General features: G+C 29.9%; 52 protein-coding genes, 2 tRNA genes, 2 rRNA genes and 1 riboswitch. Of the genes, 23 read left to right on the forward strand and 33 right to left on the reverse strand.

The window, feature by feature from the left end:
* Both ACTTA5_RS00735 and ACTTA5_RS00740 read left to right on the forward strand, forming a co-directional pair.
* The coding region (locus ACTTA5_RS00735; protein ID WP_440647131.1) for a hypothetical protein at nt 1–774 on the forward strand (774 nt) is incomplete at its 5' end.
* Complete coding sequence (locus tag ACTTA5_RS00740) at nt 774–1,514, forward strand: hypothetical protein (RefSeq protein WP_440647133.1); 741 nt, start codon at nt 774–776, stop codon at nt 1,512–1,514. The genes ACTTA5_RS00735 and ACTTA5_RS00740, both read left to right, overlap by 1 nt.
* Nucleotides 1,515–1,530: 16 nt before the next feature.
* Here the strand turns inward: ACTTA5_RS00740 and ACTTA5_RS00745 are convergent, their stop codons facing one another.
* Genes ACTTA5_RS00745 through ACTTA5_RS00765 form a run of 5 tightly spaced genes read right to left on the reverse strand, consistent with a single transcriptional unit; the run spans nt 1,531 to nt 7,070 of the window.
* Entirely contained in the window at nt 1,531–2,490 is a 960-nt protein-coding gene (locus tag ACTTA5_RS00745; RefSeq protein ID WP_440647135.1) for a GDP-mannose 4,6-dehydratase, read from the reverse strand.
* Nucleotides 2,468–3,142 (reverse strand): SDR family oxidoreductase, encoded by a 675-nt coding sequence (locus ACTTA5_RS00750; RefSeq protein WP_440647137.1) that lies wholly within the window; start codon nt 3,140–3,142, stop codon nt 2,468–2,470. Before ACTTA5_RS00750 ends, ACTTA5_RS00745 begins: the two co-directional genes overlap by 23 nt.
* Nucleotides 3,139–4,470, reverse strand: a complete 1,332-nt coding sequence (locus tag ACTTA5_RS00755) for an aminotransferase class III-fold pyridoxal phosphate-dependent enzyme (RefSeq protein ID WP_440647139.1) — start codon at nt 4,468–4,470, stop codon at nt 3,139–3,141. Before ACTTA5_RS00755 ends, ACTTA5_RS00750 begins: the two co-directional genes overlap by 4 nt.
* Complete coding sequence (locus ACTTA5_RS00760) at nt 4,460–5,260, reverse strand: cytidylyltransferase domain-containing protein (protein WP_440647141.1); 801 nt, start codon at nt 5,258–5,260, stop codon at nt 4,460–4,462. The genes ACTTA5_RS00755 and ACTTA5_RS00760 overlap by 11 nt, the downstream gene beginning before the upstream one ends.
* Before the next feature lies 1 nt (nt 5,261).
* Nucleotides 5,262–7,070 (reverse strand): N-acetylneuraminate synthase family protein, encoded by a 1,809-nt coding sequence (locus ACTTA5_RS00765; protein WP_440647143.1) that lies wholly within the window; start codon nt 7,068–7,070, stop codon nt 5,262–5,264.
* Between the two features lie 152 nt (nt 7,071–7,222).
* Here ACTTA5_RS00765 and ACTTA5_RS00770 point away from each other — a divergent pair, with 152 nt between their 5' ends.
* The gene (locus ACTTA5_RS00770; RefSeq protein ID WP_440647145.1) at nt 7,223–7,684 is read left to right on the forward strand and encodes a cytidylyltransferase domain-containing protein; all 462 of its coding nucleotides are present in this window, start codon (nt 7,223–7,225) and stop codon (nt 7,682–7,684) included.
* 100 nt (nt 7,685–7,784) lie between these two features.
* Here the strand turns inward: ACTTA5_RS00770 and ACTTA5_RS00775 are convergent.
* The 4 genes from ACTTA5_RS00775 to ACTTA5_RS00790 form a co-directional block, all read right to left on the reverse strand.
* A 23S ribosomal RNA gene (locus tag ACTTA5_RS00775) occupies nt 7,785–10,537 on the reverse strand.
* 131 nt (nt 10,538–10,668) lie between these two features.
* Nucleotides 10,669–10,744: transfer RNA gene (locus tag ACTTA5_RS00780), tRNA-Ala, on the reverse strand.
* A gap of 12 nt (nt 10,745–10,756) precedes the next feature.
* A tRNA-Ile gene (locus ACTTA5_RS00785) sits at nt 10,757–10,833 on the reverse strand.
* A gap of 98 nt (nt 10,834–10,931) precedes the next feature.
* Nucleotides 10,932–12,406: ribosomal RNA gene (locus tag ACTTA5_RS00790) — 16S ribosomal RNA — on the reverse strand.
* Together the 16S and 23S rRNA genes with 2 tRNA genes alongside form the textbook arrangement of a ribosomal RNA operon.
* Before the next feature lie 337 nt (nt 12,407–12,743).
* Here ACTTA5_RS00790 and ACTTA5_RS00795 point away from each other — a divergent pair.
* Complete coding sequence (locus ACTTA5_RS00795; protein WP_440647147.1) at nt 12,744–14,036, forward strand: peptidoglycan DD-metalloendopeptidase family protein; 1,293 nt, start codon at nt 12,744–12,746, stop codon at nt 14,034–14,036.
* Here ACTTA5_RS00795 and ACTTA5_RS00800 read toward each other — a convergent pair.
* From ACTTA5_RS00800 to ACTTA5_RS00820, 5 genes are read right to left on the reverse strand one after another with little or no spacing between them, the layout of a single operon-like run.
* Complete coding sequence (locus ACTTA5_RS00800) at nt 14,033–14,470, reverse strand: DUF4167 domain-containing protein (RefSeq protein ID WP_440647149.1); 438 nt, start codon at nt 14,468–14,470, stop codon at nt 14,033–14,035. The two genes, ACTTA5_RS00795 and ACTTA5_RS00800, sit on opposite strands and share 4 nt — an antisense overlap.
* An 11-nt stretch (nt 14,471–14,481) precedes the next feature.
* Nucleotides 14,482–15,324, reverse strand: a complete 843-nt coding sequence (gene prmC, locus ACTTA5_RS00805) for a peptide chain release factor N(5)-glutamine methyltransferase (protein WP_440647151.1) — start codon at nt 15,322–15,324, stop codon at nt 14,482–14,484.
* Nucleotides 15,325–16,398, reverse strand: coding sequence for a peptide chain release factor 1 (gene prfA, locus ACTTA5_RS00810; RefSeq protein ID WP_440647153.1), 1,074 nt, complete (start codon nt 16,396–16,398; stop codon nt 15,325–15,327).
* A 2-nt stretch (nt 16,399–16,400) separates the two neighbouring features.
* Nucleotides 16,401–17,495, reverse strand: a complete 1,095-nt coding sequence (ispG, locus tag ACTTA5_RS00815) for a flavodoxin-dependent (E)-4-hydroxy-3-methylbut-2-enyl-diphosphate synthase (protein WP_440647155.1) — start codon at nt 17,493–17,495, stop codon at nt 16,401–16,403.
* 4 nt (nt 17,496–17,499) lie between these two features.
* Complete coding sequence (locus ACTTA5_RS00820) at nt 17,500–18,711, reverse strand: aspartate kinase (RefSeq protein ID WP_440647157.1); 1,212 nt, start codon at nt 18,709–18,711, stop codon at nt 17,500–17,502.
* Nucleotides 18,712–18,787: 76 nt separating this feature from the next.
* Here ACTTA5_RS00820 and ubiG point away from each other — a divergent pair, with 76 nt between their 5' ends.
* Nucleotides 18,788–19,510: a bifunctional 2-polyprenyl-6-hydroxyphenol methylase/3-demethylubiquinol 3-O-methyltransferase UbiG gene (gene ubiG, locus ACTTA5_RS00825; RefSeq protein WP_440647159.1), complete on the forward strand. Its 723-nt coding sequence runs from the start codon at nt 18,788–18,790 to the stop codon at nt 19,508–19,510.
* On the opposite strand, the gene ACTTA5_RS00830 is transcribed toward ubiG, so the two are convergent.
* The gene (locus ACTTA5_RS00830; protein WP_440647161.1) at nt 19,507–19,935 is read right to left on the reverse strand and encodes a DUF1178 family protein; all 429 of its coding nucleotides are present in this window, start codon (nt 19,933–19,935) and stop codon (nt 19,507–19,509) included. The genes ubiG and ACTTA5_RS00830 overlap by 4 nt on opposite strands.
* 39 nt (nt 19,936–19,974) lie before the next feature.
* Nucleotides 19,975–21,276, reverse strand: a complete 1,302-nt coding sequence (gene argJ / locus ACTTA5_RS00835; RefSeq protein WP_440647163.1) for a bifunctional glutamate N-acetyltransferase/amino-acid acetyltransferase ArgJ — start codon at nt 21,274–21,276, stop codon at nt 19,975–19,977.
* A gap of 65 nt (nt 21,277–21,341) precedes the next feature.
* Between argJ and secA the strand changes: the two genes are divergently transcribed.
* A complete protein-coding gene (gene secA / locus ACTTA5_RS00840) occupies nt 21,342–23,876 on the forward strand; it encodes a preprotein translocase subunit SecA (RefSeq protein ID WP_440647165.1) in 2,535 nt (844 codons plus the stop codon).
* Between the two features lie 3 nt (nt 23,877–23,879).
* Here secA and ACTTA5_RS00845 read toward each other — a convergent pair whose 3' ends face one another.
* On the reverse strand, nt 23,880–24,974 hold the full coding sequence (locus ACTTA5_RS00845; RefSeq protein ID WP_440647167.1) for an acetyl-CoA carboxylase carboxyltransferase subunit alpha: 1,095 nt from the start codon (nt 24,972–24,974) through the stop codon (nt 23,880–23,882).
* Between the two features lie 104 nt (nt 24,975–25,078).
* Nucleotides 25,079–25,166: riboswitch (glycine riboswitch) on the forward strand.
* 79 nt (nt 25,167–25,245) lie between these two features.
* Here ACTTA5_RS00845 and ACTTA5_RS00850 point away from each other — a divergent pair.
* Complete coding sequence (locus tag ACTTA5_RS00850) at nt 25,246–27,408, forward strand: malate synthase G (RefSeq protein ID WP_440647169.1); 2,163 nt, start codon at nt 25,246–25,248, stop codon at nt 27,406–27,408.
* On the opposite strand, the gene recR is transcribed toward ACTTA5_RS00850, so the two are convergent.
* The 5 genes from recR to kdsB form a co-directional block, all read right to left on the reverse strand.
* Complete coding sequence (recR, locus tag ACTTA5_RS00855) at nt 27,395–28,006, reverse strand: recombination mediator RecR (protein WP_075505986.1); 612 nt, start codon at nt 28,004–28,006, stop codon at nt 27,395–27,397. The two genes, ACTTA5_RS00850 and recR, sit on opposite strands and share 14 nt — an antisense overlap.
* Nucleotides 28,007–28,009: 3 nt before the next feature.
* Nucleotides 28,010–28,327 carry a YbaB/EbfC family nucleoid-associated protein gene (locus ACTTA5_RS00860; RefSeq protein ID WP_440647171.1) on the reverse strand — a complete coding sequence of 106 codons (318 nt, stop codon included), beginning with the start codon at nt 28,325–28,327 and terminating at the stop codon, nt 28,010–28,012.
* Nucleotides 28,320–29,969 carry a DNA polymerase III subunit gamma/tau gene (gene dnaX / locus ACTTA5_RS00865; RefSeq protein ID WP_440647173.1) on the reverse strand — a complete coding sequence of 550 codons (1,650 nt, stop codon included), beginning with the start codon at nt 29,967–29,969 and terminating at the stop codon, nt 28,320–28,322. The genes ACTTA5_RS00860 and dnaX overlap by 8 nt, the downstream gene beginning before the upstream one ends.
* A 141-nt stretch (nt 29,970–30,110) precedes the next feature.
* The gene (locus tag ACTTA5_RS00870; protein ID WP_440647175.1) at nt 30,111–30,944 is read right to left on the reverse strand and encodes a prephenate dehydratase domain-containing protein; all 834 of its coding nucleotides are present in this window, start codon (nt 30,942–30,944) and stop codon (nt 30,111–30,113) included.
* Nucleotides 30,944–31,675 carry a 3-deoxy-manno-octulosonate cytidylyltransferase gene (gene kdsB / locus ACTTA5_RS00875; RefSeq protein WP_440647177.1) on the reverse strand — a complete coding sequence of 244 codons (732 nt, stop codon included), beginning with the start codon at nt 31,673–31,675 and terminating at the stop codon, nt 30,944–30,946. Before kdsB ends, ACTTA5_RS00870 begins: the two co-directional genes overlap by 1 nt.
* Before the next feature lie 93 nt (nt 31,676–31,768).
* On the opposite strand from kdsB, the gene ACTTA5_RS00880 reads away from it, so the two are divergent.
* The gene (locus tag ACTTA5_RS00880; protein ID WP_440647179.1) at nt 31,769–32,308 is read left to right on the forward strand and encodes a c-type cytochrome; all 540 of its coding nucleotides are present in this window, start codon (nt 31,769–31,771) and stop codon (nt 32,306–32,308) included.
* On the opposite strand, the gene argF is transcribed toward ACTTA5_RS00880, so the two are convergent.
* Both argF and ACTTA5_RS00890 read right to left on the reverse strand, forming a co-directional pair.
* Nucleotides 32,300–33,229 carry an ornithine carbamoyltransferase gene (gene argF / locus ACTTA5_RS00885; RefSeq protein ID WP_440647181.1) on the reverse strand — a complete coding sequence of 310 codons (930 nt, stop codon included), beginning with the start codon at nt 33,227–33,229 and terminating at the stop codon, nt 32,300–32,302. The genes ACTTA5_RS00880 and argF overlap by 9 nt on opposite strands.
* Nucleotides 33,230–33,231: 2 nt before the next feature.
* Nucleotides 33,232–34,398 (reverse strand): aspartate aminotransferase family protein, encoded by a 1,167-nt coding sequence (locus ACTTA5_RS00890; RefSeq protein WP_440647183.1) that lies wholly within the window; start codon nt 34,396–34,398, stop codon nt 33,232–33,234.
* Between the two features lie 170 nt (nt 34,399–34,568).
* Here ACTTA5_RS00890 and ACTTA5_RS00895 point away from each other — a divergent pair, with 170 nt between their 5' ends.
* Nucleotides 34,569–35,063: a GcrA family cell cycle regulator gene (locus tag ACTTA5_RS00895; protein ID WP_440647185.1), complete on the forward strand. Its 495-nt coding sequence runs from the start codon at nt 34,569–34,571 to the stop codon at nt 35,061–35,063.
* Between the two features lie 5 nt (nt 35,064–35,068).
* Here ACTTA5_RS00895 and ACTTA5_RS00900 read toward each other — a convergent pair whose 3' ends face one another.
* A complete protein-coding gene (locus ACTTA5_RS00900; RefSeq protein WP_440647187.1) occupies nt 35,069–36,052 on the reverse strand; it encodes a complex I NDUFA9 subunit family protein in 984 nt (327 codons plus the stop codon).
* A 16-nt stretch (nt 36,053–36,068) separates the two neighbouring features.
* Here ACTTA5_RS00900 and ACTTA5_RS00905 point away from each other — a divergent pair, with 16 nt between their 5' ends.
* The 14 genes from ACTTA5_RS00905 to ACTTA5_RS00970 are packed head-to-tail and all read left to right on the forward strand — an operon-like array spanning nt 36,069 to nt 48,492.
* Nucleotides 36,069–36,683 carry a ribonuclease D gene (locus ACTTA5_RS00905; protein WP_440647189.1) on the forward strand — a complete coding sequence of 205 codons (615 nt, stop codon included), beginning with the start codon at nt 36,069–36,071 and terminating at the stop codon, nt 36,681–36,683.
* The gene (locus ACTTA5_RS00910) at nt 36,680–37,648 is read left to right on the forward strand and encodes a KpsF/GutQ family sugar-phosphate isomerase (RefSeq protein ID WP_440647191.1); all 969 of its coding nucleotides are present in this window, start codon (nt 36,680–36,682) and stop codon (nt 37,646–37,648) included. Before ACTTA5_RS00905 ends, ACTTA5_RS00910 begins: the two co-directional genes overlap by 4 nt.
* Nucleotides 37,649–38,227, forward strand: coding sequence for an LPS export ABC transporter periplasmic protein LptC (gene lptC, locus ACTTA5_RS00915; protein WP_440647193.1), 579 nt, complete (start codon nt 37,649–37,651; stop codon nt 38,225–38,227).
* Entirely contained in the window at nt 38,228–39,004 is a 777-nt protein-coding gene (locus ACTTA5_RS00920) for an ATP-binding cassette domain-containing protein (RefSeq protein WP_440647195.1), read from the forward strand. It abuts the gene before it with no gap.
* Between the two features lie 6 nt (nt 39,005–39,010).
* Complete coding sequence (aroA, locus tag ACTTA5_RS00925) at nt 39,011–40,336, forward strand: 3-phosphoshikimate 1-carboxyvinyltransferase (RefSeq protein WP_440647198.1); 1,326 nt, start codon at nt 39,011–39,013, stop codon at nt 40,334–40,336.
* Nucleotides 40,333–40,989: a (d)CMP kinase gene (locus ACTTA5_RS00930; protein ID WP_440647200.1), complete on the forward strand. Its 657-nt coding sequence runs from the start codon at nt 40,333–40,335 to the stop codon at nt 40,987–40,989. Before aroA ends, ACTTA5_RS00930 begins: the two co-directional genes overlap by 4 nt.
* Nucleotides 40,989–42,716: a S1 RNA-binding domain-containing protein gene (locus ACTTA5_RS00935; RefSeq protein WP_440647202.1), complete on the forward strand. Its 1,728-nt coding sequence runs from the start codon at nt 40,989–40,991 to the stop codon at nt 42,714–42,716. The genes ACTTA5_RS00930 and ACTTA5_RS00935 overlap by 1 nt, the downstream gene beginning before the upstream one ends.
* Before the next feature lie 16 nt (nt 42,717–42,732).
* On the forward strand, nt 42,733–43,023 hold the full coding sequence (locus ACTTA5_RS00940; RefSeq protein ID WP_440647204.1) for an HU family DNA-binding protein: 291 nt from the start codon (nt 42,733–42,735) through the stop codon (nt 43,021–43,023).
* Nucleotides 43,013–43,702 (forward strand): orotidine-5'-phosphate decarboxylase, encoded by a 690-nt coding sequence (pyrF, locus tag ACTTA5_RS00945; RefSeq protein WP_440647206.1) that lies wholly within the window; start codon nt 43,013–43,015, stop codon nt 43,700–43,702. Before ACTTA5_RS00940 ends, pyrF begins: the two co-directional genes overlap by 11 nt.
* Nucleotides 43,702–44,331, forward strand: a complete 630-nt coding sequence (locus ACTTA5_RS00950) for a phosphoribosylanthranilate isomerase (RefSeq protein ID WP_440647208.1) — start codon at nt 43,702–43,704, stop codon at nt 44,329–44,331. The genes pyrF and ACTTA5_RS00950 overlap by 1 nt, the downstream gene beginning before the upstream one ends.
* Nucleotides 44,321–45,550, forward strand: coding sequence for a tryptophan synthase subunit beta (locus ACTTA5_RS00955; RefSeq protein WP_440647210.1), 1,230 nt, complete (start codon nt 44,321–44,323; stop codon nt 45,548–45,550). Before ACTTA5_RS00950 ends, ACTTA5_RS00955 begins: the two co-directional genes overlap by 11 nt.
* Nucleotides 45,550–46,350 (forward strand): tryptophan synthase subunit alpha, encoded by an 801-nt coding sequence (gene trpA, locus ACTTA5_RS00960; RefSeq protein WP_440647212.1) that lies wholly within the window; start codon nt 45,550–45,552, stop codon nt 46,348–46,350. Before ACTTA5_RS00955 ends, trpA begins: the two co-directional genes overlap by 1 nt.
* The gene (locus tag ACTTA5_RS00965) at nt 46,347–47,276 is read left to right on the forward strand and encodes an acetyl-CoA carboxylase carboxyltransferase subunit beta (RefSeq protein WP_440647214.1); all 930 of its coding nucleotides are present in this window, start codon (nt 46,347–46,349) and stop codon (nt 47,274–47,276) included. Before trpA ends, ACTTA5_RS00965 begins: the two co-directional genes overlap by 4 nt.
* The gene (locus ACTTA5_RS00970; protein ID WP_440647216.1) at nt 47,230–48,492 is read left to right on the forward strand and encodes a bifunctional folylpolyglutamate synthase/dihydrofolate synthase; all 1,263 of its coding nucleotides are present in this window, start codon (nt 47,230–47,232) and stop codon (nt 48,490–48,492) included. Before ACTTA5_RS00965 ends, ACTTA5_RS00970 begins: the two co-directional genes overlap by 47 nt.
* Here ACTTA5_RS00970 and ACTTA5_RS00975 read toward each other — a convergent pair.
* From ACTTA5_RS00975 to ACTTA5_RS01010, 8 genes are all read right to left on the reverse strand, one after another.
* Nucleotides 48,489–48,806, reverse strand: coding sequence for a thioredoxin family protein (locus ACTTA5_RS00975; RefSeq protein WP_440647219.1), 318 nt, complete (start codon nt 48,804–48,806; stop codon nt 48,489–48,491). The genes ACTTA5_RS00970 and ACTTA5_RS00975 overlap by 4 nt on opposite strands.
* Before the next feature lie 137 nt (nt 48,807–48,943).
* Nucleotides 48,944–49,366: a hypothetical protein gene (locus tag ACTTA5_RS00980; protein ID WP_440647221.1), complete on the reverse strand. Its 423-nt coding sequence runs from the start codon at nt 49,364–49,366 to the stop codon at nt 48,944–48,946.
* Nucleotides 49,366–50,508, reverse strand: coding sequence for a DUF2130 domain-containing protein (locus tag ACTTA5_RS00985; RefSeq protein WP_440647223.1), 1,143 nt, complete (start codon nt 50,506–50,508; stop codon nt 49,366–49,368). Before ACTTA5_RS00985 ends, ACTTA5_RS00980 begins: the two co-directional genes overlap by 1 nt.
* Nucleotides 50,509–50,541: 33 nt before the next feature.
* Nucleotides 50,542–53,907 carry a TM0106 family RecB-like putative nuclease gene (locus tag ACTTA5_RS00990; protein ID WP_440647225.1) on the reverse strand — a complete coding sequence of 1,122 codons (3,366 nt, stop codon included), beginning with the start codon at nt 53,905–53,907 and terminating at the stop codon, nt 50,542–50,544.
* Between the two features lie 32 nt (nt 53,908–53,939).
* The gene (locus ACTTA5_RS00995; RefSeq protein WP_440647227.1) at nt 53,940–54,356 is read right to left on the reverse strand and encodes a hypothetical protein; all 417 of its coding nucleotides are present in this window, start codon (nt 54,354–54,356) and stop codon (nt 53,940–53,942) included.
* Complete coding sequence (locus ACTTA5_RS01000; protein ID WP_440647228.1) at nt 54,357–55,820, reverse strand: exonuclease domain-containing protein; 1,464 nt, start codon at nt 55,818–55,820, stop codon at nt 54,357–54,359.
* 3 nt (nt 55,821–55,823) lie between these two features.
* Nucleotides 55,824–56,738, reverse strand: coding sequence for a DNA recombination protein RmuC (gene rmuC / locus ACTTA5_RS01005; protein WP_440647229.1), 915 nt, complete (start codon nt 56,736–56,738; stop codon nt 55,824–55,826).
* A gap of 221 nt (nt 56,739–56,959) precedes the next feature.
* Nucleotides 56,960–57,646 carry a hypothetical protein gene (locus ACTTA5_RS01010; RefSeq protein ID WP_440647231.1) on the reverse strand — a complete coding sequence of 229 codons (687 nt, stop codon included), beginning with the start codon at nt 57,644–57,646 and terminating at the stop codon, nt 56,960–56,962.
* Nucleotides 57,647–57,671: the final 25 nt, after the last annotated feature.

The following is a 57,671-nucleotide window of genomic DNA, read 5'->3' on the forward strand; positions in this document are numbered from 1 at the left end:
TATTTATACTATACTTATTCAAAAATTAGAGAATTTTTTTTTAAGAAGAAAAAAGAAAAGTTTTTTAATTTTATGAACTTTGATGTTTTTTCACATGTAGATATATTGCTTCAACAAAAAAGAGCAATTAATTTTTATAAAAAAAAAATTAAAACTTTTGAAAAATTTAAAAATAAAAAATATCTATTAATTGCGGCACATCATCAACCAGAAGCAACAAGCTATCCTATGGGACAAGAGTGGAATAACCACATAGATATGTGTTTAGAATTGAAAAGAAAAAAATATAAAAATAAACTAATTTATAAAGAACATCCTTTGATATTAAACTTTTTTGATCATAGTACAAAACATTACAGGGTTGGTGTATCAAGATCAGAAGAATATTATAATTCACTACTAAATTTAGGTTGTGATTTTCTGGATCATGAGATTAATAGTTTTTCTCCAGAATTTTTAGAAACTTTCATTCCGGTTACGATATCTGGAACAATAGCCATTGAAAGAAGTTTAATTGGATATAAAACAATCTACTTTGGAAAGCCTTTTTGGGAAGGAATGCCTGGTACAATATCTATTAATAAAATAAGAGATTTTAAAAATATAGATAAATATTTTGGTTATGATGAAAAAATTGAAAAACAAACATTTAAGTTTCTCATTTCTTTATTTAATAAAAAAAGTATAAATAATTATGTTGGGCTTTCTAATCTTCATAATAATAGAGGAAAGCTCAATGAATTTAAATCAACAATAAAAAAAATTATATATTAATGAAAATACTTGAAAAACTTAAATATTTCATCATTAATGTTGATTATCTCATTGCTAAAAGTTTCTTAAATAAGCAATCTAGATTTAAAGATATATTAATTGACAATTATAATTGTCTTATAAAAAAAATATCAAACACACCATTTGAGCCAATTGAAGGTGTTTTAGATACTGAATTAGAAGACTTTAACGAACATGATCTTACAACTCATAGATCTGATTTTTCAAAGTCAATATCATTGAACTATATTCCACTTTCTATAAAATCAATAATTAATAGGCATAAAGATGCTATTCGGAAACATCTGGGTAAAAATTTTTTATATGAGGGCCCCACAATTTACGAAAACTTCAACATTGAAAAAAAATTTTCTAAATATGATATATTTTCAAACATTTGGCACATGGACTCACATGATGGACATAAGATGATAAAAATATTTGTTTTACTCCATGAAACAACTCTAGAAGATGGGCCATTAATTTACTTGAGTCCGTCTAACACAAAGAAAAATTGGGATAAATTAAAAGATAGATGGACCTTTGATAAAAAATTTTTAGACCATAAGTATGATGAAGAAGTAAGTTTTGTTGGAAAAAAAGGTTCTTATTTAATGTTAAATACATCAATATCAAGTCATAGAGCATCAATACCCAAAACATCGAGAAAAATTTTGCTTTTTACCTTATATCCGTCTTGGAGAAAAAAAAAGAATAGAAGTAGTTACAATTATAATTAATTTAAATTATAAATAATTAAATCTTTTTATTTGCCATCACTAAATCAATTACATCAAGCGCATCATACTTTGGCGTCCATCCTAAAATTTTATTTGCTTTTTTATAACTCCCAAAACTACTTTTTGGTTCATAGTTTCTTACTAAAGATCTGTCCACTTTTATATAATTATTATAATTTAAACCTAAATTCGAAAATGCTCTGTCAACTAATTGCTTTACACTGTATAATTTATTAGAACAAAAGCACAAATCTATTGGATCTTTCAATAAAGATTGCTCAAAAACTCCATGCATTATAATTGGAGCGTAGCTCCAATCTCTAGAAACATTTAAATTTCCAATTTTCAAAATTTTATTTTGATTTAAAAAAATATTTTTTGCTTGATTTATAATATGTGGAAATAAAAATTCTTGGGACCTACGAACAGATTCGTGAGGAAATAAAATTGAATTTGCAGCCCAAACTCCTTTTACTTTTCTATGAACTTCAATTAAATTATGTCCTAAAAGTTGAGCAACTCCATACGGATTATAAGGTTTTAATTTGCTACTTTCATTAAAAGGTTGTTTGGATGAATGATCAAATATTTCAGCGCTAGACATATTTAATATTTTTATATTTGGACAGATTTTTTGAGTAGCTACTAAAATATTAGATACTAACACACCTTGACTAGCTATTGTTTCGCTTAATAGCTCCCATGAACGACTAACATATGATTGTCCAGCTAAATTGTATAGGATATTTGGGTTTGTTTGTTTTAAAATTTTTTCTAACGAATTTATACTATAATCTGTTTTAAATATTTTAACTGAATAATTATTATCGAATTTTATTTTAGACTTAGTATGTCGTGATGTTCCATAAACGGTAAAATTTTTGGATAACAAAATTTTTGCTAAGTAAAATCCATCCTGCCCTGATATACCTGTTATTAAAGCAGTATTTTTCTTACCTAGCATTCCAACCACCATCTATAAAAAATTCTGATCCAGTGCAATAAGCTGACTCTTTAGAAATAAGAAAATTTATTAAACCTAATATTTCAGATTTTTTCATCATTCTAGAAGCGGGTAAGTCTTTAATATATTTTTTTTTAAATTCTAAAGGTTGTTTGTTTTCAATACCACCTGGAACAATACAATTAATATTAAACTTGGGCGCATGAACCGCTAAATATTTTGTTAAATTACTTACAGCTGCTTTACTTGCCCCATAAGCGGGGTCTTTGTCATTAGCAACATAAAAAGAAGGTTTGGGAGAACGGTATCCATATATTGATGAAAAATTTATAATTTTTCCTTTAGAATTATTCTTAATAAACTCTCTACAAACAGAAAATAACGCAACCACATTTACATTAAATGTCATTAAAAATTTTTCTAAAGGATAATCTAAATAACTTTTTTTTTCGTTATTTTTTTTTATATGGTCATTTATCACAAAACAATTTATTAGACAGTCAGCTTTTACTTTTTTAAAAACTTTTTTAACTTCTGTTTCGTTAGTTAAATCGTGCCCCAGGATAAGGTCAAGCTCCACAACTTTATATCCTGATTTTTTTTTTAAATCTTTGTAAATTTGTTTACCAATTACTCCACGAGATCCTGTTATTATAATCTTCATTTTAAAACTTTATCAAAACCCATTTTTTTGACTCCTAATGGAACAGAATCTTTTAAATTTTTATCCTTAATTTTTTTAGATAATTCTTTAAAAGTTTGATTTATAGCTAACTTGAATTTTCTAATATGTTTTGGTGAGTGAGAAAAATTAGAGTAAATTCGGTCATTAGAAAGTATACCTTTCTTTAACATACTAATAATAATATAAGTTAAAGCTAATGGCCAGTTTGGAACATTTAATCTATATGATAATAGACTGGGCATACCAGATATAGTGATATCTAATTTTGACTTTAGTGCAGCTTCATAAATAATTTTTTTTAAATCAAGTCCTTTTTTTTTCACTTGTTTTCCAACATTATTTTTTTTCATAAAATTTATTGTTGCAATCGCTGCGGCAGGGCCGGTTCTGTCGCCCCAATAAGTACTACTAACAAATGTTGATGTAAATGACTTCATAATTTTTCTTCTACCAAGGACAGCTGACATTGGAATTCCATTTGAAATTGCTTTTCCAAAAGTAACCATGTCTGGTATCACTTTAGTATTTTTATACATGCCACCTAATGTTTCTCTAAATCCCGAGGTGATTTCGTCAAATATAAGTACTGCACCATATTTCTTTGCAACTGATTTTACTGCTTCTAAATATCCTTTTTTTGGACCATTATCTCTAAAAGGTTCGATAATTACAGCGGCATACCTTTTAGGGTCTTTTTTTAAAATCTTTTCAAGACTTTCAATTTCATTAAATTCAAATGGAGTTGTCAAACCTTTCATTAGGCTTGGAACGCCAGAAGATCCAATACCCGCTAAAAGATGATTATTTAAATTATTCGGGTTTTTTAAATTTGCAGAAATATACCAATCATGCCATCCATGGTAACCACAAATAGCAACCTTGTCTCTACCTGTATATGCTCTAGCAATTCTTATTGCTATACTTAAAATTTCTCCTCCACTTCTAGCATAACGCACCATTTCCATTTTTGGATGAAGATCAACTAATAATTCAGCAAGATCAACTTCTTCCTTATTATTTAAAGTAGATATGCTTCCATTATCAATTGATTTTTGAATTGATTTATTTACTGTTTTATTAGCATAACCAAGTACTGAGGTGCCAGTACCAACCATTGTAAAATCTAAATATTTTTTATTATTTAGATCCGTAACCTCGCAACCTTTTGCTTTTTTATAATATGAAGGCCATAATCCTGGCGCATAAAGCTCAGCTCTTTTTCCAAATAATTGACTTCCACCTGGAATTATTTTTTTTGCGTATTTAAAAAGTTCATAACCTTTTAAATTTTTTTTTTTATGTTTCATTTTTATGTTTAGATTCAATTTTATATTGACTTGAATCAATAGTTTTTAAGTTACTTGCTTCATTTCTATACCAGTTAATTCCATTGTGCATAGAGTTTAATTTAGATAATTCTGGTTTCTTTTTTAATAAATTTAAAATTTCTTCAAAACTAAAATATTCTTTATAATTAAATTCTTTATATACAGCTTTAATAAAAATCAAATCTTCAGGGTAATCTAATGTCCACCTATGTGTCATAAACATATTGCCTCTTTTATTGTTAAAGTTTTTCATCTTAAATTTTGAAGGGTTATCCCAAATATATGGAAAAGTATGCTCTCTCTCATGAGGTTTTGTTGCAAATTTCCATGCCTCTTCCAATATATCAAATCTTGCTCCTTCAACATCTAGTCCATCAGGAAAAGTGGGTGGATGATAATTGCTTACATATTCATATTTATCTGCAATCTTAAGTACTTTAGTTATTATTTCACTATCTGTGAAAGGACAGTCTGATGGTATCTTAAATACATAATCGCTTCCAAAATAAGATGCTGCTTTGTAATGCCTATCAAGTAAATCACTTTCGCTACCTCTGTATATTGGTATAGAAAATTTATTACATATTTTTTCAATTTCGCCATCTTTTTCATTGGTACTTGTAATAACAACAATATTGTCTGCAATTTTACATCTTCTAATTCTGTTTATCGTTCTCACTAAAATGGGAATATTTTGAATATCAAATAAAACTTTTCCTGGCATTCTAGTGCTACTCATACGAGCTTGTATAAATATATCCTTCTGCATATTACTTTGTAATAGAAACTAAATCATAAATTGACTGATGAAATCCAGAAAAATTATTTAAATGGCCTTGCCAAGTTTCAATAACTTTAATCTTATCTTTTTTCATACAACATTCTAAAATTTTATTAATAGTGGGATCTTTTGATATAAAAGATGTGCCCTCACCATCTAAGCCTTCTGCCCCTGAAATATGAATATGATCAGTCAAATCCATCAATCTACTTAAATCTTTGTCTTTATTAAAAAAACCTGCATTACATCCCATTAAAAAATGGGAACTATCAAAACAAACTTGAATGTTATATTTTTCAATATTTTTTATGTCTTTAGCAGAGTTAAAAACTTTAAGTGGAATTGAGCCACCAAAATACCAGGCAATCGGAGGTAGTATTTGAGGTAGTAAAAAGATGTCCTCTTTTTTTAGTCCTGAACATAATTTAGAAATACTTTCATAAAAAATTTCTTTAGTAGAGTTGAAAACACTAAAACTTCCAACTATTGGGCATCTTTTACCAGATATATTTTGAATTTTTTTTACAAATTTTGAAATAGAATTTAAAATTTCATTACTTCTTTCTCCAATTTCATCGTTGTTAAATGGATCTATAAGATGGTTAGGACTAATATAATCTGGAAGATGAACACTATACTGCTCATCACTTGAAAGTTTAATATTGTCAAATCCTTGATCAACCTCATTATAAGACAAATGAAATTCATAACTTCCTATAGAGAAAATATTTTTAATTTTTTCATAGTCATGTAGTCTTACTGGTAAAGAAATCTTAAAATTAGAACAAAAATTTCTCTCCTTTTCATTAATATGTTTAATTTTTTCATAGAAAGATAAACTTAAAGCCTCACCTTTATTAACATCTCTTATGATTGGTTTATTAATATATAAATCAATTTCTTTAACCCCAAAACCAACTGCTGGTGAAGTATAAACTAGATCTTTTTTATTTATAACGCTACCTTCTGTATAATTTGACTGCAAATAAAAACTTCTTCCTAAGTTTTGCTTATTTAGCATTTCACCTTGATTCAGTCTTCTTGGTCCATAACCTTTTTTAGCTAATTCATATTCACGTATCATAGAAACCATATCTTTAAATTCTAAAGCATTAGAACTTGTCGTTTCATCTAATCCCTCTCGATTACCCAAAGTAATATGTCGCTCGACTACATTAGCGCCCAAGGCAACTGCAAAAAGAACAAATCTCCAATCTTGATCATGAGAGGAGTATCCAATTACTTTGCCATAAGTCTCTTTAAAATATTTTAGATAACCAAAATTACAGTTATGTGGAGCTAAGGGATAATTTGAAACACAGTGTAATAAATTGATATTTTCAAACTTTTCAAAACTATCCATAAAAGATTTTATAGACGACTCACTTTGGCAACCAGTTGATACATATATTTTTTTATTTTTTTTTAATAAAAGTTTTAAAAGGTTGTGGTTTGAAAATTCTACTGATGGAATTTTATAAAAATTAAAAATATCGTGATCTTTAAAGTCATCAAAATCTAGTTCTGTAAAAAAACTAATTCCAACATCTAACCTTAATTTTTTTGCAAATATAGATAAATCAAAAATAATCTCTGGAGATAGGAAGTTTTTATCTATTTCAGCTTTAAGCATTGCATCACCAAGTTGTTTTGCACTAGACTCATAAGACTTTTTTAGATTACGATATTGAAACTTTACTGCATTAGCGCCTGCTTTTGAGGCGCTTTCAATTAATGTTTTAGCTACTGATTGACTTCCATCATGATTAATACCAATTTCGGCTATAATATAAGTCATATTTGTGAATTTATTAATTTTAATTAATTAAACAATATTTAAGCTACAGATTTTTTTATGTATTTTCTACCCAAAACACCAAGAAAAATATTAATTTTGACCCTTTATCCATCTTGGAGTAGAAGAAAAAATATAAACATCTATAGTTATTAATGGTTAAGCTAAAAGAAATAAATAATTTAAATATTATTATTCAGGCACGATTTAATTCAAGCAGGTTAAAAGGTAAGATTTTAAAAAAAATTAATAATAAAGAAGTATTATTAATAATGATAGAAAGGCTTAAAAAATTTAGATCAAATATAATAGTAAATATTTCAAAAAAAAATCCTTATAAAATTATTAATTTTTGTAAAACAAATAAAATTAAATATTTTGTTGGTTCTGATAATAATGTTTTAAAAAGATATTATGATTGTGCTACTAAATTTAAAACAAAAATAATTGTAAGAATTCCATCTGATTGTCCTCTTATTGATACCAAAATAGTTGAAAAAGGAATGAAATTATTTTTAAATAAAAAATACTCTTATATTTCAAACATAATAAATCCAAGTTTTATTGATGGTTCAGAACTGTTTTTTTTTAATAAAAAGATAATCTGGAATTTTTAAATCTATTGATAGCTACAAATATTTTAAAAAAAATATTAACATTCGTCAACTTTGTATAGAGTTAATAAATAATATACGAATAAAAATTTTTTTCAGTGCATAAATCAAGCCAATTGAGCTATTAGTACTGGTCAGCTGCACGCATTACTGCGCTTCCACATCCAGCCTATCAACGTGGTGGTCTACCACGGCTCTATAGGAAGAACTAGTTTTGAGGTGAGTTTCCCGCTTAGATGCTTTCAGCAGTTATCTCGTCCATACTTAGCTACCCGGCACTGCAGCTGGCGCTACAACCGGTCCACCAGTGGTATGTTCAACCCGGTCCTCTCGTACTAGGGTCAACTCCTCTCAATTCTTCTACACGCATAGCAGATAGGGACCGAACTGTCTCACGACGTTCTGAACCCAGCTCACGTACCACTTTAATTGGCGAACAGCCAAACCCTTGGGACCTGCTCCAGCCCCAGGATGTGATGAGCCGACATCGAGGTGCCAAACACTGCCGTCGATATGAGCTCTTGGGCAGTATCAGCCTGTTATCCCCGGCGTACCTTTTATCCGTTGAGCGATGGCCCTTCCACTCAGAACCACCGGATCACTATGACCGACTTTCGTCTCTGCTCGACTTGTCAGTCTCACAGTCAGGCAGGCTTATGCCATTGCACTCTACGAACGATTTCTGACCGTTCTGAGCCTACCTTCGCACGCCTCCGTTACTATTTGGGAGGCGACCGCCCCAGTCAAACTACCCACCATACAATGTCTTGATGCCGGATAACGGCAATCAGTTAGATACCAAGAAAAACAAAAGAGGTATTTCACTGGTGACTCCACATAAACTGACGCTTATGCTTCAATGTCTCCCTCCTATACTAAATATGTTTTTCCTAATACCAATGTAAAGTTGCAGTAAAGGTGCACGGGGTCTTTCCGTCTAACTACGCGAACTCCGCATCTTCACGGAGAATTCAATTTCACTGAGTTGATGTTGGAGACAGCGGAGAAATCGTTACGCCATTCATGCAGGTCGGAACTTACCCGACAAGGAATTTCGCTACCTTAGGACCGTTATAGTTACGGCCGCCGTTTACTGGGGCTTCAGAAGTTAGCTTGCACCAACCGCATTAACCTTCCAGCACCGGGCAGGCGTCAGACCCTATACATCCACTTACGTGTTAGCAGAGCCCTGTGTTTTTGATAAACAGTCGCTTCTCCCTGGCTTGTGCCACCCATCTCTAGTTGCCTAAAAACAGGTCTTCCTTATCCCGAAGTTACGGAAGCATTTTGCCGAGTTCCTTCAACATCATTCTCTCAAGCGCCTAAATATACTCTATTAATCCACCTGTGTCGGTTTAGGGTACGGTCTAATGATGGAGCTATTTCTTGGAACCTTTTCGCGGCAAGCTCAATCCATTAAGAACTCACAACTTACAAGATTCGTCACTACCATCTGGTTAAGGAATATTAACCTTATTTCCATCGACTACGGCTTTCGCCCTCGCCTTAGGTGCCGACTAACTCTGCGCGGATTAACCTTGCGCAGAAACCCTTGGATTTTCGGCGAAGAAGTTTTTCACTTCTTTTATCGTTACTTATGTCAGCATTCGCACTTCTGATACCTCCAGGACTCCTCACGGATATCCCTTCACAGGCTTACAGAACGTTCCGCTACCAGTTGTAATTTTCGAAAAAATTACAAATCCACAGATTCGGTATATGATTTTAGCCCCGTTACATCTTCGGCGCAGAAACTCTATTAGACCGGTGAGCTGTTACGCTATCTTTAAAGGATGGCTGCTTCTAAGCCAACCTCCCGGCTGTTAAGGAATTTCCACATCCTTTCACACTTAATCATAATTTGGGGACCTTATCTGGTGGTCTGGGCTCTTTCCCTCTCGACCATGGACCTTAGCACCCACAGTCTGTCTGCTGAAGAACAACATTTAGCATTCGGAGTTTTATTAGGTTTGGTAAGAATCTCTTCCCCCTAGCCCATTTAGTGCTCTACCTCTAAATGTCTATTTATTCAACGCACTACCTAAATAGTTTTCGCGGAAAACCAGCTATCTACGAATTTGGTTGGCCTTTCACCCCTTACCACAAGTCATCCAAAGACTTTTCAACGTCAACTGGTTCGGTCCTCCGGTTGGTGTTACCCAACTTTCAACCTGCTCATGGTAAGCTCATTCGTTTTCGGGTCTAATTCATAAAACTAATCGCCCTATTAAGACTTGCTTTCGCTGCGCCTACACCTAGATGGCTTAAGCTTGCTTTATAAATTAAGTCACTGACCCATTATACAAAAGGTACGCCGTCACTCTAAAAAGAGCTTCGACTGATTGTAGGCATGCGGTTTCAGGTTCTATTTCACTCCCCTAATAGGGGTTCTTTTCACCTTTCCCTCACGGTACTAGTTCACTATCGGTCACTGAAGAGTATTTAGGCTTAGAGGGTGGTCCCCCTATATTCGAGCAGGATTTCACGTGTCCCGCTTTACTCAAGAATTTTGTTAAACATTACTCATACGGGACTATCACCCTCTATGGTTAGCATTTCCAAACTATTCAAATTTTTTTAACAAAACTACTGGCCTAGTCCGCGTTCGCTCGCCACTACTAACGGAATCTCAATTGATTTCTTTTCCTCTGGTTACTTAGATGTTTCAGTTCTCCAGGTTGTCTCTTTAAACCTATGTATTCAGTTTAAAGTACCACATAAAGTGGTGGGTTTCCCCATTCGGAAATTTTCGGATCAAAACTTACATACAGCTCCCCGAAACTTATCGCAGTATATCACGTCCTTCATCGGCTTTCAGTGCCAAGGCATCCACTACACGCCCTTAAACGCTTGATTTATGCACAGAAAAAAATTCTGTGTTGAATCAAATTTTTATTTTGAACATTAGCTAATAACATTACTAATGTTCGGATATAGATATTGATATTAATTATTAATTATTTACAATTTTGTATAACTAAGTGTTTTGGTGGAGGATAGCGGGATCGAACCGCTGACCTCCTGAATGCAAATCAGGCGCTCTCCCAGCTGAGCTAATCCCCCATGATCTTAAATTGGTGGGCCGAGAAAGACTCGAACTTTCGACCCCACCCTTATCAAGGGTGTGCTCTAACCAACTGAGCTACCGGCCCCTATGCAAAGAGAAACACTACTTTAAGAAGAGAAATGAGGACGGTCAACATTACCTGTATATTATTTAGAATGAAATTTTACTTTCATTCATCCTTAGAAAGGAGGTAATCCAGCCGCAGGTTCCCCTACGGCTACCTTGTTACGACTTCACCCCAGTCGCTGACTATACCGTGGTCAAGGGTTTTAAACCTTGCCTTAAGGTAGAACCAACTCCCATGGTGTGACGGGCGGTGTGTACAAGACCCGGGAACGCATTCACCGTGGCACGCTGATCCACGATTACTAGTAATTCCAGCTTCATGCACTCGAGTTGCAGAGTGCAATCCGAACTGAGGTATCTTTTAAGGATTTGCTTGACCTCGCAGTCTTGCTTCCTGTTGTAGATACCATTGTAGCACGTGTGTAGCCCAACACGTAAGGGCCATGAGGACTTGACGTCATCCCCACCTTCCTCCAGCTTATCACTGGCAGTTCTTTCAGAGTGCCCAACTAAATGATGGCAACTAAAAGTGAGGGTTGCGCTCGTTGCGGGACTTAACCCAACATCTCACGACACGAGCTGACGACAGCCATGCAGCACCTGTGTTTCGTCCGGCCGAACCGAAAACTCTAATCTCTTAGAGTCGCGACGAACATGTCAAGTGTTGGTAAGGTTCTGCGCGTATCTTCGAATTAAACCACATGCTCCACTACTTGTGCGGGTCCCCGTCAATTCATTTGAGTTTTAACCTTGCGGTCGTACTCCCCAGGCGGTGTGTTTATCGCTTTCGCTGCGACACTGAAAATAAATTTCCAACGTCTAACACACATCGTTTACGGCATGGACTACGAGGGTATCTAATCCTCTTCGCTACCCATGCTTTCGTTCCTCAGTGTCAGTAATGATCCAGAAAGCTGCCTTCGCAATTGGTATTCTTTCTAATATCTACGAATTTCACCTCTACACTAGAAATTCTGCTTTCCTCTATCATACTCTAGCTGAAAAGTTTTAATGGCAGTTCCAGAGTTAAGCTCTGGGATTTCACCACTAACTTTTTCAACCACCTACGAACTCTTTAAGCCCAGTAATTCCGAACTACGCTAGGTCCCTTCGTATTACCGCGGCTGCTGGCACGAAGTTAGCCGGACCTTCTTATTCGGGTACAGTCATTTTCTTCCCCGACGAAAGAGCTTTACAACCCAAAGGCCTTCTTCACTCACGCGGCATCGCTGCATCAGAGTTTCCTCCATTGTGCAAGATTCCCCACTGCTGCCTCCCGTAGGAGTTTGGGCCGTGTCTCAGTCCCAATGTGGCTGATCATCCTCTCAAATCAGCTATTGATCACAGTCTTGGTAGGCCGTTACCCCACCAACAAACTAATCAAGTGCAGGCTCATCCAATGGTGCATAAAGCTTTCTCCGTAAAGACTTATCCGGTATTAGCACAAGTTTCCTCGTGTTATTCCAGGCCAAAGGGTAGATACCTACATGTTACTCACCCGTCTGCCACTAAGTATTGCTACTTCGTTCGACTTGCATGTGTTAGGCGTGCCGCCAGCGTACGTTCTGAGCCATGATCAAACTCTCAAGTTTAAAAACGGCGCACACTAGCTTCCATATAAATTCTAAGAATAAAATTTATATGTGATTGAAGTGTGTACGACAAATTTTTGGTAACCTTAACCGTCCACACTTCTCTTCTTAAATTTTAACTTTTAAAATAGCTAATTGAGCAAAAAAGGCTCAATAATCCTCACTAATTTATTGTGTTAACAATAATTTTATTGAGAAAGTTCAGTGCTTATAGGCTAAAAATAATGGAAATCAAGCATTTATGAATAAATTTTTATATAAAAACACCGCATTTTAAGGGCTTTTTTTTGATTTTTAACACTCTCTAAACTAATAATTGTGTTCACTTAAATATAAAATGTTTAAAATTCTATTAATTAAAATTAAAAAAAATTTTGAAATTTTTAGCTTAGTTTTATTAATTCTTTTTACCGCAATCTCCACAAGTTATTTTAATTCAATAAAAAAAGAAAGTTTAGAAATCCACAATAATTTTGTTGATAACATTTACTTTCAAAAAACGCTTACACACATAGTTGAAAACCTTGAACCAAAATACAAAAAAATAAAACATAAAATAAAATCTGGTGAAACATTTGATAAAATATTAGAGAATTATCAAATTCAAAAGAAAGAAATATCAATAATAAAAAATGCTTTAAAAAAAAAAGTTAACCTAAATAAATTAAATACTAAACAAATTATTGAGTTCAACTTAGATAAAACAAATAATCAAATTAATGAATTTACTTTTCAAATTTCAAACAAACAAAAAATATTTCTAATTAGAGATTATTCCAAAAACATTTTTAATGATGAAATTATATCAATTAAATTAAATAAGAAAATAGTTTACAAAGAAAACTTAATTTTACAAAGTCTTTATAAAGCCGCAACAGATGAAAAAATACCAGCAAATATAATAATCGAATTTGCTAGGATATATGGTTTTCAGGTAGATTTTCAAAGAGATATAAGAAAACAAGATAAGTTTCAAATAATGTATGAAATTTTCCTCAATGACAAAAATGAAATCATTGAAACGGGAGAAATACTTTTTGCTAATTTAAAATTAAGTGGTCAAGATAATGGACTTTATTATTTTGATAAAGAAGGAAGCGAAGGACATTATGATAAAAATGGTAAGAGTATTAAAAAAGCTTTAATGAAAACTCCAATTAATGGAGCAAGACTTTCATCTCCTTTTGGTATGAGAAAACATCCTATAGATGGATACAATAAAATGCATAGAGGTACCGATTTTGCTGCACCAACAGGAACACCTATAATGGCATCTGGTGATGGTGTTGTAAAAAAAGCTGGATGGTGTGGAGGCGGTGGAAATTGTGTAAAAATAAGACATAATTCAACCTATCAAACAATTTATGCTCACATGTCAAAGTTTGCTCGTGGCATTAAAGCAGGGGTAAGAGTAAAACAAGGTCAAACAATAGGTTATGTTGGTTCTACCGGTAAGTCTACTGGACCTCACTTACATTACGAAGTGATTGTAAACGGAAAAAAAGTTAATTCTCAAAAACTAAAACTTCCTTCTGGTAAAATTTTGAAAGGTAAGGAAAGAAAATTATTTGAAACAAATAAAATTAAACTAGATGTTCTTAAATCAGAAAAAATTATAGGTTTAAATTAATTAGTCTCTGCTGGTGCTTCAGCTTGAATTTCTAAGTTAGAATTGTCTTTTAAATTTTTTTCAGAAACATCAACATTTTCTGATGGCTTATTTGTTTCTTTTCCATTTTCATCAGATTTCTCTTCTAAATTTCTATCTTTTTTGAAGTTTTCTCTTTCATTTAGTATTCTCGTAAAATGATCAGCGTGCTGGAGGTAATTTTCAGAGAGAATTTTGTCACCATTTGACAAAGCTTCTCTGGCTAAATCATTATATTTTTCAATCAATTTTGGTGCATTGTGATTGTTTCTTCCTGGGGACTTTCTTTTGAAATTATCACCATTAGAAAAATTTGAACTAAATTTCTGCCTATCACCATTAGATTTAAAATTTCTATCGTTTCTTCTAAAGTTATTTCTTCTATTGTTATTACTATTATTCCTAAATGTTACCATGATTTAAATAATTATATTTTTGTGCAGATTATGCATCGATCATTATAAGCAAGATCTTTTAGAGCACTATTTATATAAAAACCCTCTTTATTTAATAATTTAATTACTTTATTTTTTTGATCAAAACCAATCTCTAAAATAAATTTACCATTTTTTTTAATCAGCTCAGATGATTTTTTAATAACTTTTCTGATTTCTGATAAACCATCTAATCCACCATCTAGTGCTATTTTTGGTTCAAATCTAGCAACTCCTTTATCCAAATATTTTATAATATGTTTTTTAATATAAGGAGGATTAGAAACTACTAAATCATATTTGCCCAAATTAAATTTGTCAACATTAGATTTATATAATTTAAGTCTAGTATGAACTTTAAAATTAGTTGCATTCAAATTAGCTATTTTTAAACAATTTTTACTTATATCTATTCCAGTTCCATAAAAATCTTTTCTCTCTTTTAATATAGACAAAAGTATACATCCAGATCCTATGCCAATATCTAAAATACTAAGTTTACTTTTATTTTTTGTTAAATTTAAAATATTTTCAACAATTAGCTCAGTATCAGGACGAGGTATTAAAGTATCGTCTGTTACAAAAAATTCTGAATTCCAAAATGACTTTTTATTAGTTAAATGCGATACTGGCTTACCTTTAGACCTTTCATTAATTAGTTTTTTAAACAAATTTAAATTTACTTCTTCTATTTTTTCTTGAGAATTAAGTATTAAGTATTTTTTATCTCTATTAATTGCTTTTGACATTAAAATTTCTGAATCCAAATAAGGATTTAAACAATATTTATCTTTTAAAATTTGAGCACCTTGAGTTATTGCTGATTGAATATTCATTTATTTTAAATTGCTTAAACTTTCTTCTTGTGCTTGCAGTGTTAGTGACTCTATCATTTCATCAAAGGCTTCACCTTCAAGAAATTCCTCTAATTTGTGCAAAGTTAAATTTATTCTGTGATCTGTAACTCTACCCTGTGGAAAATTATAAGTTCTAATTCTTTCTGATCTATCTCCAGTACCAATTTTAGTTTTTCTATCTTGTGATCTTTCTTGATCAATTCTTGATCTTTCAAGTTCATATAATCTTGCTCTTAAAATTTTCATTCCTTTTGCTTTATTTTTATGTTGTGATTTTTCATCTTGTTGAGAAACTGATAAACCAGTGGGTATATGAGTTATTCTAACAGCGCTATCTGTTGTGTTAACTGATTGTCCACCTGGACCACCTGCTCGAAAAACGTCAATTCTTAAGTCAGAGTCGTTTATTTTTAAATCTACTTCTTCAGCTTCAGGTAGTACAGCAACGGTGGCTGCAGATGTATGCACTCTTCCTTGTGTTTCTGTATCTGGAACTCTTTGAACTCTGTGTACACCACTCTCATATTTTAATGTTGAATATATATTTGTACCTTTAATAGATGCAATTACCTCTTTTAAACCCCCAGCATCACTTCTTGAAATAGAAATAAGTTCTAATGACCACTTTTTTTTATGACTTACTTTTTCATACATTTTGAAAAGGTCTGAAGCAAATAAACTTGCCTCTAATCCACCAGTTCCAGCTCTTATTTCAATTATTGCATTTTTTTTATCTGCTTCATCTTTTGGTAGCAAAAATAATTTTAATTTTTTTTCATTGATCTCATGTTGCGATTTCAAATCAACAAGTTCTAACTCAGCCATATTTTTTAATTCTTTATCTGATGAGTTGTCCTCTAATATTTTCTCTAATTCTTGTTTTTCATTTTCGAACGATAAATATTTTTTAGCATTTAAAATTATTTCATTAACATCAGAATATTCTTTTGACTTTTCAGCAAATACTTTATTATCTAAACTTCCTGATGATAGATCTTTTTCCAATGTAGAATGTTTTGTAATCAATTCTTCAATAGTTTTTGTTGGTATCATTATTAATTTTCTATTTCAGAGGCTTTTTTTTCTACTTCTGCTACGACTTTATTAACTATATCGTTGGTTAATACTTTTTCACTTTGCACCCCAGATAAATAAAGCATATTATTACCTTTTCCACCTCCAGTTATTCCAACATCAGTTAAAGCAGCCTCGCCAGGTCCATTCACCACACATCCAATTATAGATAGGGTAATTGGAGTTTTTATGTGAGATAATTTTTCCTCTAAAATTTTAACTGTATCAATCACTTGAAATGCTTGCCTTGCACAAGATGGGCAAGAAATTATTTTAACTCCTCTATTTCGTAATCCTAAAGATTTAAGGATTTCGTTTCCAATTTTTACCTCTTTTACAGGATCATCTGACAAAGAAACTCTTAAAGTGTCACCTATTCCATCTAATAGTAATGAACCTAGTCCTATTGAAGACTTAACACTTCCTGATACAAAACCTCCAGCCTCAGTTATTCCAAGATGAAGAGGATAATCAGTAGCATCCGAAAGCTGCCTGTAAGCTGCAATCGACAAAAATACATCAGAGGATTTGACGCTTATCTTGAAGTTAAAAAAATCTTGATCCTCTAATATTTTAATATTTCTTTTTGCACTCTCTACTAATGCCTCAGGGCATGGCTCTTTAAACTTTTCTAGAATATCTTTTTCTAGCGAACCTGCATTAACTCCTATTCGAATTGAACAATCATTATTTTTTGCTGCGCTTAAAACCTCATAGATTTTATTTTTATCGCCAATATTTCCAGGATTTATTCTTAAACACTTCGCTCCATTTTCTGCAGCTTCTATAGCTCTTTTATAATGAAAATGAATATCTGCAATTACAGGTATTTGAACATTTTTTGTAATTTCTCTTAACGCTTTTGAGGAGTCCTCATCTGGACAGGAAACTCTTACCAAGTCAGCACCCTCTTCATGAATTTTATTTATTTGTTCTATAGTAGCTGAAATATCTGTAGTCAGAGTATTAGTCATTGATTGAACTGATATTGGATTATCACCACCAACCTCAACATTACCAACGTTAATTACTTTAGTTTTTTTTCGATTTATATTTCTAAATGGTCTTACATTCATAAGTTTAATCTAGTTTAAATTCTTTATGAAGAGCAGCTATTGCTTTTTTTACATTTTTTGATGAAACTAATACTGAAATTTTAATTTCAGATGTTGATATAACTAAAATGTTTATTTTTTTTAAAGCTAAAGCTTGAAACATCCTGTAAGTAATTCCAGGTGTAGTAATCATACCAACTCCAATTATAGAAACTTTGGAAAGATTTTTATCAAAAGAAAGTTTTTTATAAGATATCGATTTATTTTGCTTAATTAATTTCTCGGTTTTTTTCAGATCATCAGATTTAATTGTAAAAGTTAAGTCAGTATCTTTTCCATTTTGAGAAATATTTTGTACAACCATATCAACGTTAATTAAATTTCTTGATAGTGGTCTAAAAACCGAAGCAGCAACACCAGGTCTATCTTTAACTCCTACAATTGTGATCTTGGCGTCATTTTTAGTTGAAGATATCCCAGTAATTATTTGATCGCTAAACGCCTTTTTAGAGCCTGTTATTAATGTACCTGGTTTATTAACAAACGAAGATTTAACTTTAATATCAATGTTATTTAACTTTGCATCTTGAACCGATGTTGGTTGCATCACTTTTGATCCTAAAGATGCCATTTCTAACATCTCATCATAAAATATTTTTTTAATTTTCTTTGCTTTTTTATGTTGTCTTGGATCGGTAGTATAAACACCATCAACATCTGTATAAATAATACACTCATCGGCTTTAATAAATTTTGCTAACATTATTGCAGTAGCATCAGAACCACTTCTTCCTATTGTGGTAATTCTATTTTCATTATTAATTCCTTGAAAACCAGTAACAATTGGGATCCCACCTTGCTTGACATAATTATTTAATTCTTTTGTAATTATCTTATTTATTCTTGCTCCAGAATAAGGTCCATCGGTAATTATTGGTAATTGCCAAGAAACCCATGATCTAGATTTAAAACCATCATGAGTAAGTCTTCCTGCAATTAAAGCACATGAAACCTGTTCTCCAGTGGAGACAAGTGCATCATATTCAGATCTGCTAAAATTATTACTAATTTGTTTCGATTTTTTTACAAGCTCATTGGTCACTCCACTCATTGCAGATGAAATCACCAAAACTCTATTTTTTTTCTTTTTATAAGTAGCTATAATTTTGCATACTTTTTTAATTCTATCTATGCTACCAACAGAAGTTCCACCAAATTTTAGTACAACAGTTTTCATGATCAGTTGAATTAATATAATTTAATTATAAATTGATAAAGTACATCTTAATTGTTATGTCAACTAATTATATATTATGAACAGTATTAATAAAAAAGAAATAGAAAAATTTTCAAATATGGCAGCCGAATGGTGGGATCCGGAAGGAAAATTTAAACCTCTTCATAAATTTAATCCTATAAGAATAAAATATATAAAAGAAAGTGTAATTAAAGAATTTCAACTTAAAAATAAAAAATATCCTCTTTCTGGAATAAATGTCCTTGATATTGGATGTGGAGGAGGATTGTTATCTGAGCCCATGAGTAGATTGGGTGCTAATGTTACAGCAATCGATGCTTCAAATAAAAATATTGCTGTAGCAAACTTACATGCAAAAAAAAATAATCTAAAAATAAACTATATATGTTCATCGCCTGAAAAACTAAAAACAACAAAAAAATTTGATGTAATTTTGAACATGGAGATTGTTGAACATGTTGAGGATGTTGATTTTTTTTTAAAATCATGTGCTAATCTTTTAAAAAAAAATGGATTAATGTTTGTTGCAACTATAAATAAAACCTTAAAATCATATATATTTGCAATTGTTGGTGCGGAATATGTTTTGAGATGGCTTCCTATTGGTACCCATGAATGGGAAAAGTTTGTTAAGCCTGAGGAATTAAAAAGTATTCTAATCAAGAACAATCTAAATCTCAAAAAAATTGATGGAATGAATTTTAACATTCTAAAGGATGAATGGAATGTTTCTAAAGATTTATCAGTAAATTATATTGCTGAATTTAAGAAAAATTAATTTTCTTTTTCATCAACCCAAGGAATTAATTGTGTATCTATACCCTCTTCTTTGAGCTCTTTAATGTCTTTTTGAGAGGCTTTACCATATATCCCTTTTGTAGGTTTCTCACTATTGTAGTGAATAGATCTAGCTTCATATGCAAAATTATCCCCAACGTACTTAAAATTATCTTTTATAAACTTTTGGTAATTCTTAATTGTTTTCTTAATTTTTTTGTACTTCTGAGTATCAAATTTTTCTTCATTTTTAGCTTTTCTACTTATTAGCTGAGGAGCCATTAATGTTTTTTCAACTTTTTCAGAATTACAGTTGTGACAGATTAAAAGTTTTTTCTTTTTTAATTTTTCATATTCTGATGAAGAAGAGAACCAACTATCAAACTTTAATTCACAATCGTTACAAAAAAGTTTGTATCTTATCATAGTATAGAATTAGTTATCAAAATTTATATTTCAATATGCTTAACTTCTATAATCAGCATTAATCTCAATATAATTTTTTGTAAAATCCATAGTAAAAGCAGTAAAGCTTTTAGCACCAGTAAACAAATCCACTGTGATATCTATATTTTCACCTTTCATATATTCTGCTACTAATTTTTCATCGTAGTTCTTGTGTAATTTTCCATCCTGAATTATTTGATAATTTCCAAATTTGAAACCTAATTTATTTAAGTTTATTTTTGGTCCTGCTTTTCCTATTGCCATCACTATTCGTCCCCAGTTTGGATCTTCACCAGCAATAGCTGTTTTTACCAAAGCTGAATTTGCTATTGAGAAAGCAATCGTCTTTGCATCTTGTTCACTTTTGCTTTTATTGATATTTATTGTGACAAATTTTGATGCTCCTTCTCCATCAGAAACTACCCTCTTAGCTAAATTTAACAAAACATTGTTTAATGCTTTGTCGAATTTTTTTAGTTTTATATCATTTATACTTTTAATATTTGAATTGTTTGCTTTATTTGTTGCAAAAATACTAACCATATCATTTGTGCTAGTGTCCCCATCACACGAAATAGCATTAAATGTATTTGTAATATTTTTTTTTAATAATTTATTTAAAATATCATTTGATAAGTTGGCATCTGTAAATATGTATGCCAAAGTGGTTCCCATATTTGGGAATATCATACCTGAACCTTTGGCAACACCATAAATTTTTACCTCTTTATCTCCAATTTTACATTGCTCCATAGCAAGTTTTGGTTTTGTATCAGTGGTCATTATTCCTAAAGCTGCTTTCATCCAAAGAAATTTGTTTTGTGTATAGTTGATTTTTTTAATCAAGTTTGGAATTTGATCTATTATCTTCTCACATGGAAAGGTTTCACCTATTGTACCTGTGCATCCAAAAATAATTTCTTTTGAAGTAATTTTCTTTGGATGATCTTCATCTTCAACTTGTTTTTTTGATAATTGCTCAGAAGTTAAATTAGCAATTTTTGCTAGACTTTCGTAACCTTGTTTGCCTGTGAAAGCATTTGCATTTCTAGTATTCACTATAAGAGAATAAATTTTTTTTGATTTTTGATTTATATTCCATTTAATATTTTCTGAGATAATTTTTGACTGTGTATAGACAGAGGCATGATTTGCACCATCTCTAAAGTAAAACATTACTAAATCATCTCTTTTAGTTTTGTATAAATCTGCACTTAGAGCTGAAATAGATAAGCCATCTATATGATCAAGGTCCTGGAAATCCATCATTCTAGTATTTTTTGATTTCGAGGTTAAAAAATTTGTTAAATTAATACCCATGATATTTAAAATAATTGTTTAATACATATATTAAACAATATATTTAAAGAATAAATCAAATAGTCATGTTTAACCCGCTTAACCTAATTACAAAATTTATCAAATCTAGTAATCAAAAAGAACTAGATAGAATTGGAAAAATTGTAGAAAAAATAAATTCGCAGGAGGAACAATTCATAAAATTAAGCGATACAGACTTTCCGAAAAAAACAGTTGAATTTAAAAATCAATTAAAAAATGGAAAAAGTTTAGACGAAATTCTACCTGAAGCATTTGCACTAGTAAGAGAAGCTGCAAAAAGAACAAGACAAGAAAGACACTTTGATGTTCAACTTATTGGGGGAGTAGTTCTTCACGAAGGTAAAATTGCAGAAATGAGAACAGGTGAAGGAAAAACACTCACTATTGCTTTAGCGGCTTATTTAAATGCGCTTTCTGGAAATGGAGTTCATATAGTAACAGTCAATGATTACTTAGCAAAAAGAGATTCGATTGAAATGGGTCTCATATATAATTTTCTAGGTCTTACTTCTGGATTTATAAATAATGACCAAGATGATCTAGAAAGAGAGAAAAACTACAATTGTGACATTACTTATGCAACCAACAGTGAATTAGGATTTGATTATCTAAGAGATAACATGAAGTTTTCTCAAACAGAAATGGTTCAAAGATCTCATGCATTTTCAATTGTAGATGAAATAGATTCCTGTTTAATTGATGAAGCAAGAACCCCACTCGTAATTTCTGGAGCTGCAGAAGATAAAACTGCTCAATACCTAGCAATAGATAAACTTGTCAAAATTTTAAATAACAAAGATTTTGAAATAGATGAGAAAGAAAAAAGTATACTTTTAACAAACGAGGGTATCAATAATGTTGAAAAACTTTTTTCTAATGCAGGTATCCTAAAAAATGATAATTTTTATGACCCAGAAAATCTTCATTTAGTTCATCACGTAAATCAAGCGCTTCGTGCAAATCATTTGTTTGAAAAAGGAAAAGATTACATAGTAAAAGACGGAGTTCTTAAAATCATAGACGAGTTGACTGGTAGAATTTTAGAAGGAAGGAGATTTGGAGATGGACTTCATCAAGCTCTTGAAGCTAAAGAAAAAATTCAAATACAAGCTGAAAATCAAACTTTAGCATCTATTACCTATCAAAATTATTTTAAACTATATAAGAAAATATCAGGTTGCACCGGTACTGCAGTCACAGAGTCTGAAGAATTTTTTGAGATATACAATCTCTCAGTCGTTGTAATACCAACAAATAAAGAAATGGTCCGAAAGGATTATAATGATTTGATCTTTAGAACTGAAAAAGAAAAAAATGATGCAATAATTAAAAAGATCATTGAGAAACATGAAATTGGTCAACCAATTTTGGTATTCACATCCAGTATCAACAAATCTGAAGTTTATTCTAAATTATTAAATGAAAAAAATATTAATCACGTAGTTTTAAATGCAAAAAACCATGAAAATGAAGCTGAAATTATTGCAAATGCTGGAAAAGAAAAATCTTTGATAATTACAACTAGTATTTCTGGAAGAGGTGTTGACATCCAGCTTGGTGGAAAAAAAGGATCAATTCCTGATGATCAGTTAAAAATAGATAAAGAAAAAATTAAATCTCTAGGTGGCTTATTTGTAATTGGTACAGAAAGAATGGAGTCTAGAAGAGTGGACAATCAAGCAAGAGGAAGGGCTGGACGACAAGGAGATGAGGGTAGTTCTGTATTTTATGTAAGTTTAGAAGATGATTTAATGAGAATTTTTGGATCAGAATCTATGAATAATATGCTTGAAAAACTTGGTTTAAAAGATGGTGAAAGTATTGATCACCCGTGGATCAACAAAGCATTAGAAAGAGCCCAGCAAAAAGTTGAAGCTAGAAACTTTGATATCAGAAAAACACTTATCAAATTTGATAATGTTTTGAATGACCAAAGACATGTCGTGTTTTCTCAAAGAAAGAACGCAATGAATAGTGAAAATATTTTTGACTATTCTGATGAATATTTAAAAGAAATATCAGAAGACTTGATAAAATTAAAAATTCAAAATCTATCTAATCCAAAAAGTAATGAGTTTAACAATAAAGTTAGGCAAATTGTTGGGAAAAGTTTTAATGATACTGAACTTGAAAGTTTAATTTCTGCAAAAGATAATGAACTGAAAGATCAAATATCCTCAAAATTCAATGAGACACGTAATGAAAGAATTAAAGTTCTAAACGAGCAGCATGCAAAAGAAATCGAAAAAAGAATATTTTTGCAAACAATAGATTTGAATTGGAAATCACATATACAATATCTAGAACAGCTTAGACAGGTAATTGGGTTAAGATCCTATGGTGGTAGAGATCCTTTAGTTGAATATAAAAAAGAAGCTTTTGATTTATTTTCAAATTTATTAGAAAAATTAAAATTAGACTACGTTACAATTTTAATGAATTTAAAAGTTATAACAGAAGAAAGATCTTCCAATGAGGAAAGAGTAAATCCAAAACCACAAACCAAAAAAATGGGAAGAAATGAACCTTGCTTTTGTGGATCAGGCAAGAAATTTAAACATTGCCATGGAGCTTTGTAATTCTTAAGAAAGAAATAATAAAGAAGCTAAAAACAATAAACCTACACCAATACCAAATAATAATTTTTTTGATTTAAAAATATTATCAAAATTATTTTTCTTAATGGTCAAATTGCTTAAATCTTCTACATTGCTCATGAAACCATCATTTCTTCCAATTTTTAAAAATTTATTTTTTCTTTCATTCATTATATCTTCTGACGTCATTTCTTTGTATTGATCTAAATTTGTAGAAATAGATTTTCTAACGTTATCAAGCATCAGGTCTCTATCCCTGTGAGCACCGCCTAAAGGTTCTGGGATTATTTCATCAATAACTTTTAATTTTAATAAATCTTTTGCAGAAAGCTTCATTGCTTTTGCTGCATCAAGCATTTTTTTTGGATCTCTCCACAATATAGTTGCACAGCCTTCAGGAGATATAACTGAATAAATAGCATTTTCTAGCATGATAACTTTGTTAGATGATGCTAATGCAATCGCACCACCTGAGCCACCTTCACCTATAATTATTGCAATAGTTGGCACCTTAAGTTCCATGCAACATTCAATTGATTTTGCTATTGCCTCAGCTTGACCTCTTTCCTCTGCGCCTACACCAGGATAAGCGCCTGGCGTATCTATAAAAGAGATAATTGGAATTTTAAATTTATTTGCTAAATTCATTAATCGAATAGTTTTTCTATAACCCTCAGGTCGCATCATCCCAAAATTTCTTTCGATTCTGCTATCTAAATCTTCACCCTTTTCTTGGCCAATAACCAAAACCGAATAACCATTGAATTTTGCAAAACCTGTAAGTACAGATTTATCTTCGCCATAATAACGGTCTCCAGATAGAGAAATAAAATCTTCGAATAAATTATCTATGAAAAATTTAGACTTTGGTCTGTCTTCATGTCTTGCAACCATGGTGGTTTGCCATGGATCTAGGTTTGAATATATATCATTTAATTTTTGATCTAACTCAACTTGTGTTTTTGAAATTTTTTGCGTATCTACTTCTGACAATCCCTCCTGATTATAGGGATCTTTTAATTTTTCCAATTCTGTCTCTAAATCTTTAATCTCAGTTTCAAAATTAAGATAATTTTTCATAATATGCTTATAGCGGATGGTTAATTCATAAAAAAGGCAATAAAATGATATTTAATTTAAAGTGTAATTGTTATTAATTGACTCTTTTCTAGAAGAAGATACATATTTTGCTATCGGGAGAGACTAATAGATTTAGCACCGAAGGAGCAACCACACCGGAAACTCTCAGGTAAAAAGGACCGATAGTTTCATAACACTCTGGAAAGAGAATTAATTCCGCCGAAGGAGCAAAACTCTCAGGCAAAAATACAGATGGGGTAATTTAGGTGATATGCAAGAAAAATATATAAATATAAATACTTTAAAAGTATATGAAAAACTTTCTCAATTTATTAGCGACGAGCTATTAAAAGAAACAGATCTATCTGTTGATAATTTTTGGTCAGGGTTCGAGAAAACAGTCAATGAATTAGCACCTAAAAATAAAGAATTAATAAAATTTAGAGAAGACTTACAAAAACAAATAGACAACTGGCATATAAAAAATAAGGGAAATGAATTTAATTTGTCAGAATATAAAAAATTTCTAACAGAAATTGGTTACTTGAAAGAAGAAGGTGACGATTTTGAAATATCAACTCAAAATGTTGATGAGGAAATAACAAGTATTGCTGGACCTCAACTTGTTGTACCAGTCATGAATGCGAGATATGCATTAAATGCTGCTAATGCTAGATGGATGAGCTTGTACGATAGTCTGTATGGAACAGATGTAATTGAACAATCAGAAGATAGTGTATCTGAAAGATACGACCCATTAAGAGGTGAGATGGTAATAAAATATGGAAGAGATTTTTTAGATAAATTTTTTCCATTAGCAGGATTGAGTTGGCAAAAGATTACAAGTTTTGCGGTTAAGTATGGAAAATTTAAAGCTTTAAAAGGTGCTGATATTTATGATTTGGTAGATGAGAATAAGTTTATTGGTCATAGAGGTGAAGCTGACAACCCGTCTGCTATAATTTTAAAAAATAACAATTTACATATAGAAATTTTAAAAGACTCAAGAGCTTTTGCGGCTCAACAAGATCATGCTGGTATTAGTGACATAATTTTAGAATCTGCGGTGTCAACTATATGTGATAACGAAGATAGTGTAGCTGCTGTAGATGCAGAAGATAAAATTGTTTGTTACAGAAATTGGCTAGGTCTAATGAAAGGTGATCTAAAATCAAAATTTGAAAAAGAAGGAAAATTATTTGAAAGAAAACTTAATCCTAATAGAAGCTATATTTCAAAAGATGGAAAAGGTTTAAAGCTTCATGGAAGAAGTTTACTGCTAGTTAGAAATGTTGGTCACTTAATGACTAATCCATCAATAATTTTAAAAGATGGTAGTGAAGTTCCAGAAGGAATAATGGATGCATTCATTACTACAGCTGCTGCCCTTCATGATATTAAGAAAAAAACCAATTCAAGAACTGGTTCTATTTATATTGTGAAACCAAAAATGCATGGACCAGATGAAACTGCATTTACTGATTTGCTTTTCTCAAAAGTTGAAGAAGTTTTAGGTTTGCAAAAATACACTTGCAAGATTGGAATAATGGATGAAGAAAGAAGAACTTCAGCTAATTTAAAAGAGTGCATTAGATCGTTAAAAAATAGAGTTTTCTTTATAAATACAGGTTTTCTCGATAGAACTGGTGATGAAATGCACACCTCTATGGAGGCTGGTCCAATGATTAAAAAAGGTGACATGAAAACCTCAAAATGGATCACAGCCTATGAAAACAACAATGTTGATATTGGTTTAAAATGTGGATTTTCTGGAAAAGCTCAAATTGGAAAAGGAATGTGGGCAATGCCTGATAAAATGAAAGAAATGATGGAGCAAAAAACTGGACATTTAAAAGCAGGTGCAAATTGTGCATGGGTTCCATCTCCAACTGCTGCAGCTTTGCATTCGCTACATTATCATGAAATAAATATTTTTGATGAACAACAAAAAATTAAAAATAGAGAACAAGCAAAGCTTGATGATCTTTTAACCATACCTACTGCTGATAGACCAAATTGGTCTGTGAATGAAATTAATAAAGAAATTTCTAACTCAGCTCAAACTTTATTAGGTTATGTTGTGAGATGGATCGATCAAGGAGTTGGGTGCTCCAAAGTACCAGATATAAATAACGTAGGTTTAATGGAAGATAGAGCTACACTTAGAATTTCATCTCAACATATTGCAAATTGGATACATCATGGAATTACAACTAAAATTCAAGTTGTAGAAATTCTTAAAGACATGGCTAAAATTGTAGATGATCAAAATAAAAATGACTCTAATTACGTAAGAATGAGTGAAAACTTTGAAAATTCAATTGCATTTCAAACTGCTTGTGATTTGGTATTTAAAGGAAAAGAACAACCATCTGGTTATACTGAACCTTTACTACATTTAAATAGACTTACCAAAAAGTCTAATCTGAATTAGAAACTAAATTAGACCTATTTTTAAAAGCAGAAAATAAAGTCCCATCGTCTAAACTTTCAATTTCACCACCCACAGGTAACCCTTGTGCAAGTTTTGTAATTTTTACATTAGAATTTTTTAGGCTATCTTGAATGTAGTAAGCAGTAGTTTGACCTTCAACAGTTGCACTTGTGGCTAATATAACTTCTTCAATTTTATCTCGATTAACTCTCTCAACCAGCGAATTTACAAGTAAATCTTCCTTTCTTTGACCTACTGATGAAATAGTGCCTCCCAGAATATGAAAATACCCTTGATAAATATTTGAATTTTCAATCGACCATTGATCAGCAATGTCTTCTACAACACAAATCTTTGAATATTTATTTTTTGTATTTTCACAATTTATACATCCAGTTGAAATTGATTTAAGTGAACCACAAGAATTACATCTAGTTACATTTTTATAAACTTGGGCCAATGTATTTGCCATTGGTTTTACTAATTCATCACGGTTATTAATGAGTTTTAAAACAATCCTTTTGGCAGATTTTGGTCCTAAACCTGGAAGCTTTGAAATTAATTTTATTAATTCCTCAATCTCGTTAATATTTTGCATCTACTATAGTGGCCACTTAAAACCAGGTATTCCAAATCCACCTGTAGCTTTTGATATCTCTTCTGAGGTTTTCGACTTTAATTGTGATTTGGCGTTATTATGTGCAGCTACAATTAAATCTTCTATTATTGATTTGTCTTCTTTCATTATTTCATCTGATAGTTTAATTGATTGCATTTCACCTTCTCCATCCAAGACGATTTTTGCTGAATTTAAGCCAGAGACACCCTCTACTCTAATCTCCTTAATTTTTTGCTGACTCTCTTTCATTTTCGCTTCAAGTTCTTTTGCTTTGTCTAATATTTTATTAAAATCAGTCATTATCTTTATCCTCCTTAGTTATCGATTTAACATCTACCAGTTCTGCATCAGGAAAATTTTCCATAAAGTTTTTATAAATTTCAGTTTGTTTAGCTTTTTCAATTAATATTTTTTTTTCATTTTCTTTCTTTTCTCTAATTGAAATATCTCCTTTTGATTTACTAAGTGTGATAATCCATCTTTCTTTTGTCCATTCAAAAAGCTTTGTGGAAAGATCTTTTACAAAATCTTTATCAAGACTGTCATTGAATGAAATCTCAATCCTATTTTTTTCAAATTTAACCAAATTTACATTTTTCTCTAATTCAAATTTAAGTTTTAATTCTCTTTTACGTGTGCATACAGAAATTAATTCATCAAAAGAATTAATTTGAGTTTTGAGTTCTGCTTTAACATCAGTTTGTATTTCAGGGTTCTTTTTTTCTTCTTGAGAAATATTTTTTATTTGATCAATAATTTTAGTCTCTGTTTTTATTTCAATTTTGCTAGTTGAATTTTCTTCTTTAGGTTTTGTATCTAATTGTTTAACTTGTTTTACAGAACTTAAGTGCATTAATCTAATTAAAAACATCTCAATTGATAAATGTTGATTTGATACAATATCTAATTCTTCTAACGACTTGATAGAAAATTGCCAAAATAAAATTAATACATCTGGTTGGATTTGATTAGAAATATTTTTTATTTTGTTAAATTCTTCATCATTAAGAGAAAAATTTGTGCTTTCTAAAGTTAGAGAATTTATATTTTTAAAGTAATATAACAGCTCTAAAAAATCATTTAAAAATATTTTTGGTTCAACTCCTTGATCATATATTTTTCTGTAAATTTTTATTACCTTTTCTTCTTCTCCTCTTAATATCAATTCAAATAAATCAATTAATTGTGATTTATCAAAATATCCAAAAATCTTTTGAGCGGAATTTAAATCTAGTTCTTTATCATTATCTAAACTCAATAACGCTCTATCTAAAAGAGAAAGTGCATCTCTTACTGAGCCTTCAGATATTTTTACAATTAATTTTAGAGCGTCATCCGTAACTTTTCCGTTTTCTTTATCTTTAATTTTTTTTAAAAAATCTAGCAATTCAGAAGATTTAATCCTTGAAAGATCAAAACGCTGACACCTTGAAACGACTGTTATGGGGATCTTTTTTATTTCTGTTGTGGCAAATATAAATTTTAAATAAGAAGGTGGTTCTTCCAATGTTTTTAGTAAAGCATTAAAAGCTTGTTTACTTAACATATGAACTTCATCGATTATAAATATTTTGTACTTTGCTGAAGTAGGTCCGTATCTGGAAAACTCAATTAGATCTCTAACATCATCAACTCCTGTCTTGCTAGCTGCATCCATCTCAAGTACATCAATGTGACTTGAATTTGCAATCGATTGACAATTTTCACACAAATTATCAATGCACATTTTTTCAATACCATTTAAGCAATTCAAGGCTTTTGCTACAATTCTTGCAGTTGTAGTTTTTCCAATCCCTCTAATTCCAGTAAACAAATATGCATTTGGTACTTTGTCAGCTTTTATTGAGTTTATAATTGTTTCAGCAACAACTTCTTGACCAATAAGATCATCAAATATTTGAGGTCTATATTTAAGAGCTAGTACTTTTGAGTTGCTATTCATAAATTTTTTAAGGAGACTAGAACCTGAATAACTGTCTCTACGACTGCTTCCGTTAAGATCTGGTCGGGTTCAAGCAGCATCCACCTCTAGCCTCCAAATCTATTATAGCAGTTAAAATTTCTAATCTACAAGAAAAGATTATTATTTTTTTTGTCTCAAACTATCAGCTTCAAAAACACCTAGGACGTGAAAATCCTCACAATGTAAGCCTAGCTCTTCAAGAGATTTTTGGACCTTTGGATCTTCAATATGTCCATCTAAATCACATAAGAAAAAATAAGAATCAAAAGAATTTTTTTCAGGGTAACTTTGAAGCTTAGTAAGATTTACTCCATTGATAGCAAATCCTCCAAGTGATTGATAAAGAGCTGCAGGTTTACTTTTTAGTTTAAATAAAAATGAAGTTATATATTTTTTATTTCCAAACTCAGGTTGAGATATATTTTTTCCCATAAGAAGAAACCTTGTTAAATTTCCACTCTCGTTTTCTATATTTTTCTTAATTATATTAAGATTATAAATTTCAGCACTTAGAGATGATGCTATTGCTGCTTGTTTTTTGTCTTTTGTTTTTGAAATCATTTCAGCTGATCCGGCTGTATCTGCTCTTATATGTTCAGCAATATTATTTTCTTTTATGAAATTTGAACATTGCGATAAACCCTGTGCATGTGAATAAACTTCTTTTATATCAGAAAGTTTAGATCCTGGCTGACCTAATAAATTATGTTCGATTTTTTGAAAATGCTCTTGGTAAATATTCAATCTATGTTTAAAAATTAAATATTCAATTCCTATATTTCCTGTAATTCTGTTAGACTCTGGTATTATTATTCTACAATCAGGTTCTTCCGAGGCTTTATTAAAACAATCATCAAAAGTTTTACAAGGTAAAATTTCAGCATCAGGTTCGATTGATACTGCTGCTAAATGAGAATAGGCTCCAAATGTTCCTTGAAAATATATTTTACCCATCAGGACTTATATTCCATTATTTTTTTTAAGGCTAGATAATCTTCCTCTGTGTCAACTCCTATTGGAGCTTTTTTGGCTAGAGCAACATTTATTTTTATATTATTATCTAAAGCCCTAAGTTGTTCTAATCTATTTTCAATTTCATTTTTAGATTGTTCTAATTCAACAAAGTTTTTAAGAATTTCAGATGAATAACAATATATCCCAACATGGTGATAAATATTTAAGGCATCTTGAGATTTCCTTAAAAATATTTTTGCTTTAGAAAACGGGTTATCTTCTAAATTATTTTCAGTAATAACTTTAACTATATTCTCATTTGCTAAATCTGACTTATTCTTAATTTTAGCCGCAACGGTACCTATTTGTGCTTTATGAGTTATCATCATCTGGTTCAGATTTACAATATCCTGAATATTTATTGCTGGTTCATCGCCCTGAAGATTCATTATAAAATCAATATTATCTAAGTTGAGTTTTTGATAAGCTTCATAAATTCGGTCTGTACCAGTTTTATGTTTATTGCTTGTTAAAATAGCATTTCCTCCATTATTTTTTACATCATTGACAATCTCTTGATCTTCTGCAGCAACAATTACCTCTCCAATATTTGCCTCTTTTGCCCTCTTGTATACATGTGAAATAATTGAAATATTATTAATTTTTAACAATGGTTTTCCTGGAAGCCTAGTTGCGGACAATCTAGAGGGTATAATTATAAGAGTTTTCATTAATCACTAATTAAAATAGAGGCAAATTTGTACATTAAATTTTAGTCAAATTTTAATTTATCATGTTATACGTTCAAAATTAAATTTATAAAAATGGATTCTTTTGAAATTAACAAAATTGTAGCTGCAGTTCTAATGGTTGCGCTTCTTGTTATTGGTATCGGAAAATTATCTGATGTAATTTTTCATGTAGAAAAGCCAGAAACACCAGGTTACAAGGTGGAAGTTGAACAGGTGTCCACTGCATCATCTTCAACAACAACTGCAGCAGAACAAAAAGTCGACATTGTTGCATTAATGGCTATGGGAGATATAGCAAGTGGAGAAAAAATTTTTAAAAAGTGTGCAGCCTGTCACTCAATAATAAAAGGCGGAAAAAATGCTATAGGTCCAGCTTTATATAACGTCGTTGGAAGAAAAGTTGGGGCAGTTGAAGATTATAAATATTCAAAAGCATTAGCTACATATGAAAAGGAATGGACATTTGAAGAGTTAAATGGATTTCTAAAAAAACCTGCCAAATACATCAAAGGCACAAAAATGGCCTATGCAGGTTTAAGAAAAGAAGCAGACAGAGCGTCTGTAATTAAGTATCTAAATGAAAATTCAGATAGCCCCGTTCCACTACCTTAATTTTCCAAAACAATACAACAGTATACTTTTTTGGACATGAACTCTGTTAAGAGCTTGTAACCATACATGAGATTTTTTCCCTAAGAAAATATCTTCAGACACTTCATCGCCTCTAGGCAGGCAATGTAAAAAGATACAATTCTTATTTGCATTACTCATTAATTTTTTATCAATTTTGAATTTTTTAAATGCTTGTATTTTTTTCTTTTTGTTTACTTTGTCATTTAATGAAATAACTTTATCGGAAAAAATTACATCAGCTCCACTAGAGGCTTTTTTTGGATCATTATAAATGTAAATTTTTCTTTTATTTTTTTTGACCCAATTTCTTACTTCTTTTCCTGGTTCAAAATTTTTTGGACAACCAATACTTAGCTTGAAAGAAAATTTAACTGAAGCAGCGATTAAACTATCTAAAACATTATTTGAGTCACCAATCCAACAAATATTTAATTTAGAAATAGGTTTTTTTGTAATCTCTTCAACTGTAAAAACGTCTGAAAGTACTTGAGTTGGATGAGATGATGGGCTCAAACCATTAATGATTGGGATAGATAAATATTTTTTAAAATCTTCAATTTTTTTATCACTATCTGTTCTCAACATAAATCCATCGCCATAAGTTGATAGAACCTTCGCAGTATCTGATATACTTTCACCACCTTGTCCTAAATGAAGTTCATTAGATCTAAGTGTTATAGTGCCTCCTCCAAGCTGTTTTATTGCTAAATAAAAGCTCATTCTTGTTCTCAAGCTTGGTTTTTCAAACATTTGGATCAAAATTTTACCTTTTAATGGAGCACCTTTGTCTGTCTCTAATGTATTAAGTTTTTTTCTAGAACTTTTTCTTTTTTTTGCATCAGTAATTATTTTTCTTAAATCCTTACTAGGAATATCTTTTAAATTTATAAAATGTTTCATGATTATTTATAATGACTACAAACTTTATTTATAATTTTTAAAGCTTCATCAAGTTCACTTTTTTTAACATTAAGAGGTGGTAAAATTCTGACAACATTTTCTGCAGCACGAATAGTTAATAATTTATTGTCCATTAATTTTTTAATAAAATTTGTCTGATCTTGATGTAACTGTATGCCAATTAAAAAACCTCTTCCTCTTATTTGTTTAATAACACTAGGATATTTTTCCTTAATTTTGTTCAAGTTTGATAAAAAATATTTAGATAATTTTTTAACATTATTTAAAAACTTTTTATTTGAAACTATATCCATTACTTTATTTCCAACCGACATAGCAAGTGGATTGCCTCCAAATGTAGATCCATGAGTGCCAGGTACCATACCTGTGGCTACTTTTTTATTCATAAGAACAGCTCCTATTGGAAACCCACCTCCAATTCCTTTGGCTATTGGGACTATGTCTGGTTTTACTTTAGATTTTTCAAATGCAAAAAAATCTCCTGATCTGCCTATTCCACATTGAACTTCATCTAGAATTAAAAGAATTTTTTTCTTATCGCATAATTTTCTAAGCTCTCTCAAACAGAAATCTGGAATAACTTTAATTCCACCTTCTCCCATTATAGTTTCAACCATTATTGCCGCAGTATCTTTTGTGATTTTCTTTTCTAATGATTTATGATCTCCAAAAGTAAAGTGATCAAATCCTTTTACTTTAGGACCAAATCCTTCTGTCATTTTCTTTGATCCACTAGCATAAATTGCAGCTAATGTTCTCCCGTGGAAAGAATTTTTTATACATAAAATTCTATTTTTATTTTGTTTGCCAATTGAAAAAAAATATCTTCTAGCAACTTTAATAGCTGCCTCTGTAGCTTCTGCTCCACTATTTTGAAACATAACATAATCAGCGAATGTTTTTTTACATAGTTTTTTTGCTAGATTTTCTCCTTCAGGAATTTGAAAAGCATTTGAAACGTGCCAAAGCTTTTTTGATTGGTTATTTATAGTTTTGATTAAACTTGGATGAGCATGACCCAAGGAATTAACAGCAATACCCATAACAAAATCAAGATATTTTTTTCCATTATTAGAATAAAGATAGCTTCCCTTGCCACACTTAAATGAAATTTTTTTTCTGTTATAATTTTTTGCTAAATTGCTCATAAATTTAATTTGTTTTTATAAATTTTATTTCATAGATACAAGTTATGATTGAAAAACTAATTTTATTCGTACTAGGCTTTTATTGTTGATAACTCTAATTTTTTGATTGTTTCATTTAAATTAATAACAGTATATTGTCATCTTAAAAATAAATAATACAACATATAGATATGAGTTGGACTGAAGAAAAAGTTTCAAAATTAAAAGAATTGTGGGGCAAAGGTAATACAGCTAGCCAAATAGCTGAGATTATAGGTGGCATAAGTCGTAACGCCGTGATTGGTAAAGCCCATAGACTAAACCTTTCGGCAAAAATCAAAACAAGAACTGCAACATCAAATAAAAATTTCGAAAATTCAATTGAGCAGAATAACGTTCAATCAAAAAGAGGTCGTAAAAGTAAGTTTAAATCTTTAATAATTGAAAAAGATTTTGAACCAGAAAATCCTAAACAATTAGAAGAGCTAGATGAGAATTCATGCAAGTGGCCTATGGGTCATCCAGATGAAAAAGAATTTTATTTTTGTGGTAGATCCTCTTTAAAAGATTTCTCTTATTGTAAACTTCATTTACTTTATGCTTATCAGCCAAAAGGTAAAAAAGAAGAAATTACAGAAAAAGAGGAAGTTCCAGAATTTATTGAGAAGAAAATTCAATCTGCTTAAAATTTTTAATTGGTTTTAGTATCCATATTATCTGAATTATATTTTTCTGTAGAGAATTGACCTCCTTCCCTCCACATATAACAATATTTTTTAACTTCTTCATCAAAATATCTCAAACTTGGTACCCCTATGTCTGAGTTTGATTTATATTTTCCAGATAAAACATTATCATATTTTAGAAGTTTCAATTGATCTCTAGTCAAAAGTGGTTTTGGCATTATTTCAAAAAATCTCGCAGATATTTTTGCTATTGCTAAAGGCATTGGTACCAATAATCTTTTCTTTCCAATTAAATTCAATAATTTTTCTAATATCTCTTTAAATGAAATTATTTCTGGACCAACACACTCAATTATTTTGGAATTAACATTATTCGAAATTATATTAAAGATAACATCTGTCAAGTCAGAACAATGAATTGGTGTGAACTTAGTTCTGCCTTCATAATAAAGTGGGAATATTGGTAATCTATTTAAAAGTGTCATAAAATTTGTAGTAAAATTATCATCTACTGAATAGACAATTGAAGGTCTGATAATTGTAGCTAAAGGAAAATTTTTTAGAATTCTTTCCTCACCTTCTAATTTACTCTTAGCATAGTCAGAATCTGTAGCTTCATTTATTCCAAGCGCTGATAAGTGAATAAAATGATTTAGTTTGTATTCTTTTGAAAGCTTAGATAACAAAGAAGGAAAAATTGTGTGAATATTATTAAATGTGTTTCCCTTTTTTGACTCAAATAGTATCCCAACTAAATTTATACATACGTCTGCTTTTTCGAAAAGCTTTCTAAGTTTTTGTTCTTCAAAAATATTTGACTCTACTATGTCTATATAGCCTGCATTTGCTTGTGTTTTAATAATGTAGCTTTTTTGATGAATGTTTCTTGTTACAACAGTTACTTGGTAATTATTTTTTGTAAGCTTCCTAATTAAATTTCGACCAATTTGACCACTTCCACCAAAAATTAGACAATTTTTTGCTTTCATATATATATGTTTAATAATGAATAATAATATTCAACTTCACAAAAACGATCTACCAGATGATTTAAATTTAGGCAATATAATTGCCGTAGATGGCGAGTTTATGGGTCTGAATGTTAGACGTGATCCATTATGCCTAATCCAAGTATCTTCGGGCAACTTAGATGCTCATATAGTCCAATTTGACAGAGAAAATTATCAAGCTCCTAATTTAGTAAGACTTTTAAATGATGAAAATACTACCAAAATTTTTCATTATGGACGTGCAGATATGGCACATATTAAACACTATTTAAAAACAGAGACCAACAATGTTTTAGATACCAAGATTGCTTCAAAACTTGCAAGATCTTACTCAGACAATCATTCTTTAAAAACATTAATTAAGGAGTTTGTAAATTTAGACATTAGTAAACAATTTCAGAGTTCAGATTTTGGTGGAGAATTAACACCTGCTCAACTTAAATACTGTGCTAATGATGTAATTTATCTTCATAAAATTCATGGAGAACTAATTAAAATTCTAAAAAGAGAAAGTAGAATTAAACTTTATGAAGATTGTTTAAAATTTTTAAAAACAAGAGTTGATTTAGATTTGGCACTTTTCAAAGAAGATATCTGGTCTCATAAATGAATAAAAAAAAATTTTTATCTATTGCTAAGGATGTGATTAATCTAGAAATAGAGGCATTACAGAATTTAAAAAAAAATTTAAATAAGTCTTTCAACGAGGCAGTTTTTCAAATAGCAAATTGTCAGTCAAAAGTAATATTATGTGGTGTTGGAAAAAGTGGTCTTATAGCATCTAAAATTGCCGCTACACTAGCATCAGTAGGAACGCCATCTTTTAGTCTTATGGCAAGTGAAGCATCACATGGAGATCTGGGCATGATATCTAAAAAAGACATTTTAATACTTATTAGTAATTCAGGTGAAACTGTTGAGTTGAAAAATATAATTCAATACGCAAAAAGAAATAAAAATTTGTTGATTGGAATCGTATCTAAAAAAAACTCTATACTTTACAAAGCTTCAGATATTAAATTACTTACACCTATAGCAAATGAAGCAGAAGGAATTGTGCCAACTGCGAGTACAACTTCACAGCTAGCTCTAGGTGACTCTCTTGCTATAGCATCAATGAAATATAAAAAATTTGGTAAAATGGATTTTAAGAAACTCCACCCTGCGGGGAGCTTAGGAGCTCAGCTTAAAACTGTTGAAGATATAATGATATCAGGAGAAAAAATTCCTTTTGTAAATGAAAATTTAGAAATGAATAAAGCCCTAAAAATTTTAAGTAAAAAAAAATTAGGCTTTCTCGTTGTTTTAAACAAAAAAAAAGAAACTATTGGTATTGTTACTGATGGTCAAATAAGAAGAATTTCTGAAAAAAATTCAAACTTTCAGTTATTGCCAGTTAAAGAAATTATGACAAAAAAACCATTTTCTATTAATAAAGACGAATTGGCAGCAAAAGCTTTAACATTAATGAATAGTAAAAAAATTACTTCACTAGTAGTTACAAAAAAAGAAAAACCTAAAATAACAATTGGAGTGATTCATATCCACACTATATTGCAGTCAAATATTTTATAAATGATTGTAAAAAATCTTTTAAAAATTTTGCTTATTTTATCTTTAATTTTTCCCGTTACTTATTTTTTTTATTTAAAGTTTTACAAAAAGAATGCTGAGGTAATCAGTGATAATGTAACAGGAAATGAAGATGTAAATTATAATTCAAATATCATATTAAACGTAGAGTATACAAGTAAAGATAGTGATGGTAACGAATATTTAATTAGAGCTGAAGAAGGTACCATAGATTACTCCAACCCTAGCATAATATTTTTAAAAGAGGTAAATGCATTAATTAAGTTAAATAATTCAGAGGACATTAGAATCCTGTCAGATTTTGGAAAATATAACAGTGAGAATTTTGATACAATTTTTTCAAAAAATGTAATAATTAATTATTTAGTTAATAAAATTACTGGAGATTATCTTGATTTTTCTTTAGAAAGAAATTCAATATTGATTTCAAAAAACGTTATCTTTAAAAACCCTAGTAGCATTTTAAAAGCTGATGTTTTTGAAATGGATATTATAACAAAAGATGCAAAAATATTTATGTACGAAGAAGAAAAAAAAGTTGAAATAATTAGTACAAATTAAATGGCAATCATAAAAAAATTCAGGATCAAATCTTTTAAAAATATTAACTCGATAATTGAATTTAACAATATTTCCTTGTCATATGGAAATAGACTAATTTTAGACAATATAAGTTTTAAAATTAATGAAGGTCAAATTTTTGGTATGCTTGGTCCAAATGGTGTGGGTAAATCTACAATTTTTAACTTAATAACAGGGTTGATAAATCCAAATAATGGTCAAATTAAAATTGCTGGACAAAATGTAAATGGTTACCCTGTGTACCTTAGAACTAAAAAATTTAAAGTAGGATATGTTCCTCAATACGGAGGATATTTTAATGATCTTTCTCTATATGATAATCTTAAAGCAATAAGTGAAATTGTTATCGACAACAAAAATTACAGATCTGAAAGAATAAGCTATTTAATGGCTAAGTTTCAACTGGATAATTTAAAAGATATTAAAGCAAAATTTTTATCAGGTGGACAAAAAAAAAAATTAGTGATTGCGCTCTCTTTGTTAAGTGATCCAAAAGTTCTTTTATTAGATGAGTGCTTCGCTGCATTAGATGTTTTAACAATTAAAATGTTACAAGAGATTATAGTAAACCTACAAAGTGAAAATAAAATAACAATTTGTATATGTGATCATCAAGCTAGAGACTTGTTGGCATGCGTAGATATGGCAATGATATTGAGTAATGGAAAAATTATAGCTGAAGACACACCTTCTAACTTAGTTAATAACATTAATGCAAAAAATGCATATTTTGGTGATAACTTTAAGTTCAATTAATATCTAATGTCAAAAATTGTTAAGATAAATAAAAAAATTGAAAATTTTAAAAAAATTATAGTTGTCCCTGGTGATAAAAGTCTAAGTATTAGATGGGTGTTATTTGCTTCATTAGCAAACGGTAGGTCAAAAGCAAAAAATCTTTTATTGTCGGAAGATGTTTTAGCTGCCTTGGAAGCAGTAAAAAAATTAGGCGTTAAAGCAATAATAAAAAAAAAAGAATGTTTAGTATTTGGAAAAGGCATAGATGGCTATCAATATAAAAAAAATTTAAAAATTGATGCGAAAAATTCAGGAACACTGGGAAGACTTATTCTTGGATTGTTAATAAATTCTCCAAATCCAATTAGTTTAGTTGGAGATAAAAGCTTGTCAAAGAGAGACTTTAGAAGAGTTTCTGATCCTCTAAGTAAATTTGGAGCTAAATTTAAGTTAAAAAATAATAATTATTTACCATTGAAAATTTATGGTTCCTCAAATTTAAAGCCTATCAAATACTATGAAAATAAAGGTTCAGCTCAATGCAAAAGCTCAATTATTTTTGCAGCAATGAGAACAAATGGAATTACAAAGATTAAAGCAAAGAAATCAAGAAATCATACCGAGTTATTATGTAGGTATTTAAGGTTACCTATTAGCATTAAAAAAAATAAATATTTTGATGAAATTAAAATAAAAAAAGTAAAAAAAATAAACACTTTAAACTATGACATTCCCTCAGATATCAGCTCAAGTGCGTTTTTTATTGTTCTAACAGCGTTATCTCCTAGTTCAGAATTAACAATTAAAAATGTAAATATAAATCCGTCAAGAATAGGAATAGTTACTATTTTAAAAAAAATGGGGGTGAAAATAACTTTTAAAAATAAAAAAATTTACAAAGGTGAAAAGAAAGCTGATATTAAAATTTATGGTAGTAAAACTTTAAAAGCAATTAATTGTCCACCACAATTAAATAGTGGAGCAATTGATGAGTTTTTAGTTATTTTTTTAGTCGCGGCTAAAGCCAAAGGTATTTCTTATTTTAAAAATTTAGGTGAACTAAATCAAAAGGAAAGTCCAAGACTAAAATGGGCTAAAAAAATTCTAACAAATCTAGGAGTCAAGACTGTTACAACAAATAATTCAATTAAAATTTATGGTAAACCAAATTTACATTTAAATTATAATAAAAGAGTAATTATTAAAAATTATTTGAAAGATCACAGAGTTTTTATGACAAGTATAATTGCGGCCTTATCTTTTGGTGGTAATTGGAATGTTCATGACAAAGATTCTATAAATACCTCATTTCCTAATTTTTTAAAAATTATTGATAGTTTAAAAAAGTGACAAAAAGAAAAAATATTTTAAAAATTGCTATAGACTCACCTGCTGCTGCAGGTGCTGGAACTTTAGCAAAAGCGATTTCAAAACATTATAATCTTTTTTATCTTGATACTGGAAAAATTTATAGATTTATTGCATATCTAAAAATAAAATATCCTAAAAAATTTAATAATAAATTTATAAAATCAAAAATTAAAACTTTAAAAATAAAAGACCTTGCAGATAGCAATTTATTGTCTGATGAAGTTGGAACTGAAGCTTCTATAATTTCCAAAATTAAAACTTTAAGAAAATTAGTTCATTCATTTCAATTAAATTTTGCATACAACCCTCCTAGAAAATATAATGGTTCTTGTTTAGATGGTAGAGATATCACTTACAATATAGTTCCTGATGCTGATCTAAAATTCTACATAACTGCTAATGTAAAAACTAGAGCATTGAGAAGATATAGAGAATTAAAACGCTTAAAGAAAAAAATATCATATATGGAAGTCTTAAAAAGTATTAAAAATCGCGATAAAAGCGATTTAAATAGGAAAATATCTCCATTAAAGAAAACGAAAGATTCACTATTGATTAATACAACAAACCTTAATAAAAGGGCATGTTTTTTAAAAATAAAAAAAATAATAGACAGGAAAATAAATAATTAATGGAAATTTACAAAGACTTATCAAATCCAGCATCACTAGAATTTGAAAAACTACTAAGCAGCCAACTTTCAAAAGTTCAAATAGAAGAAGGTAAAATTATAGAAGGTAAAATAAATAAAATTACAGAGAAATTTGTATTCTTATTTGTTGAAGGTCTGAAATCAGAACCAGTCCTTGATATAAATGAGTTAAAAAGCATGGGACTTACTGATAAAATTAAAGTTGGAGAAACTATTTCAGTATTACTAGAAAAAATTGAAGACAAAAATGGTGAGGTATTAGTTTCGGCAAGCAAAGCACAAAAAATTAAAGGTTGGGACAAACTAGTTGAAGCTTATGAGAAAAACGAGCCTATCATGGGCAAAATTACATCAAAATGTAAAGGTGGTTGTATTGTTGAACATATAGATACAGGTTCACTAATGTTTTTACCTGGTTCTCAGATTAGTGATAAGCCTTTAAAAGATATAAGTCATTTAATGAATGAACCACAAAAATTTGCGCTCATCAAACTTGATAAAGTAAGAGGAAATGCCTGCGTATCAAGAAGAGAGATTATTTCATCTTTTAAGAAAGAGGATAAAGCAAAAATAGTTGAGAAATATAAAGTGGGTGACATTATTAAAGGTGCAGAGGTAAAAGGATATAGTTCATTTGGTTGCTTCTTTAATGTTAATGGCGAATTAGATGTATTAGTTCACCTACAAGAAATTTCTTATTCAAGAGTAAACCACCCTGATGAAGTATTTAATATAGGTGAGAAACATGACTTAAAAGTTATAAGTGTTGATAAAGAAAAATTACAAGTTGGGTGTTCAGTAAAACAATTGTCTCCAGATCCTTTTGAACATATTGAAAATTACGAATTAAACAAAATTTATAAAGTTAAAGTTGTAAAATTAATGGACTTTGGTGCTTTTTGTGAATTAGAACCAGGTTTAACAACTTTACTTCATTCAAGCGAACTAAGCTGGACTAAAAAAAATATTTCAACAAAAAAAATGTTTAAAGTCGGTGATGAAATAGATTGTGTGATTACTGAAATTGACAAAGATAAGAGGCGTGTTGCTATTTCACATAGATTAACTCAAGATAATCCTTTCGAAACATTTGAGAAGAAATATCCTGTTGATACAATTGTTGAAGGAGAAGTTGTAAACAAAAATGAATATTCTTTATTTGTTAAAATTGAAGATTTAGATATTGATGCCTTTTTACACTGTAATGATTTAACATATTTAAATAATGGTGAAGAAGAATTAGCTAAGTATAAAAAAGGTGATAAGCTTAAGGTTAAGGTCTTAGAAATTAAATCTTCAGAACAAAAAATTAGAGTTGGTTTAAGACAAACACAACCTGATCCATTTGACTGGTTTAAAGACAAGTCTAAAAATCAAACAATAACTGTCAAAGTTGTTTCAACAGACAACAAAGGACTAATCGTAAGACCAGAGGGTTGTGAGATGGATTTTCAAATAAAAAAATCTGCAATTGCAATTAATGCTGCTGACGCCAGACCAAGTAGATGGACAGGTGGTGAGAAATTAGACTGCGCAATAGCAGATTTAGACCAAGGTAAGAGAAAAGTAATTTTAAGCATTAAATTGCTTGAAGAAATTGAAAAAAAAGAAGCTCTTGAAAAATATGGATCTGAAGGTTCTGGTAAAAACCTACCTTTTTCATCATTATCTGAAGATTTAAAGAAAAAAGAAGAAGAGAAAGAATAATTGAAGAAGTTATAAATTGGCTATTGTAAAATCAAAGCTTTTAAAACAACTCTCTCAAAACTACCCAAATTTCTTAAAAAAAGATTTAGAGAAATTTACTAATATAATTTTAAATGAAATAAAAAGATCACTTCGTAGAGGAGATGGAGTTGAATTAAGAAATTTTGGAACATTTAGAGTTAAGACTCAAAAAGCTTCCATTAGAAGAAATCCAAAAACTGGGGAAAAAGTTGCAGTTCCTGAAAAGAAAGTAATATCATGGAAAATGAGCAAGGAAATGTTTAAAAAGATCAATAATGAAGAATAAAATTATATTCGTTGCATGTGATACTTCAAATTTAGATCAAATAAAGAAAATTCTTAAAAATATTAATTCAAAAAAGTTAAAAATTATTCCAAAATTTGGATTACAGTTTTTTTACTCAAAAAATGGTAGAAAATTTTTAGAAAAATACAAATCAGATTTTTGGTTGGATTTAAAAATAAATGATATTCCACAAACAGCTCTTTCTGCAGTTGATAGTTTGAAAGATTTAAAAAAATGTAAATACATTACTGTGCATGCAAATGGTGGATTTAATATGCTTAAAGCTATCAAAGAAAAAACTAAACAAATTAATAAAAATTTAAAAGTACTCGGAGTTACTGTGTTGACTAGTCTTAACAATAAATTGTTAAAAGAAATTGGTCATACTAAAACAGTTGACCAACTAGTTTTAAAACAAGCTGGTATTGTTAAAAAATCAGGATGTGATGGGATAGTTTGTTCTGCAAAAGAAGCAAAAATGATTAAAAAAAAATACAAAAATTTATTAGTCATCACACCTGGTATAAGATTGCCAGGTGACAATACAAATGATCAAGCTAGAGTAATGACACCAAGAGATGCTTTCAAAAATAAAGTTTCGGGAGTGGTAATTGGAAGATCCCTTACAAAAGGTAATATTAAGAATAATATTAAAAAATTAATTAATCATTTATACTGATGATTAAGGGTTGTAAAATTTGTGGGATTTCTGATCCTGATACTTTAAATTTTTTAATTAATCACCCTCACCCACCGACATTTATAGGATTTATTTGCAACTATCCAAAAAGTTCTAGATATGTTGAATATGAAAATTTAAAAAAACTTTTAATGAATAATCCAAAACAAAGTTACTATGTTGCTGTTCTGGTAAAACCAAATATAAATATTTTAGAGAAAATTAAAAACTTACCTTTTGATTACTATCAACTATATGATTGCACACCAGAGGAAATAAAAGAGATAAAAGAAAAATATCAAAAGAAAATTATTACAGCTTTCACAATAAAATCGAAGTCTGATTTAAGTAATTATAAATTATATTCTGATTATACTGATATTTATTTATTTGATAGTAAGGGCTACGAGAAAAGTCAGTCTTTTGATCATGACTTGATTAAAAATATCAAGTTAAATAAGGAATTAATGATTGCTGGAAATATTCAATATAATGAAGAGCTTAAAAATTTCAAAAATTTGGCAAATTTTATAGATTTATCTGGTGGTGTAGAAACATCTGGATTAAAAGACCTATCCAAAATAGAATTTTTTTTAAATAAAGTTAATGAAATTAAAAATGAAGCTTAAAAAGGGTGTCCCATTAATTGATCAACACGATCAACAAGGTTTTTGGGGAGGAAAATTTGGAGGTAGTTTTATACCTGAAACTTTAAAAAAACCAGTAGAGGATTTAACAAAAGAATTTAAGAAACTTAGAAACAATAAAGCCTTTTTAAAAAAAAGAGATTATTATTTTAAAAATTATATTGGATCTCCAACCTCTTTTGTGAAATTAGAAAATTTGTCTAATCATTTAGGTGGGGCTCAAATTTGGGCGAAAGTAGTTTCTGAAGCAAATGGAGGTGCGCATAAAATCTATAATGCCACTGTTCATGCACTAATTTGTAAAGCTATGGGTAAAAAATATATCGTTGGCGATACTGGTGCTGGATATGCAGGAAAAATGTTAAGTATGGCAGCTAAAAAATTTGGACTTAAATGTAAAATTTTTATGGGTGCTAAAGACATTAAAAGACAAAAACCAAATTGTGACGCTATGAGAAAAAACGGTGCAGAAATAGTACCAGTTTATTCTGGAAGTCAAACTTTAGTTGATGCAGTGAGTGAATGTATGCGATATTGGGTATCTAATTGTGATAATACACACATGTGCGTTGGTAGTACTGTTGGACCAAATATCTTTGTAAAAATATGTGGTTGGTCAACTGCACAAATTTCTAGAGAATTAAAAACGCAACTTAAAGAAGAATTTAAAGAAATTCCAAATAAAATTAAGTTAATTAATTGTGTTGGAGGCGGTAGTTCTGCATATGGATTTTGGAGTGAGTTTATTGATTTTGATAAAAAACAAATAGAATTAATTGGTGTAGAAGCTGGAGGTCCTAAAAAATCTAAACTTCATGCGGCACCACTAAGTAGAAATGCAAAAGTTGGTATTTTGCACGGAGCAGCTTCTTATGTTTGCCAAAATAATGAAGGACAAATTAATGATACAGAATCTATAAGTGCTGGTTTAGATTATCCTGGAGTTAGTCCTATTCATTGTTTTTTAAAAGATACTAAAAGAGCACGATATACTTATGCAACAGATGAGGATGCACTTAATGCCCATGTCATGGTTACAAAGTTCGAAAAACTTAATCCAAGTTTAGAACCAAGTCATGCTTTTGCTGAAGCAATAAAAATTGCTCCAAAATTAAGCAAAGATACAATTTTAATTGTTAACTCTTGTGGTGATGCAAAAAAAGATAGAGATATTTTAAGAGAAAGATTGGGAAAACACTAATGAGCTCTTTACTTAAAAAAGCTTTTTTAAATGCAAAAAAAGAAAACAGACCTGCCTTACTGACTTACACGGTTGCAGGTGATAATACTAAAAAAAAATCTTTAGAAATTCTTAAGTCTATTTCGCACTATGCTGATATTTGTGAATTGGGCTTTCCTCACAACACACCCATAGCTGATGGAGGTCAAATCCAGACTAGTGCCTATAGAGCAATTAAAAATGGTATCAAAATTAACGATGTATTTTCAATTGCAAAAAATTTTAAAAAATCAAAAAAAAATACTCCCATTATACTAATGGGTTATTACAATATGATATTTCAGTACAATGAAAATAAATTTTTAGATAAATGCAAAAAATCAAAAGTAGATGGACTAATTGTTGTAGATTTGCCTTATCCTGAAAACAAAAGTTTTGCATCAAGATGTAAAAAGAATGGAGTAAACTTTATACAGCTGGTCTCACCTACTACTTCTCAAATTAGATTAAAAAAAATAATAAAGGACTCGCATGATATGGTTTACTATATTAGTATGTTGTCAACTACAGGGGGTAAACTAAAAGTTTCCTCAAAAAAAATCTTGGAGAGATACAACAAAATTAAAAATCAAAATAAATCAAAAAATGTGGTGATTGGCTTTGGTATTACAGAAAAGACGATAAAATCTCTTAAAAAGGCTGATGGTCTAGTAGTTGGTAGTGCGATATGTAAGGAAATATCTAAATCAATTGAAAGAAGACAAAATACTGTCACAAATGTTACTAATATTGTTAAAAGATTAAGAAATAAAATTCAATGAACTGGATAACCAAAATTATTAAAGCAGGTGAAAAGATAAAAACTGCTATACGTGAAAGAGCTACTAAAGAAGATATTGCAAAAAGTGAATGGACAAGTTGTTGTCGTGGACCAATTCTAAAGAAAGATTTAGAAGCAAACCTTTGGGTATGTCCAGATTGTAATAAACATCATAGAATTAAACCAAAGCAAAGATTTGATATTTTGTTTGGAAAAAACAACTATGAAGTTTTTAAAACACCAATTCCAAAAGATGATCCTTTAAATTGGACAGACTCTAAATCATACAAAGATAGATTAAAAAGTGCTCGTAAGAAAACTGGATTAGATTGTGGAATGATGGTTGCATCTGGGACAATCAATAATATTAAAATAACAGCTGTTGCATCTGATTTTGACTTTTTAGGAGCTTCAATGGCTGCTGCAGAAGGTGAAGCATTTTTATATGGAATTCAACATGCAATAGAAAATCAAACACCATTTATATGTATAAGCGCTGGTGGAGGAATGAGAATGATGGAAAGTTTAATTTCATTGTCTCAAATGACAAGAACTACACTTGCAATTAATGAATTAAAGAAAAATGGTTTACCCTACTTAGTTTGTATTACAGATCCAACTGCAGGAGGAATAACTGCTTCCTATGCAATGTTAGGAGATATTCATATTGCAGAGCCAGGGGCTTTAATTGCATTTGCAGGTGCAAGAGTTATTCAAGGAACAGTAAAAGAAGAGCTACCATCTGGATTTCAAAAAAGTGAGTACGTCGAGAAAACTGGTTTTGTCGATTTAATCGTAGAGAGAAAAGATCTAGCATCTAAAATAGGAACTTTATTATCAATATTGTTAAAACAAAATTCTGCTATAAGTTCTGAGCAAAATGAAACTTCAGAAGATACTCAGCAATTTTCAAAAGTTGCATCCTAAAGAAATCGATCTCTCACTCGATAGAATTAAAAATCTTTGTAATAAATTAGGAAATCCTCAAGATAAAATTAAAGCTATATCAATTGTTGGAACAAACGCAAAAAACTCTACAATTTCTGGAATATATTCTATTTTAAAAGAGGCTGGATTTATGTGTAATGTTTATACAAGCCCTCATATACAAAAAATCAATGAACGTTTTGTATATAATAATCAGCAATTAAATGACGATGAATTAGCAGATCTATTTGAAGAAGTTCAGAAGATTAATAATAACGAACCAATTACTTTTTTTGAAATATTAACAGCTTGTTATTTTTATAAAGCTGCCCAATATCCTAACAACATAAACCTTATAGAATCTGGTTTATTTTATAGGCTAGATTCAAGTAACGTATTAAAATCAAATTTAGCAAGTGTTGTTACAGCTATAAGTGAAGATCATCTTGATTGGCTACCAGAAAATGATCGTACAATAGAGAGAATTGTATTTGAAAAAACTTCATCTCTCTTAAATTCAAACATTATTATTGCTAAGCAAAAAGATAAAGAAACTATGGAATGTATAAAAAAAACTATCTCTGAAAATGAATCTAATAAGTATTTCTTTAATGAAGATTTTAGTTTCACAAATGAAGAAAATGGTAATTGGTATTACGAGGATAAATTTGGTGGATTGAAACTACCAATACCTAACATTTTAGGTCAGTTTCAATTGGAAAATATTTCTACAGCAATTGCTACACTAAGAATATTGGACATTGGAATAAAAGATGATCATATCAAAAATGGTATTACTAAAATAGAAAGTATTGCAAGACTTCAAGAAATCAAATCTGGAAAATTAAAAAATTTAGTTAAAAATAATAAACTTATTGTAGATGGTTCACACAATGAACATGGTGCACAAGTACTTAATGAATATCTTCAAACTTTAAACTGCAACAAACATATCATTCTTGGAATGATGGCAAATAAAGAACATGAAAAATACATCAGTTATTTTAAAGATATATCTTCAATTACAACAATTGATATTCCAAATCAAAATTCAATTAGTGGAAAAGAATTAAAAAATAAATTCAAAAACCATCCTAATGTTCAATACAAACCAAGTATCGAAGAAGCTATCAAATCGATATCATTAAAAGAAAACGATATTTTATTAATAACTGGTTCTTTATATCTTGCAGGCGAAGTACTTAACTTGAATTAAATATTCTCGTCTAGAAATTGTTTCATGTGGCTTTCTGGCACTCCTCCTACTTTACGAGAAACCTCAACCCCTTTTTTATAAATGATAACAGTAGGTACGCCACGAATTCCTGCTGCAGATCCTGTGTTGATGGCACCATCCTCAATGTCACCGTAATAAAAAGAAGCTTTATCTTTATATTCATCAGACAATTTATCCATTACAGGCTTCAAAGCCTTACATGGCCCGCACCACGCTGCCGAAAATTGTATTACAGAAACCTCTTCTTGTTTAACTTTACTTTCAAAATCCTCGTCTTTAAAATCTACTAGCATGTTCTTTCCTTATTTATAATTATTGGAATTGTGTTGATTTAATATTTATTAATTGCAGCTTTGTTTTTCAACTATAAACTTTATCTTTTTATATTAAATTTATAATAATTTACTAAGTCTTGAAGACCTTTTTTCACTTAATACTCTTCTGACGAGTTTTCTATTACAAGGAATACTAATGCTTTGGTTACTTTGTCGGCTATAGAAGATTTTGATTCTTTCTTATTTTCAGCATTGTCGAAAATTTCTAGAATTTTTTTTTCCTTTTTTTCAACGTTTTCTTTTCCGAGTGCATTGTTATTATTCAATGACATAGTTTTTTTAATCTCTTCTAATTTAGACTTAGTTGGTACTTTATAAATAGTAGGGACTGTACCACCTGAACCCTCTCTCTTCTTTTTTGAAATTTTAATTTTATGAGTATAAGCAAATCTTGGTAGGTTATCTTTTCTAACTGAAATATTTTTTTTGACTAAAAACTCAAAAAATTCATCTGTATCTAAGTAGTCTTTAGGTGCTTTTGCTAATACTTTTAAATCAAATGGATTAGTATCTTTCATTATTGCTCAATTAAAAAATCATCATCCTCAATATCAAGTATGTCTTCTGAAAGACCTGCATTTGATACCAAAGAAGTAATTACGCCGTTAATATTTTTCTTACTGTCGTCTAAATTTTTCTTTCTATTTTTAATTTGGTTTTCAAAGGATCTTTCGTCTTTATCTATTTGTTCACCATCTTTTTTTATTCCATTTAATATTTTTCTAGTTTGAATTCTAAATTCATTGCTATTTAGATATTTTAATAAATCTTTTAATTTAGGTGAAATTTGATCCTCACTTTTATCATTTGCTTTCCTCTCTGACTGAATAAGTTTTCTAGTTGTAGAAACTAGTTGTCTTAAAATAGGATACTCTGAACAAATTATAACTCTTCCTCCTTCTCGTTCTTCTACAAAACCTTTTGATTTTTTTGGCATCACTTTTGTAAAAATAAATCCAACAGTTGCATCTACTTTTGACATGTCGTTTAATAATTTAGCCACCCATTTTTCATCAAAATTTAAAACATCTTTAGACTCGTGGAGAATATTTCCTACTGCCTCACCTTTGATCATTACAGTTTGAATGACATCAGCGCCTCTTTGTCCTTTTTTAACTTCTTTAAAAGTATCCATAGGAAATTCATCACTAAGATAATCTTCTAAAAGTTCTTCTCTAACCTCACCTTTTCTCTCTACAGGTGCTTGGCTTGCAGCACGAGCAGCCTCCTCCGCTTTTTTACGCATTCGGTCCATATCAATCTGATAAGCCTTTTTCATTTCAGCTTTTTCAGCTTCCATTTTTAATCTTTCCTTTTCCTGTTCTTGTTTAGCTTTAGCTTCTAGTTCGTGTCTTTGCTTTTTGTAATATTCGTTTGCTTGTTTTTTAACTTTTTCTACTACAGCAGCTGCTTGCTTAGCGGCTTCTGCTTTTTGTTTTTTCTCAGCATCTATCTTTATTTTTTCTAATTGTTTTTCGTGAGCTTCTTGTTCTTTTGCTAATTTTTGATTGAATTTTTCCTCAACTAATTTTTGTCTCTCTTTAGATTTTTGCTCTTCTTCTTTTTGAAGTTTTTTTCTAAATTCTTCAGCCTCATGTTTAAAACTTTCCTCTATTGGAAAAACTTTATTACAATGTGGACATTTTATTTGTTGTTTCATTATATAATTATTCGTTCTAATTTTACCCGTAATTTAATTTATTTTATACCTTAACAATTTCTGATAATTATTAATAATTTTAAACTCCTCATATGAATTAGGTGCTGATTCTAATAGTTTAGGATTGAATAAAATTATACTTGCACATTGAGCTCTAGAAATTGCAACATTCAATCTATTTTTACTAAAAAAGAAAGATTTATCTCTTGGTAAACTCTCAATATTAGAACTAGTCATACTAATAATTGTTATTGGTGCTTCTTGTCCTTGAAACCGATCAATTGTACCACAGCGAGTTCCCTTTGGTAATCTAGCCAATAAAAAATTTACTTGAGCGTTGTAGGGACTTACTATTAAAAAATCCTCAATTTGTAAGGGTCTATCTTTTCCATCACTATCTGTAAATTTTTTTCCAATTAATTTTTTTATTATCTGATCAATTTTTTTAAATTCTTCTTCATTAGTTTGGGTACAATCTTCGTGATCCATTAATACACTGTGAATTCCCTCCTTATTGACTAAAAAATTATTTGGATAATCTATTTCTCTATTTTGATTTTTTGGATTAGTTAAAAGCTTATTTTCATAAAAATTCTCAGATACATAAGTATTAATTTCAGGATGCATTCTAAAAGTTCTATTTAAGAAAATGCCTCTATTATCTTGAACAGTATCTTTACCTTCTAACAGATAATCTAATACTGAATTACTTGATAAGCCTGGATGACTTCCCTGGTTAGGTTGTTTTAGTTGTTGCTGGTCTCCAACTAAAATAATATTTTTTGCAACACCGCCTAAAGCAATTAAGTCTGCTATCGAAATTTGCCCTGCTTCATCAATAAACAAATAATCTATTTTGTTTCTATAGTACCACTGTGATAGATGATATTTAGTACCAGCATAAAGTAGAAAATTTCTTTCTTTTAACCCATCTATGTAGTGCTTTTCATTTTTATCGGTTTTTATCAATTTACCATTGTAAAATGTATCTTCGTTATCAGGATTTCCCATTTTTAATCCCTTAAACAATACATCTTGTTTTGTAGCTAGTTTTTCTACTCTTTCTAATAAATTATGAATTACTTTGTGGGAATTAGCTGTGACTGCAATTCTCTTTTTTTGTTTTATTAATTCAACAATTGCATTAGCGCTCTGAAAAGTTTTACCAGTGCCAGGTGGTCCTTGTAAAAAAAGGTAGCTAGAATTCAATCTTGAAATTACATCAGGAATTTCTTGATCAAAATTTTCTGAGTTAATAATTTTATCACCTTGATTAATGCCTTTAATGTTTGGAATATCTCGATTAAGGAAACTTTTTAAAGCTTCATAGCCTTTTTTGTTCTCTAAAAGATTGTCACAAAATGCATAAATATTTTTATTCAAATTATCAAAACGTGATTGCTCCATTACCTTTTCACCAATAGACAAAGTTCTAGGTAATTGTTTTTGTTCTTTTGAAATTCCCTTTCTTAAAACCAACGTTCTATTAATTTGATCTAATTCTTGAATTGTTCCAGCATAATCTGCCCTATCGGGATCGGTATTATTAGCTATTATTACACTTCTTCCTTTTTTTAATTTGTATTCTTGTTCTGGGAATATGTATTTATAAACAAAAGATCTTTTATCTTGAAATTGAGATGCCAATTTCATGTTTCCAATACATTCCCTATCATCAATCAATTCCTCATTAGATAAATCTTTTCTATCAAAAAATTGTCTCCACTGAGGTTTTTGCTCTCTATTATAAAAACCAATAACATCAGAAAGTAACTTTAACATTGGCTTATTTGAAAACTTAGAAGAGCTAATCTTTTTTTGATACTCTAGGAGATTTTCTTCAAATGATCTTAACTCCATTTGATCTTTTTCTGGAACAAACCATTTTGTACCCTCAGGTTTTATTTTTAAAAGCCAATTTCTTAATTTAAAAGTACTTATGCAATCTTGTTTATTATATTCTTCAATCTCGTCTAAAAGCTTTTTATCTTTAGTCTCAATCCACTGAATATAGTACTCTTCGGATATATCTCCTTTTTTAATATCGCCTGTTCTTTTAAAATCATAATATTTTTCAATTTGTTTAATCGAGTAACTATTTTCAGAAACATGAATAGCTTGCTTAACTACTCTAAACAAATCAACAAATCTTCCAAGATTTAAATAATGATCATAATCTACACCATGAATTTTATGAAGTGATGTTAATCTCTCAAGTACTTTTATTTCATAAGAAGCATAATGATAAATTTTTGCTTGTGGATATTTTTTAAAATGTTTTTTTATGAATGAAAAAAAATCTATAACACTTTGTTTTTCATGTTCCTTATCATGTGCCCAAAAAGGTTTGAATATTTTTTCACCATCTTCCTCATAATAAATACCAAATAAATATTCTAACTTTCCTGGAACGACATAATCTTGGACCCCTTCGATATCAAAAAACAAATCACACGTTGATGGTTTTGGAAGTAAGTTAAATCCTTTGTTGAGTATCAAATTTTCTTCATTAATTTTAAATATAGGATAACCCTGTTGTTCACCTTCTATTTGTAATTTGGCTTGATTAATCCTTTTAAGTTTTACCTCATCTCTTAAACCTTCAACTTTAGTTTTAGGGTTGAGCTTAGCAAGTTCGTCATATTTATGAATACCCGCCTTATTAAATAACTTTATATTTTTTTTATTGTTTCCCAAAACCTGATTTAAATGTCTCCTAGATATCCATTCATTTTCACAAATTTCTTTCCAATCACAAAAAGTGCAATAACCACATTTCTCAGGAGTTGTTTTGTTTATTTCTTTTTTTACAAATGTTTCGTAAGATTTTTTATGGAGTAAAAAAGTATCATAAACTTCTTTCAACTTTATAGTTTCTCTATTTTGATCCTTTAACAAAATATAAAAGTTCTCAGGCAATACCCCTTGAATATCTTGTAGTAAAAATGAGTATAAGCATACTTGATAAATGTGATCCCCTTTTACATTTGAGGAATTTTTTGCATCAATAATTTCATAGCTCCAATCACCTAGATTTGATTTAGTTTTCTGATTGATTTCTAAAAAGTCTAATTCTCCACTCCAATCACCAGATTTTAACCAACCACCATAAATCAATTCGTAGCCACTCTTTAAAGCTTTAATTGTCTCTTCAATTTTTTCTTCTTTAGATAAATCTTTTAATTTTTTGATATTTTTAACTTTGCTATATTTTTTACTTAATTCTTTAAAATAATTTGCCTCGTGCAATAATCCTTTTTCTAATCTTAAATTATCGGCAAAGGTCCTTGGCAGCCTCTTAAGCTTTAATTTTTGTTCATTAAATTCATTAGTAATTGTATGCTTACAATTAATATACCTCGTAAGCATAGTTGCAGAATAGAAATTTTTATTTTTCATTTTTGGATCTTGTAAAAACACCTCAATATAGTTTAATGAAGTGTATCATTTTCATGATCTTCTTTTTTTTCTCCTGTTAGTTTCCGTTCTGATGGCGTCTCATCCCATTCTTTAAATTCATGAACCCAACTTTTATGGTTAGCTAAAATTTCTTTTGTAGTTGTATCTAGATAATGTTTATACAGTGGATAACTAAACTGAAAAATCATTCGCTGTAACAGACGAAATAAAAAAAAGTAAGCACAATAACCCATATCTAAAAAACTTTTTCTAGACGCTTTAAAATAAGTTTCTACTAACTCTTTTGCTAGATTATCCATTTTTCTTATTTCAGCTTGTTCCGTTTGTATTTTATTTTTTTCTTCAGATTTATTGATGAAATCTACTATTTCTGCTGATTTTTTTTTCTTAGGTTTTTTGTTCTTTTCTTTATCTGTTTTTTTTTTCAATTATGCCTCCAAATAAATTTGTTCTAAATTATCTACGTACTCTTTGATGCCATCTAAAAATTTTAGTTTTTCGTCTACAGTTTTAAAAGCAAACATCTTGTCATCGTTCTCATAGATATTTCTCCAATCTTCATGGAAATCTTCAATCGTGGTCCACTTTTCATTATTCGTACTAAGAATTCTCTCAGCTATTCCACGTTTAATTTTTTTATGTAATTCTTTAGGCAATACTTCTGGTGCTTCATTATAAATCAATTTATGACCAAAGCCGACTAGCCTTTCATCTTTAAACTTAGAAAGTACTGATAACTTATCTTTCCAGTTTGCTTTATGAAACTCATCAAACAAAAATGCATCTTTATTCATTTTATCAAAACCACCTGAATATAAAGTTTCCTCTGGTGCTGGGTCTACTTGTGTAGCTGTTTCCATTCTCTCTTCAGCATTTTCTTTAAGAATACTTAGAATATCTTTTGAAAACTTCTCATTTGTCTTCATTAACTCTGCTCTCTTCATCAATATATTTGGATCTATTGATGTGTATGGATCTACTTTCATAGAATAATTTTGATCTAAAATAATTGGTGCTTTATTTGATCTTATGGTTCTTAGAAATTTAGGAGACTTCCGCATTTCTCTTTTTAAATCTCCATAATTTAACTGCTGGATCAGTTCTATATCGACCCTTAAATCTACCGCCTGAAACCAGCCTTTATAAACTGGGTGTTCGCATGCATTTGGATGTAATGGCGCTGTACAAAATAACTTATGTTTTCCATAAAAAGATTCTTGGATTGTGAAAATCTTTTCTTGTTTAATAAGATTTTCAATAATGATCTTGCTGCTAGTTTTAAAATATTCAGGCCATAAGTAGGGTTGTTTTTCTTTAATTAAATCCAAAACCTTAACTGTCATGATGGTATCTGCTAATGCACTATGAGCATCAATTGACTCAATGCCATTTAATCGAGAAAGGCTTTCTAACTTCATACTCTTGTTACCTTTGTCGTTAAGTTCAGTTTGTAAAATATCATCATCAATTGCAAAAGCAGCTCTAACTATATTTAAAGCATCATGACGAACATTCCCCTCAGTATTTGTTAAGTATGGTTTTCTTAAAGATTTAAAAAACTCTTTCCTGATGACTTCATCGTCAAAATTTATACTTGAATAGCCCAAGAATGTTAAAGAACCATGTTTCTTAGCCCAACCTCTAAAGGTTTGCTCAAGCAACCCTATCATTTGGTAGTGAGAATAATTGCCCTTAGTTAGTAAATCGACATTAGACTTATTAATACAAAGTGCAGTTGCAGTAGGTACACGATCTTTTGGCAATCGACATCTTGCTTCAAATTGATCAATTTTTTTAAAATTATTATCTAATAATACCGCTCCAACTTCCAACATTGTTGCCCAGTCAGTCTGAGCACTATCTGTTTCACAATCCCATACCACGTAATGCATAAATTATCCTACCTTCTTGTTATCTAGATCTGATTTGTCATCTAGATCTAAGTTTTGTATTTTGTTTGATGATTTTGTAATTTTACTGACTGAGGTTTTTATTTCTTCAATTGTTTCAGAATTTTTTCCATGTCTAGTCTCCAATTCTTTAAATCTTGTATTAAAGGTATTAATTACTTGAGCTAGTACTGATACTTCTTTTTGTATAACATTAGTTTGTTCGTACATTTCTCTGTTTTGGATCAGCATCCTATAAGTTCTCAAAAAAGCCCACATTGTGTTTGGACTAGTGATGATCACATTCTTTTGTCTTGCCTCTTTAATAAAATCTTCAGAAATTTCACATATTTCTCTAAAAACACCTTCAGATGCTACAAACATTAAAGCTAAGGGTGCCGTTTCTCCAGTAACAATATATTTTTCAGAGATTGCTTTGATGTGATTATTTACATCTTTTTCAAATTCTTTGAACAAAGTTTTCTTGGTAGTCTCATCATTTTCTTGTTTGTATTTTTCATAGTTATTCCAAACGAATTTAGAGTCGATTGGAATAGTTTCATTTTCATTTGCTGAATCAAATTTAAGTAAACAATCAACTATCTTGCCGTTTGTTAATTTGTGTTGAAATGTATAATGTTTTTCTAAAAGGCCATCTTTGACTATGCTTTCTAAATATTCCTCTCCTAATCTTCCTCTTCTAGTTTTGTCGCTAAATAAGTTTTCAAAATCTGTTAATTTTTCATTTAAGATTTTGATATTTTCTTGAGCATTCTCAATAATTCCTAGTCTTTCTTGAATATCTGCAAGGTTTACCTGACTGGCATCATTAGATTGGTCTTTTTTGCCAATTTTTTGATAAATTAAAAATATTCCAATGATTACAATTAGTAATCCTCCAAAAGCTATGTATTCCAACACTTTTTCTCCTTCATTAATTTTCGAAGTCTAGTTTAAATGCAAGTTTAGAAAGGATTAACAGAAAGAATAACTCCGCATCTAAACTAGTAGCTTCGTTTTAAATTTAATACTGTTGTTTATATGAGATGAAAGCGAGAACTAAACAATCTGCATCTAAACAAGTAGCGTTAAATTTAGTATCTACATTATAATTTAAGGAAAATTAAAAGTCAATTAAAAAATTAGTCGTTTAATTTCATATAATAATACATTTCAACACGTTCTAAAAATTTATTTTGATAATCTTTTAATTTTTCAGAATCAATAATAAATCTTTGAAACATCAAATCTTTAGTACAAAGTAAAATTACTCCTTGATTAATATTTGTTCCATAAACAAAGTTATGTGCAAGTGAATACGCACCTAGCTGTAAATAATAATCATGGTTCCATTCATCTTTTCTTGGCTTACTGGAATTTTTGAAATCAACCACAGTTTCTTTACCATCTAATATGCATAAAAGGTCAGTGGCCCCAGCGTATTTTTTTGGATAATATAAAGTCGACTCTACACCCCACACCTCACTTACATGATTTCTTAAACCATTTTCAATTATTTGGTCTGCCATCTGTCTTTCAATAGAATTATCACCTAATAAATCTAAATTTAATTTTCCTAATAAAAATTTTTCCAAGTATTCATGCATAATCGAACCACGATTAAGTGCTTGGCGTGAAATTTGGTCTGCTTCCTTTGCCCCAACTTTTTGTCTCCACCTTTCTAAGCTTGCCTTTTGTTCCTCAGATTTTGTAGCATTAAGAATTGTTGTTACACTTGGTAGTTTCTCACTATTGATGTCATAAAGTCTTTGCCCGTTATAATACGCTCTAATTGACTTTGGATAATTAAACTTAGTATTTAACTTCATAGTTATTGATCAAAAGATACTATAA

Origin of the sequence: Candidatus Pelagibacter sp. HIMB1521, from assembly GCF_052047875.1 — a bacterium.
Taxonomy (GTDB): domain Bacteria; phylum Pseudomonadota; class Alphaproteobacteria; order Pelagibacterales; family Pelagibacteraceae; genus Pelagibacter.

What these genes read in the sequence shown, in the direction of transcription:
- ACTTA5_RS00965 (WP_440647214.1), top strand. Translation starts at nt 46,347, where the DNA reads ATGAACTGGATAACCAAAATTATTAAAGCAGGTGAAAAGATAAAAACT.
- prmC (WP_440647151.1), bottom strand. Translation starts at nt 15,324, where the DNA reads ATGAATATTCAATCAGCAATAACTCAAGGTGCTCAAATTTTAAAAGAT.
- ACTTA5_RS00870 (WP_440647175.1), bottom strand. Translation starts at nt 30,944, where the DNA reads ATGGGTAAAATATATTTTCAAGGAACATTTGGAGCCTATTCTCATTTA.
- ACTTA5_RS00770 (WP_440647145.1), top strand. Translation starts at nt 7,223, where the DNA reads ATGGTTAAGCTAAAAGAAATAAATAATTTAAATATTATTATTCAGGCA.
- ACTTA5_RS01010 (WP_440647231.1), bottom strand. Translation starts at nt 57,646, where the DNA reads ATGAAGTTAAATACTAAGTTTAATTATCCAAAGTCAATTAGAGCGTAT.
- ACTTA5_RS00820 (WP_440647157.1), bottom strand. Translation starts at nt 18,711, where the DNA reads ATGAAAACTGTTGTACTAAAATTTGGTGGAACTTCTGTTGGTAGCATA.
- secA (WP_440647165.1), top strand. Translation starts at nt 21,342, where the DNA reads ATGTTTAACCCGCTTAACCTAATTACAAAATTTATCAAATCTAGTAAT.
- ACTTA5_RS00845 (WP_440647167.1), bottom strand. Translation starts at nt 24,974, where the DNA reads ATGAAAAATTATCTTAATTTTGAAACTGAGATTAAAGATTTAGAGACA.
- ACTTA5_RS00950 (WP_440647208.1), top strand. Translation starts at nt 43,702, where the DNA reads ATGATTAAGGGTTGTAAAATTTGTGGGATTTCTGATCCTGATACTTTA.
- prfA (WP_440647153.1), bottom strand. Translation starts at nt 16,398, where the DNA reads ATGATACCAACAAAAACTATTGAAGAATTGATTACAAAACATTCTACA.
- ACTTA5_RS00880 (WP_440647179.1), top strand. Translation starts at nt 31,769, where the DNA reads ATGGATTCTTTTGAAATTAACAAAATTGTAGCTGCAGTTCTAATGGTT.
- trpA (WP_440647212.1), top strand. Translation starts at nt 45,550, where the DNA reads ATGAGCTCTTTACTTAAAAAAGCTTTTTTAAATGCAAAAAAAGAAAAC.
- kdsB (WP_440647177.1), bottom strand. Translation starts at nt 31,675, where the DNA reads ATGAAAACTCTTATAATTATACCCTCTAGATTGTCCGCAACTAGGCTT.
- lptC (WP_440647193.1), top strand. Translation starts at nt 37,649, where the DNA reads ATGATTGTAAAAAATCTTTTAAAAATTTTGCTTATTTTATCTTTAATT.
- ACTTA5_RS00745 (WP_440647135.1), bottom strand. Translation starts at nt 2,490, where the DNA reads ATGGTGGTTGGAATGCTAGGTAAGAAAAATACTGCTTTAATAACAGGT.
- dnaX (WP_440647173.1), bottom strand. Translation starts at nt 29,969, where the DNA reads ATGAATAGCAACTCAAAAGTACTAGCTCTTAAATATAGACCTCAAATA.
- ACTTA5_RS00740 (WP_440647133.1), top strand. Translation starts at nt 774, where the DNA reads ATGAAAATACTTGAAAAACTTAAATATTTCATCATTAATGTTGATTAT.
- ACTTA5_RS00900 (WP_440647187.1), bottom strand. Translation starts at nt 36,052, where the DNA reads ATGAAAGCAAAAAATTGTCTAATTTTTGGTGGAAGTGGTCAAATTGGT.
- ACTTA5_RS00970 (WP_440647216.1), top strand. Translation starts at nt 47,230, where the DNA reads ATGAAACTTCAGAAGATACTCAGCAATTTTCAAAAGTTGCATCCTAAA.
- recR (WP_075505986.1), bottom strand. Translation starts at nt 28,006, where the DNA reads ATGCAAAATATTAACGAGATTGAGGAATTAATAAAATTAATTTCAAAG.
- ACTTA5_RS00890 (WP_440647183.1), bottom strand. Translation starts at nt 34,398, where the DNA reads ATGAGCAATTTAGCAAAAAATTATAACAGAAAAAAAATTTCATTTAAG.
- ACTTA5_RS00860 (WP_440647171.1), bottom strand. Translation starts at nt 28,327, where the DNA reads ATGACTGATTTTAATAAAATATTAGACAAAGCAAAAGAACTTGAAGCG.
- ACTTA5_RS00795 (WP_440647147.1), top strand. Translation starts at nt 12,744, where the DNA reads ATGTTTAAAATTCTATTAATTAAAATTAAAAAAAATTTTGAAATTTTT.
- ACTTA5_RS00830 (WP_440647161.1), bottom strand. Translation starts at nt 19,935, where the DNA reads ATGATAAGATACAAACTTTTTTGTAACGATTGTGAATTAAAGTTTGAT.
- ACTTA5_RS00980 (WP_440647221.1), bottom strand. Translation starts at nt 49,366, where the DNA reads ATGAAAGATACTAATCCATTTGATTTAAAAGTATTAGCAAAAGCACCT.
- ACTTA5_RS00760 (WP_440647141.1), bottom strand. Translation starts at nt 5,260, where the DNA reads ATGCAGAAGGATATATTTATACAAGCTCGTATGAGTAGCACTAGAATG.
- ACTTA5_RS00920 (WP_440647195.1), top strand. Translation starts at nt 38,228, where the DNA reads ATGGCAATCATAAAAAAATTCAGGATCAAATCTTTTAAAAATATTAAC.
- ACTTA5_RS00905 (WP_440647189.1), top strand. Translation starts at nt 36,069, where the DNA reads ATGAATAATAATATTCAACTTCACAAAAACGATCTACCAGATGATTTA.
- ACTTA5_RS00750 (WP_440647137.1), bottom strand. Translation starts at nt 3,142, where the DNA reads ATGAAGATTATAATAACAGGATCTCGTGGAGTAATTGGTAAACAAATT.
- ubiG (WP_440647159.1), top strand. Translation starts at nt 18,788, where the DNA reads ATGAACAGTATTAATAAAAAAGAAATAGAAAAATTTTCAAATATGGCA.
- pyrF (WP_440647206.1), top strand. Translation starts at nt 43,013, where the DNA reads ATGAAGAATAAAATTATATTCGTTGCATGTGATACTTCAAATTTAGAT.
- ACTTA5_RS00765 (WP_440647143.1), bottom strand. Translation starts at nt 7,070, where the DNA reads ATGACTTATATTATAGCCGAAATTGGTATTAATCATGATGGAAGTCAA.
- ACTTA5_RS00990 (WP_440647225.1), bottom strand. Translation starts at nt 53,907, where the DNA reads ATGAAAAATAAAAATTTCTATTCTGCAACTATGCTTACGAGGTATATT.
- argJ (WP_440647163.1), bottom strand. Translation starts at nt 21,276, where the DNA reads ATGGGTATTAATTTAACAAATTTTTTAACCTCGAAATCAAAAAATACT.
- ACTTA5_RS00910 (WP_440647191.1), top strand. Translation starts at nt 36,680, where the DNA reads ATGAATAAAAAAAAATTTTTATCTATTGCTAAGGATGTGATTAATCTA.
- ACTTA5_RS00955 (WP_440647210.1), top strand. Translation starts at nt 44,321, where the DNA reads ATGAAGCTTAAAAAGGGTGTCCCATTAATTGATCAACACGATCAACAA.
- ACTTA5_RS00850 (WP_440647169.1), top strand. Translation starts at nt 25,246, where the DNA reads ATGCAAGAAAAATATATAAATATAAATACTTTAAAAGTATATGAAAAA.
- ACTTA5_RS00800 (WP_440647149.1), bottom strand. Translation starts at nt 14,470, where the DNA reads ATGGTAACATTTAGGAATAATAGTAATAACAATAGAAGAAATAACTTT.
- ACTTA5_RS00755 (WP_440647139.1), bottom strand. Translation starts at nt 4,470, where the DNA reads ATGAAACATAAAAAAAAAAATTTAAAAGGTTATGAACTTTTTAAATAC.
- aroA (WP_440647198.1), top strand. Translation starts at nt 39,011, where the DNA reads ATGTCAAAAATTGTTAAGATAAATAAAAAAATTGAAAATTTTAAAAAA.
- argF (WP_440647181.1), bottom strand. Translation starts at nt 33,229, where the DNA reads ATGAAACATTTTATAAATTTAAAAGATATTCCTAGTAAGGATTTAAGA.
- ACTTA5_RS00935 (WP_440647202.1), top strand. Translation starts at nt 40,989, where the DNA reads ATGGAAATTTACAAAGACTTATCAAATCCAGCATCACTAGAATTTGAA.
- ACTTA5_RS00975 (WP_440647219.1), bottom strand. Translation starts at nt 48,806, where the DNA reads ATGCTAGTAGATTTTAAAGACGAGGATTTTGAAAGTAAAGTTAAACAA.
- ACTTA5_RS00985 (WP_440647223.1), bottom strand. Translation starts at nt 50,508, where the DNA reads ATGAAACAACAAATAAAATGTCCACATTGTAATAAAGTTTTTCCAATA.
- ispG (WP_440647155.1), bottom strand. Translation starts at nt 17,495, where the DNA reads ATGAATGTAAGACCATTTAGAAATATAAATCGAAAAAAAACTAAAGTA.
- ACTTA5_RS00895 (WP_440647185.1), top strand. Translation starts at nt 34,569, where the DNA reads ATGAGTTGGACTGAAGAAAAAGTTTCAAAATTAAAAGAATTGTGGGGC.
- ACTTA5_RS01000 (WP_440647228.1), bottom strand. Translation starts at nt 55,820, where the DNA reads ATGCATTACGTGGTATGGGATTGTGAAACAGATAGTGCTCAGACTGAC.